The sequence below is a fragment of the Paenibacillus sp. J31R122 genome (genome assembly GCF_056269185.1).
The window spans coordinates 57,672-115,093 of sequence record NZ_JBWDNM010000018.1 but is presented as its reverse complement, the minus strand read 5'-3'; the positions used below and the strand labels follow the sequence as shown (position 1 = coordinate 115,093).

The window sequence follows — 57,422 nt, the reverse complement described above, 5'->3', positions numbered from 1 at the left end:
TTGACTTTGTGACTTTCGTTATACAAATGCAGAGCCAAATTAAGAGCGAACTTTTCACTTTTCGACCAGGGCTTTGCAGTCGCTTTTAAGGCTGTGACTTTGATTGATCTAGTAGCTAAGTCAAAATATTGAGAATTAAAATACTCCTCAAGCTTCGGGTGATTAGAGAAAAGGTGAAGCGTACCACGCCAATAGCGGTCTCTCATTAACTCTGGCGGGATTGTAGTTTCTTGATTACTCATACTGCAGCTCCTTCCGCTAATGTTGCAGCTTCCTTATCGGACATCCATTGCATCAATGTATCTTTTCTGAAAAAGATTCGCGTGCGAATGCGAATCGCCGGTATTTGCTTCAAGCGCACCATGTTATAAATCAGCCATGCTGATACGCCGATAAAATCGGCAGCCTCTTGAACATTTAAGGTTTGACGTTTCATATTTGCATCAACCTCTCTATTTTTTACTACACACTTTGTGTAGGTCTATAAGAACACGAATCGTGTGTTTTCATGTTAAAAAAAAAGACTATCTACCGTTACCTTATAATATTTTGCAAGTCTTGCTTTATTATCATCTCTTGGAATACGACGACCGTTCTCATACATTTGTAAAGCTGAAACGCTGATGCCGACGCCTTTGGCTACTTCTTCTCTTGTTGTGTTTCCGCGCAGTTCCAGTAATCTTTTTGCTATTACATCATTTCTCATTGTTTCTCACCTCCTTTAATTTTATCGCACGTTTTGTGTTCCTTGAGATAATAATAAAGCACATTTCATGTTCTTATCAACACGAAATGTGCGAATATTTTAACACGTAATGTGTTATTATTTAGATAGGTGATGAAAATGTCCATATTGGGTAATAGATTACGTCAATTGAGAAAAAAGAACAATCTTACTCAGGGTGAGTTGGCAAAAGAGTTTAATATCAGCGAAAGTTCAATTGGTATGTATGAACGAGGAGAACGTGAGCCTTCTCTTGAACAAATAACAAAATTTGCTCAGCGATTTGAAGTCAGCGTAGACTACCTTTCTGGACAGAGTAATAAAACAACCCCTGTAGCCATTCCACCTATTGGAACAGAAAATGAAATTTACATAGCATATTTAGGTGGACCTCCTGAAGAAATCAATGAAGAAGAAGCTGAGCATCTTAAGAGGGAACTTGAAATGTTCAGAGCTTTTAAAGAAAAGCGTAAAAAAGAACGCGAGCAAAATAACAATGATGAAAAATAATAGCCTTTTCTCGGGCTATATTTTTTACCCATAAATACGAACATACATTCTCATCCGGAGGGATTCAGCATGCATTTTTTCAATCTTGACCTATACAAACCATCTGATATGGAACTATGGATTAACAAGAAATATCAAGACCGTGGCATTCATACTGCTGCGGATCTGAATATTGATCACATCGGCGCTCTCTTCAATGCTTACATAGCTTACTCTGAAGGGGAAACCAAAGTCATTTATGACAGCGATAATGACTGTATGATCTTTATTAATATTCATTTGGAGGAGATTGATCAACGACTGGCGTTCTTTCATGAACTTTGTCATCCAGCTATGCATGTCGGTGACCAACTCAGCCTTCCTCCTGCTTTTGTAAGTCTACAGGAGTCTCAAGCAGCTCAATTCCAAATGTACGCCGCGATGCCGGCATACATGCTTGAGGAATTTAAGTCGATACAGCACAGCTCTTATTATCTCAAAATATTATCAGAGGCTTTCAAGCTACCTTATACCTTTGTTAAGCAGCGCATAGAACAAATGCTTGGCCGTATTAACAGGGAACGACAAGATCGAAACATGCAAGCGAGACTCACCCCTTCTACAGTTAAGTATGCCTATACGGAAGCAACCAATAAAATACTTGACCAATTGGACAGACAAATCGCTAATAAGAATGGAGCGACACAAGCAAAATGAAAATATCAGTGCTCTATGATCTCGACATCGATAATGCTCGCCTATTCCCTCTCTGGATGATGATCAATTATTTTTCTTTTGATTGGTCCAAGACGATTTACATTAATATTGAAACCCCATTCGAGCGCTTTACGTTCGATGAAATTGAATCCGACATCCTTGCTTTGTCCGTTCCGGATAACGTGTATATTCGACATCCACATGATCCATCTCTCTTCGGACTTCATCTGCCTTCTCTCAAAAAATATATCAACAAAACCTTAGATGGCTCCGGCCAGCAAATTGATGTAAACGACTTTCAAAGGCTGATGCTTCGCATATCAGATATTGAAGACGTAATGGAAACAGAGATCCGATTGTTTGTTCAATAGAAGTAAATTAATTACGGAGGTGCTTGCAGTGTCAAGTATAAAGAAACGAGGACAAAACTCTTGGTTACTGGTTGTTGAGCTTGGATATGATGCCAAGGGAAAAAGAATTCAGCGTACTAAGACAGTCAAAGTAAGCGATCCATCGCTTCTAAGAGCTCCAAAAAGACTTCAAGATCATTTGAATACTAAATTAACAAAGTTTAAAATTATGGTTGAAACTGGTGTATATCTGAATCCAGGAAAAATGACCTTTAATGACTTTCTTAAAGATTGGGAACGCAACTTTGTACATATAGAATTAGAAGAAAAAACGATAGCCAGCTATTTATTTCATTCTAAGAAGAGAATCTCCCCATACTTCGGTCACATGTTTATGGAGCAAATTAAATCAATGCATATTCTTGATTTTATAGATACACTTCGGAAGCCAGATGCTCGTTTGGATGGCTCAGGTCCACTAAAATCTGCAAGCCTGGTTTATAACTACCGTGTCCTTAAAAGCATTTTCACAAAAGCATTTGAGTGGAAAATAATAATTGACAATCCAATGGCTGGAATCAAAAAGCCAAAAGAAGACGACATAAAGGAAATGGAGGTTTACGACGAGAAGGAAATTAAGAAGCTTTTTGAGGCACTCTCTCTTGAATCACTAGCATTTAGAACAGCTATTACTTTAGCGGTGACCACCGGTATGCGACGAGGTGAAATAGCAGGACTAGAATGGTCTAAAGTCAACCTTGAGCTAGGTCATATCTTTATTACGCAAACCATACCACAAATGAAGAACGGTTCACCGATCTTGAAATCCACCAAGAATGGTAAGCCGCGAAAAATAGCATTATCAGAATCATTGCTTATTGAATTGCGTCTGTTTTATGCTGAGCGCGAATCTGAACGTAGCGAATTGCAAGACCAGTGGGCAGATGGCAAACATTCATTTGTATTTTGCCATCCAGACGGTAAACCGTATGATCCAGGCTGGTTCACAAAGCAATGGATTGATTTTTATCGTCGCCACTTACTAAAGCCTATCCGCCTCCACGATCTTAGGCATACATCGGTTTCTTGGATGATTTATAAGAAGGTTCATTCCGAAGTGATTGCGAAGCGAGTTGGTCATTCCAATATAAAAATGCTCGAGATTTATGGACATATATTTGAATCAGTGGATCAGTCAGCTGCGGCTGTGTTTGATGATATTAATACTCAGATCTGAAGCATTCATTCATTTTTTTCTTTCTCAAAACTTCTATCACTTTGTATATGCGAATCAGTTAAGACCAATAGATTTATAAGTATCTATTGGTCTTGGTCTTATCACTATTCAACCAATCTTTATAATAATGTCAAAGCTTCTTTCTTAATCATACTTACGTACTTATCCGTCACGGAATTTTGTTCCAGATCATAAATACCAAGTTTAAGATAAGCATCTAATATCATTTCACTTTCGATTTCTTTAATTAGCATCATTTCATTATATTTCAATTTATTCAATGTTGCTTTCAATTCCTCATCCGACATATTAATAGTTTTTTCTGCTCCAATACTTAATATTATTATGTGGATGTCACCAGGATTATACAAAAAACCCTTTTCTTTTATTCTTTCTTTAACCTCGAAGTATGGTATTAATTTAACTTCATATTCCTCTATTGACTTCGATGGCGATCCTCCTAGTTTGTTTATTGCGTCAGACAATTTATCTACAATAAAAAGTTTACATCCTGTTGTTTGAAGAAATTCTTCCTGCAAATAAGTAATGTTATTTCTAAAAGAGTTATCATTAGTTATTAAAACAAGATCTTCACTGACATTTTCAAGGATGCATTCCCAAATAACTTCATCCCCAATAGTCACATTACTTGAACCTGGAGGATCACCCAGTAGATGTCTGGTCTTAGCTCTTTCAATTATCCCTGGAGAATTTAATAATCGTGTTACATCTTTTGAATTATATATTTCCAAAACATTCTTATGCACCAAGTCTTTATTTCTGTCATCTGAAATTGACTGTAATTCAGAAATTACGCTATCTGATATTTTCTTAAATTCACTTTTAGCCTGTTTATATTCTTCATATACTCCTAGCCCTTTTATCAAACTAGTAGAAGGCTTAAAAAAAGCTGAATGGCTGTCTCGAAGTTTTTTCAACTCTTGATTCTGAACATCGGAAACACGACGTTTAAATTCTTTAAAAACTTGTTCTGGAAAAATGAGATTCGAAGTGTATCTTTTTATATCTTCAAATACTGATAAATGTTCCTTCCCGTGTCTATAAAAGTCAAGAAAGTAATTTGTATCAAGAAATAACTTCATTGTAAATTCCGCCTTCTGCCATTTATTAATTACTACGTTAAACCGCCCCTTCGGCACCTGTATATCCTGTGTAACCTTACATAAGTTCCATATTGTACTATTATACGCGCAATCCATAAGTTGGAAAAGTCTTATCTGGACGCTAGAAAAGATTTAGAACAACCACTATTCAGTCCACCGATTGTCCACCAAATTCCCATGAACACTCTATTTCCACCCTTTTTACACGTGAAAATGAATCTAGAAATCCTTGATATTACGAGACTTCCACTTCTCAGCCTAAAGGGCATTCTCTCCTCTCCCATGAAAAGGGCGTCCCGAAAGGGACGCCCGATTTGTTATTTAAACCCATGTGTATCTGCCTTTTGATCCTCGTTCAATACAACATGGGATAATGCCAGAATCCTTGCTGCCCTTTAGCTGATATAAATTCGAGCTGTTTAACGTCAGTTAGTTCCCATGCATAACGCCCTTCAGAATAATAACCGTAATTAAATTCGTTTGAATCTTTGCCTATCCAATTAGACAGAGATCCATTATGCATAAGTAAAACTGCATCTCCGCTATGATCTATATGCACCTCGTGACAATCATGTAAATTTGACGTTGCTATAATCACTCCTGTAGGAAGGTTGTCCACTGTATATCCATGTTTAGCAAGCGTTGATCGGATCGGCTCCCGTAAGCATGCTTCAATATCAATTTTCTTGCCGGCATGGATCGCCAGCTTGCCGCGGATATGAGTCCGGCGTGAGCGTGTTTCGAATTTCTTTTCGCCTAGCGCGATTAATGTCGCCCAAGGCTGAATTACTGTTATTACTCTCATCCTCTAAACCTCCCAAGATACTTAATATTAATTCAAAATAGTCTCAGTAAATCGTTCACACTTATTGATCAAAGGTGCCCGCCCCTGCCAGATTCCCTCTGCTATCCTTTTATATAAGGCTAGTATCATTCCAGAACAAACATCCAATCACTAAGCTCTATCAATACATAATCTACATGGTAGTCAAAACGTAGGGAGGTAATTTAAATAATGCGCAATAACCTTGGTACGATTCTGGTTCTTTTCATTCTCTTAGTGATTATCGCTTGTAGTTGTGGTATATTCGGCCGCAATGAGATAAGAGATGAAAGAAAAGATGAGAGAAGAGTTGAAAGCATCATCGACAACCGCTGCAACTGCTGAGGCTACTAAATAATCAGCTCACTATCCAATACAATACTAACCCTTGCAAACTTTAAAAATCTAACAAACAAATTCTACCATAGAGGCCCATTCCGTAAGGAGGTGAATTGAATAATGCACAATAACCTTGGTACGATTCTGGTACTGTTCATTCTATTAGTGATTATCGCTTGTAGTTGTGGTATCTTCGGCCGTAATGAGAGAAACAATGTCTATTAATTGCGTAACCTCCGTTCGTTAACTCCTAAAATAGCATTAATGAGAAGGCCCATTCTATGGGCTTTCTATTTCGTAATGAAACTTAATATTCAGCAATGTTTGTTAATCGATCGCCTTTTTCCTAACGCCATTATAAACGCTGCGTTATGGATACCATTGAGTAGCGTTTTACCTTCCTGAGACATAAAATCTAATATCATAATTTTTCAGGAGGCCTTAACGATTAGCATGAAAAAGAAATCAAAGAAATTAAAATCATACATTCGCTTGCATGGTGATCTTATTAAAAGCTCATTTAATGAGCTTAAGTTTTTGGAACCCCAACCAAATAAGAAATTAAAGTCTCTACTTCACCAGATGTATTATTACTTACCATCTGAATCCTCTAAAAATAAATGACGTCTATTCTAACAGGGTTGTCTGGGATAAAACTTTTAACATGATCCCAGATGCCCTTTTAGAAAGTACAGCGTTATCCTCTCTTGCATCTAGCACCTCCCATAATCTTCGATATTCAATCATTTTTTTGCTGCGGTGGTGTTGGTTTCCACTAAAATTGAATTTGCTGATTCATAACTGTCCGGCGTTCTGTATTTACTTTCCTAAAATCGGGAACCATACTGTCACCAATGTAAGGAGTGAAATTCCCATGACTTCTAAACGACTGGAATGGACAAGTACAAGCATTCCTTTTGCTCGAAATAAACCTTTGCAATTAATGATCTTCATTTTCATCCTATTTTATGGTCTTATGGCCATATCGCCCACTGATCGATCTCAATGGCTCGCTAATAGCTTACCGCTTATCATGGTTATCCTTATCCTTGTTTTTACTTATAAGTGGTTTCGTTTTTCTAATCTGTCCTATCTTCTGATGCTCGTTTTCTTTTGTCTTCATACTTATGCGGTACATTATTCTTATGAAGGCACACCATTTGACCATTGGCTAAAAACAACGTTTCATACAAAAAGAAGCTATTACGACCGAGTCGTTCATTTCGCCTTCGGATTCTTCTTTGCTTTTCCATTCCATGAGATTTTAAAATCCAAAGTTAAGCTACGCGGGATTTGGTCATATGCTCTGCCAGTTATCGTTGTACTCAGTTTTAGCGCGCTATTCGAGATCATTGAAATGTTAGCCGCCTTAGTAGCTGGACCTGGTGGCGAAGCCACATTTGTTGGAATGCAAGGTGATATCTTCGATACGCAAAAAGATATGGCATTAGGATTGCTTGGTGGAGTCGTATCGACGGGTATTCTCGCATGGATAATCTGGAAAAGGGATAATAATGCTGCAGTTCCAGATTAATCTATATTCCACCCAACTTCTGGGCAAAAGCGTACATGCATATGCATTATCCACCAACGGGTATAATTTCCCAGGAGGTGCTATCCCCTATGAAATGTGTATATTGTGAAAACTTGAAGCAATTAAAAGGAAGAAAACATAAATGCTACATATGTTCCATCGTTAAAGGCCGTTAACAGGTTATAAAACAACAATTTAATTTCAGCGGACCCGTTATTAAATATGGGTCCTGTTGTAATTCAATATTCACGCAGATACATCGCTTTTTTGTGTCAGAAGTTCCACATCAATCTTTAATCTATCACGTTCTTCTCGACAATTTCTTAAATCCGCTACAAGACTAAGCACCATTATACATTGATAAGAATATGTACCGATAAAACAAAAAAACCGCGATTTACGCGGTAATTAATCGGCTCATATTCTTGTCATCCGACAAACGCCTAATCTTTTTAGAGATAAATCCTCTCTATTTCATTGGGCGTTTATATTTCGAGATTTATTTATTTCTTCATTCCTCTAATAAAACTCGTCTTTCATAATAAAGAAAGAGGCAAAACGCACCTCCTTCTATTTATTTGAATTCGAATTATAATCCACTGCTTCTTCATTGCTTAAAGTGTAGAATTTTGTTACCCTTCGAAGAAAGGTAGTGCCATCAGCAATTTTAATTATATCATCATTGTATGCAATAATTGGCAAAGGAGCTCTCAATCGCATAAGGTCCTGATAAGCCATAATAGGCTCTTTTTCTAACATCGCATTACGAATATCGCTATCAGTTCTTAACTCTTGTCCAGCTGTGAATTGAGGTTTCTCACTCATTTAGAACGCAACCTCCTTAGATTTTGTAAAGCAAATCGCTGTGTAGCTAGTTAGCTGATTTGGATGGTGGCATTTGAGTTATTAGGATATCCCGTCAACTTAGAGATATTCAATGAAAATTTTACAAACTTAATTAAATAAAAAATTGTATGTTACCCCTTAGTAAATCAACTCATCTCATTTTTTTTGAGGTACCAAATTCGGTATCGGTACATATTCTTGTCATTCGACTTCCGGCTTGCCCATCAGAAACGCTTCGGTGCTTCGAGTGAGAAGACACATCCCGATCAACTGGTGATGAATCTATTCAACGAAGCCGAAGTGCTGGCAACGCCCATCTCTGACGAACCGGATATGGAAACGGTCACTTACAGCCGCAAGAAATCCATAGGCACTCGTGAAGCCAAGCTGGATGACTTTCCTGTGGAAACGATCACGTATACGAGCATCTATAGCGTGATGGAGACGGCGAAAGAAAATGGCCTCAATCCTCTCCATTATTTGATCTATCTATTCGAGCAACTTCCGCAGCTGGCAGATCCGAAGGATCCTGTGGCATTAGATAAGCTAATGCCTTGGTCAGCATCACCGCCTCTCACTTGCCACGTGTTTAAATCGTAATCTAGCATAGCTCAGCTCTCATCTATTTAAACAGGTGGGGGCTATTTGATGCTTACTTTTACTCTCTCTCCGACCTTTTTCTCAGCGATACCTTCATGAACCCCAGCTTTTCCATGCTTCACGACTTCCCTCCTGTCAAGTTCACCGAGTATTCATTTTGTTCCATCAAACTTTATACAAGAAAACGGTGGTTTCGCCTTGCATACTTGTCCAAACCTTTCCTATGAATCAAGCATAGAATATATCATTCCAAAAGAAAGGGTGATAGATTTGGCAAACACAGATGTAAGGCTCCAACTTTTCTCCGGCAATAATTTTACAAATCGGCGGATTGTTTTTAGACGAGGAGGTGTAGCAGTTCGAGATTTGGGAGCTTTTCGTTTTGATAACGTCCTCTCCAGTTTTCGTCTAAGAAATGATTCAACCACAGATTCTGTGACACTAGTTTTGTTTTCACGAATTAACTTCCAGGGATCCTTTCGCATATTTCGTGGAAGTATAAACGTATCGAATTTAGGTAATTTCAATAATCTAACTTCTTCCTTCATTTTAGTAGGACGTAACCTTACAAATTCCCAGATTCAACAGATCCAAAGTACCGGAACCCCTCCTAGTGATATTTTAGTTATCAGACAATAACAGTTGTTGAAAAGGGCACAGGCATGTGCCTTTTTTTCATAGAACTCCATGAACACCTTCGCCTATTCATTGAGATCTCAAATTTTCTACTTTGTAATGGGTTTACTATATCCGAATTATAAGGATCTATTCGTGTACATAACTCTTAATCCAGAATAAAATTCGATAATTAAAAATGTTTGATAAAAATCACAATCTTAAAACAAAAAAATTGAACTGCATAGCAAAGAAGAAGATGTTCAGTTTGTAAACATGGTAAAGAATTTAGTCATTGATGAGCGTTTAAGTTTAGATGTAGCAAAAATAATAATTGAAAAATATAAAAGAGAAAGAGATGACGTATAATGAGCAACCTAACTGAATTAATAGCAGCAATTGCAATTCTAGCGGCCCAGACTTTTCTTTCGAAAAGAGAACAAGCATATTAGGGAGCCCTTTTACCCATAGTGTATATCGTGTTTTTGGTATACGGACAAATGTCAGATTTATTTAAGCATGGTAGTGATAAGGAGTTATTTTATATAGGTTTATTCGGAACAGTAATCTTGCTAAGTATTTGGATATCAGGCCGTAAAGTTGTTTTTAAATGGGTTCTTTTTTTAGACGAAAATATTTCATCCATCTTTCCTATTCTAAGCAAAAAAAGCGCCCAATTATGAGCGCTTCGTTCGAACATACAAGCTTATAACCGAATTGAAATGAAGTCACGATCCAAAACAACATTACCAACTTGTGGAACATTATTAGCTACTCCGAAATGATTGACAATTACATTTGAAGCAGAAGCGAGAATGACAACTACTTCGTAATGATCTGCAACACCAGTAAGTGAGGTACTAAAAGATTGAAGGGAATTAGCTGGTATGGTAACGCTAGTGTTGCCAATCGTTACTGGAGTGTCGGTATCCCAATCGAAGACCATAACCGTAACGTTTACCGCTGAAGATCTCCGGTTCATGATTTCGGTATGGGCAGATAAGGTGCTCGGATTTTTTTTAAGAACACCTGTGCTTAATGCAATGGAACGAATATTAGCAGATTTGTTTCCAGACTTGTTTCCTGACTTGTTTCCAGAAGACCCTTTTTTACTCACCTGAACTTGTTTTTGTAATAGATTGATCAATTTGCTTTTCATCGCACTGCTCTTGACTACTCTCTTCGCCGATGTCTCAACTTTCATTATATCATCTCCTAAATATGGGAATGATATAGTATATATAATTTTAATAGATTTGATTGTGCGATTTTATCAGTAGAATAGCACAATTAATAGTATCGAAAGCTATACGATCGTATATATTATTGTTGATAATACAGCATTTATCGCTCCTTGTATCATCCAGGATATTTCCTGCAAGCCAAACATTTTGTATTAGGCTAATGACACTAATTAAATGTCACCGTAACAAACACCCAATCACAACGGTAAAGCTACGCATAAATTACAGAGTATTCAATACACAAGGAGGTGCATGAAAAATGTCTGGTTTTGTAGGTGGTGCATTTACAAACACTGGTACTATTCTGGTGCTTTTCATCTTATTGGTGATTATTGCTTGTAGTTGTGGCATTTTCAGCGGCTACGGTAAAGGCTACTAAATAAAAGTCCAGATTGTATCCTCCAAACATTCGGGAAGCGACATTCATATGAGCACACAAAAAGCCCATTTTATGGGCTTTTTTGTTGTTTATTATAAATCCGCCCACGAAGCAGAAGCACCCAATACTATGCAGCAAGCACAATCAATGCCGAATCAAGGCGTTCCTTTTAGATAGTTAATTAGAAGCCTGTCGTGAAGTTCTTTCAACCACGATAGGCTTCTAATTGCTTTATTTTACAACTCTATAATGATCGGAAGAATCATCGGTCTTCTTTTTGTTTCTGCGTATACATACTTTCCAATTGACTCTTTTATTTTGTGTTTCAGGAATGTCCATTCCATTGTGTTCCCGGTTTTCTGCATCTCCACAATCGTTCGTAATACTAGCTCATTCATTTTTTCCATCAGAACCTCTGACTCTCGGACATACACAAATCCGCGGCTTATTATATCTGGTCCAGACAACAGATTTCCTTCAGCTTTACTTAATGTTACAACTACGACTAGAATACCGTCCTCTGCGAGATGCTTCCTGTCGCGTAATACAGCGTTCCCAACATCGCCTATTCCAAAGCCGTCAACAAGCGTATTCCCAGCTGGCAATTTGCGACTTTGGACAGCTGTCTGATCTTTAAAATCAACGACTTCCCCGTTCTTTATAATAAAAACATTTTCTCTCTTCACGCCAACTGCTTCTGCCAACAAACGATGTTGAAATAACATTCGGTACTCACCGTGAATAGGGATAAAATACTTTGGCTTCATTAACGTCAACATTAATTTAAGCTCCTCTTGGCTGCCATGACCGGATACATGCATTCCTGTCGAGGTTCCTGAGCCATAAATCACATTCGCACCTAAAAGGAATAAATTATCTACGATTTTGGAAACATTTCTTTCGTTACCCGGTATAGGCGAAGCAGCGAAGATTACTGTATCTCCAGCCAAAATCTCAACTTGACGATAGCTGGAGCTGGCTAGTCGTGATAGTGCAGCCATAGGCTCTCCTTGACTGCCCGTGCAGAGCACAGCTACTTTATCACGCGCTAAATCATTCGCTTCCTTGACTTCAACTAACATCCCATCTGGAACCTTCAAATGTCCAAGCTCCATGGCTACAGTAACAACATTCACCATACTTCTTCCAAGCAGCAGCAGCTTTCTGTTTGTTAGCTCCGCAGCATGAATAACCTGCTGTAGACGGTGAACATTCGAAGCGAATGTTGATATAAATACTTTATGTTCTGCTTTTTTAAATGCTTCTTCAATATGCCCGCCTACAAGCTTTTCAGATGGAGTAAAGCCCGGTCGTTCTGCATTCGTGCTTTCTGAGAGTAAGGCAAGTACGCCATTTTCTCCTATGCTAGCCATTTTATGAATATCTGGATACTCATTATTTACTGGTGTTAAATCAAATTTGAAATCTCCCGTATGGACGACCGTTCCTTCGGGTGTATAGAATACGACGCCAAGACAATCAGGGATACTGTGATTAGTTTTGAAAAAGGTTATTTTAAACGCGCCTAATTCAATAATTGATTCTGAGTTGATTTCATTGAGCTCGGTATCCCTTAGCAAATTGTTTTCTCTCAATTTCCCTTTAATTAATCCTAAAGTTAATTGCGATCCGTAAATAGGCAAATTCATTTGTTTTAAAATATAGGGTATTCCCCCAATATGGTCTTCGTGTCCGTGGGTAACAATTAATGCGCGTACTTTATCCTTGTTCTCCTTGAGGAAAGTGATGTCGGGAATGATGAGATCGATTCCTAACAAGCTCTCGTCTGGAAATTTTGAACCGCAATCAATAACGACGATATCATCTTCATATTGCACCACATACATATTTTTGCCTATCTCATGTATGCCGCCTAGTGCGAAAACCGAGAGTGTGTTTTCCATATTTCCAGACCTCCTGCTAATGGGTACAGTTACGTTAAGATATCAGATACTTTGTCCATTATTTAGCACATCTATTCCCTTTACTGCCAATCCTCTACTCCCTGCTGCAGACTCACCCAGTTACTTGCTCATACAACACAAATAGCTATAAGCCTCTCATTAATAATTGAAACCTCTGCTCCTTAAACACGTTATTACCGAATATACTTACAGAAAGCTCATGCTTACGAAGATGGTTTTGCATTCGCAAAACCTAAGTCTATGCTTACGAAGATGGTTTTGCATTCGCAAAACCTTTAGGAGGCCAAATGATGGAAACATTCGGCAGAGGATGTCTGTACATTATTCTCGGTGTTATTGCGGTTATGATGCTTGCCTTTATCGTCGGCGACACGATAACGATTCCATGGTTCATACTCATACCCCTTATTGTTCTTGCCTTTTGGGCCGCGTCTCGAAAAGGAAAGTAAGGGCATCATACTTGAACAAAAAAAGGAGCTGCCCCTTGACCATATGCATGGTTTTGGGAACAGCTCCTTCATCCTGTTAATCTATTTACGTCAGCAGCACAACTCTAGCCGTTGAATCCCAGCTAACTGCTATTCCAATCTCTGTGGCCAGATCGCGTATTTTAACATAACCAGTCGCTTCAGAAAGAATAGATTCAAGTTCTACTCCGTTTACCGTTACTTTACTTCCACTCCAATCAATATCGGCACCAAGCGCTTCACCTACCAGTCTAGCAGGAACCCATGTGGATCCGTTAATTAAATATCCATCTGATAGCACTTGGCCTCTATAGGTTACAACGATTGGCGAAGCATCCTTCAGCTTCTCCGGGTTCGGAATTTGCTGACCGCCCTGAACATCGTATCTCTTTAAACTATATTGTTGAATAATCGTTTTCAGTTTGCTAGGATAGGCCTGATCCGTTGCATAGCCGCAAGCATAGAGCATTTGAGCCTGCTGCTCAGGTGTTTGAGCTTTACGCACACGTTCATATCTAGGTGTAGCCAGCAGCAAATCCAAATCCTTATAGAAATGATAGACGCTGCTATATGCTCGAAATGCCGCTTTTTCATTTACGCTGCGGCCATCGATATATTCCCAGGTCCCCTTTACTACTGCCTCGCCATGCCAATAGTCATTGGTCCTCCCGCTTCCTACCTTTATCCCCCCTAGGTTATACCATGAATGAATGACTCCGCCTGTTTCTAGTAAGTTTTGAGCTAGTCGAACGGAAGGGAACATCGTTGAGCCTTCTCGCTTTACCCGAATAACTGTAGGAGACAATACATTAAAAAATTCAATCCTTGTCATCGCAGCCATCTCGTGCCTCCTTTTTTCAGCCCTTTACAAACCTCATACAAACTTATAACTCAACTTTCGCAGATCAAAAACGATCTGGAAATGTTTATATCCATGCGATTTTGACCTCATATTCATGGGGCTTTACTAAGCGTAAACGTCTGTCGTCTTCCTTGGCGGCAAAGCAATGTTTCGCGCTAAATGTTAAGCCTATTATTAGAGTGAAACTTATAAATTCATATTATTAAAAAACGGACGATTTGAATGGAATTTGTACAGTCTAATCGTCTTTTAATCCATTTCCTTTGTGTTTGAATGGAATTTATCCACTCTGATACGACGCTAGCAACCTTTTCAGGACCAAACAGTCGATTTGACTGGATGAAATACAGTCAAACTCCAACCCAGCACTTAGAATGAAATTTTGATTGGATAAAATACAGTCAAACTGAGATAATCATCTACCTCTATCCCTCATACAAGGTTATCCATTTTTAATTAACACTCATTCAAACACAATCCCCGCAATGGATCGCGTGTTTGCCCAGCCACATCAAGGGTTACCTGCCTATTTTAGGCTGCGAAAGTTGAGTTATAACTTCTTATCTATGAACCAAGCTGTTGTTTCTTTGTATGCATCGGGAGCTTTGTTGGCAACGGACAAAAAGGAATGAACCCGCAGCCGCATGGGATACAGGTTCATTCCTAGGCACAACACGATTCAAAAATAGCTCTGTCAATCTAACCCATAAAATCGTCGTGTATTGGCAAGCAATATCTTCGATGCATGCTCGACCGTATATTGCTTAATTCGCGCGATTTGCTTAGCTGCATCAGCCGTCATAGAAGGCTCTGTTTTTCTACCTGCATAAGGCCCTTCAAACGGCCATGGCCCATCAGTCTCTACCATTAGCTGCTCTATTGGATACTGCTCCACGATTGTCATGATCTCTTCCTCGTACGCAACATCAGGTGTCACCGACACCAGATAGCCGCTTGCAATCATTCGCCTTACCAATTGCTCACTGCCTTTAAACCAGTGGAAATGTGCCCTGCGTACGTTATGCTTAGCCAAAATGTCACACGCTTTAGCTCCATCCTCATAAACAGCGTGCAGCACGATTGGGCGATCCAGCTCTGCAGCGAGCGCCGCGAAACGATCAAGCAGCTCCAGATAAGGCGTTTCATCAAAAGCTTCACCCGCAGCCTCAGCTTCTGTACGCGTATAATATGGCAGACCAACCTCTCCAATCGCAAACGGCTCTCCCGCTTCATGGCGCTGTCTTATCCATGCGAACAACTGATCAAGCTCGGCTACAGTTGGAAGCTGCTGTTCGGGATGGAAGCCATATGCCGGGTGTACCCGTCCTGGGTAGCTTAGCGCAAGCTCTCTATTCACAATTGACGACTGCAAATGCATTGAAACCGCAACAACAGCTGCAAGGCCTTCTCCAAACGCCTTCTGCAGCAGCTCTTCCCGATCCTCAGCTGCGTACAAATCAACATGCAGATGCGCGTCGATATAAGCTGGGCCTAGTTTTTCCTGCTGAAAATATTTTTGCTCCGTCATCTCATTTGCCCTCATGTACGCCAGTCTTTAACATCTCATAAATCTGTTGCTTTATCTCATTAAATTGCGGATTGGTCCAGAGCGCTTCACTGCGCGGCCGCTCAAAATTTACGTCGAATTGATCCAATACGACAGCAGGCTTAGCGGACAGTACGATAACGCGATCGGAAAGAAACAAAGCTTCTTCTATGCTATGCGTCACCAGAAGCACCGATCTGCGGTTTTCCTCCCATATAGACGTCAGCCATTTCTGCATATCCAATCTCGTTAAAGCATCCAATGCGCCAAACGGCTCGTCAAGCAGCATTAGCCGCTGCGGAGCCAATAAGGCTCGCAGGAAGGAAACACGCTGCAGCATACCGCCGGATAGCACATGCGGATAAGCACTCGCATATTCTTCCAAGCCGATTCGCTGCAACCATTCCTTCGTCTTCGACTTCGCTATGCCGCGATCTAAGCCGGATATCGCTAAAGACAGCTCAATATTTCCTGCAACTGTTCGCCACGGAAGCAATGCCGATTGCTGAGGCATATAGGAGATGTGACCCCGTTCGCCTGTTGTTTGCTTCCCATTAATCCAAATCTCGCCCTCGCTCGGCTGTTCCAGTCCTCCAATGACTTGAAACAAGGTCGTCTTCCCGCTTCCCGAGGGCCCGATGATGGAGACGAACTCACCATCGGCTACGGAAAACGATAATCCGCCCAGCACTTCCTTGCTTGAAGCGCCTTTCCCAAACTGTTTGCGCACTTGTACAACCTCTAATGTATTTGGATGTTCTGCTGCTGTATCACTCATTCGCTATTCCTCCTGTCCTAAAGGTTTGTGGCACAAACCTACTTCGTATCAGCATCTTTCGCAGGCCTCCAACGAATAATTAAACGCTCCGCCAGGCTCACTAGTCCGAATAAGGTCAAGCTGAATATAATGATTATAATAACGGCTGCAAACACACGACCCGGCATAAATCCTTTAGATGAGAGCAGCATAAAGGCGCCTAGACCTTTTTTGGTGCCGAGCCATTCTGCGACAACTGCGCTTAACACGCTGTATGATGCTGCTATTTTCAATCCAGAAAACAAATGAACGATAGCATGCGGCAGCTCAAGGCGCCAAAACAGCTGCCATTTGCGAATGCCGATCATCTGCAAGTAATTGCGGAGCTGCACATCTGTATTCGTCAATCCGCCAAGCATCGCGATCGTAATTGGAAAAAAGCATACCAGCATAACGAGCAGCACCTTCGGTAGCAGACCGAACCCAAACATCATCATTAAAATCGGCGCAATTGCGATGATTGGCACGTTTTGGGATAATATTAGCAGTGGATAAACGGCTGTTCGCACACCAGGAAGAAGATGCAGCAAAGCGGCGAGCACGAAGCCCACCGCCGATCCGCCGACAAAGCCGTATATTGTGAGCTGTACTGTTGCCCATGTATGCTCCATTAGTCTTGGCCAAACTTTGATAGCCTCTTGCACAATTGTAACAGGTGAAGGAAGCATCCAGTGGTCAATATCCCCCAACATAACAGCCGCCTGCCAAAAAACGAGCAATGCTATAAATACCGCCAATGGAGGCCAGATTTTAGACCATGCGCTCTTGTTATTGCCCATCTGGATATTTCTCTAGCAATCGACCCATCGAAGCGCCTTTGGTCGGATTATAATAAATTTTAATTTGTGATATAACGGATGGACAGCCCATCTCTGTCATTGCTTCGCTCATTGATTGCACCACGCCCAGCAAATGACTAAGCTCGCCCTCCATTGTCGTCTCAAGCGGTGCCACACGGTAAGGTACGCCAGCCGCCTTGATGATCTCAATTGCCCGATCCACGTAAGGAAGAACGCTTTCGCCTCCTGGTGTCGTCGGTAAAATCTGAATGCTTACTAATGCGTTTGCCATATGATTTCCTGCTTTCTCTGCTGCTTATTATCGTCATTATTCTGGTAAAAACTCATTCGTAAACGCCTTCTCCGATTCAAGCTCCTTCTCAAGCAGCTTGTGCTCAAACATCCACGTCGCGTAATTATCCCATACGCTGAGCTTCTGTTCACCCCAACGAGCCGCGTCATCCTGATATTTCGGGCTCAGCCACTTCTGACTGGCACGAACGAGATCAGCATTCAAATCCGGCTCGGCTTTGATCAAAATTTCTGCCGCATCCTCGGGATTGTCAATCGCATATTTGTAGCCTTGAGCCGCAGCCGCTGTAAATGCCTTAACGATTTCTGGCTTCTCGGCAATCATCGTTTCATTTGTCGCAAGTACAGGTGTATAATAATCCAGTTTGTCGCTGTAATCGGTTAAATAAACCATATTGATTTTTTCACCGCGAAGCTCAGCTTCGACACCGGTCCATGCATAATAAATCCAAGCGAAGTCGATGTCACGCTTAACTGCCGTAAAAAAGTCACTGTCGCCGATGCTGATCATGTTAACTTTACTAGCGTCAGCCTTCTTCTCCTGCATAAGTGATGTGATAACGGCCTCCTCGACAGGTGCGCCCCAGCCGCCGTACGTTTTTCCTTCAAACTTTTCCGGGGAATCAATCCCCTTGGCGAGCGGCGATGCAAATCCTGATGTGTTGTGCTGTATAATAGCTGCAATCGACACGAGCGGAACATCCGCAATCCGCGCCATCGTAATCGACTCTTGATAGCTTATACCGAACTCTATTTTACCGGATGCAACCATTTGATCAGCCCCGCTCTCGCCTGGCTGAATAATCTCAACATCCAATCCCTGCTCCTTAAAAAAGCCTTTATCTCTCGCGACATACAGTCCGGTATGATTCGTATTCGGCGTCCAGTCAAGCACGACCTGTACCTTCTCAAGCGGCTTATCTGCTCCCCCTTGCTCCTTTTCGTTCGCAGACGGTGCGTTATTCGCTCCGCAGCCTGCCAGTGCCAATACAAGCACGAGCAAAGTGCCAACGATTTTCCAAGATGATTGCCGAGCCTTCTTCTGATTCATGATGTGTTGTGTTCCCCTCTCAACTATTTCTATTTGTTTAAGGCGACGACTCCTCATTATTATCCGGGTAATGGATTCCGATCAAAAAAAAAGCGTCCCCCTAATCCGGAGGACGCCATAATTTCGGCTGTGCAACTGTAATATTTCACTTATGCTGATCCATTTGATCAAGCTTGCAAAATAAACAGAGCTTCTGTCCCTACGCTGGCATTATCCAGATCAGGTTAACGGGTCGGAATTGTACAGATAATCCCCTCTCAGCCGGCCTAACCAGCTCCCCGGAACATATTCGGTTTCGTCAATACCTTTAATTGTATAGCAAAAGCCTATCAGAAGGCTAGTTTTTTTTGAATAGCAGCATTATGACTCCTCTATCCCGCCGTTTTATATCGTTTTCGAACACCAACTACAAGCATGAGCAGAGGCACCGCGATTTGAAAGAACGGTATTAGCTTCAGCGATATTTCAAATCCAAACCATTGATGATACGTATTGTTTGGCTCCAAAAAAGATGTAAAATAGATGATCACGCCTATCGGCATAACACAATATCGATAGGCGATGCCTGTTGCAGCGCTGAACGTAAATACGGACGCCATATATAAGGCAGTCATTTTCACATAAAGCCCTATAAATAATAACAAAGTGATAATGACATCGAGCCTCTCTAGAAAGTTAGCCAACCTAATCAACTGTACAACCTCCAGCAGCGGAAGCGCCGTTACCGCTGCTAATTCCGGTCCAAGCACGCTCATGACGAGCATATTCATAAATACGAGAAAAGCGGATACTGCGATTTGCGGCCAATACGTACTCCGACCCCATGCGTTCTTCTCGCTAAGATGCTTCCAGTACACGAGAAAAATGATCATTTGTCCAAATGGAAACGAAAGCAGGTCCGGAAAAGCCGCCTTAATAATTGGTGCTGCCCCATTCTCGAACATAGGCAGCAAATGGTTTATACGGGGCAAATTCGCAATGAACAGCAGTATTATGATAAGGGTATAGCTTATCACAACAATAGGAAACAGCAGTTGAACAACACGAACAAACACCTCAATCCCTTTGCTTACGGTATAAGCCGCGGCACTAATGATAAGCAGCATAATAATCCAGCGAGGCGTGAACGACAGCAGTGCCATAACTGTAAGTTCACCTACATCTCGCACATTCCTCATCGAGTAATAAGCAAACAAACCCGCATACACGATCCCAATTGCTCCACCAATCCATCGTCCAAAATGCATGATTAAAAGCTCAGCTAGTCCCGCTTCTAAGGCGCGTCGTTGAATACACACGTAAATGAAAGTTAACAACAAACCGGCAGCTGCAGCAAACGTCATTGCGATCCAAGCATCCTGCTTCGCTTGAATGCCGAGCTCGAATAACGGTGTGCTGCCGATTAGGAAGATTATAATCAAAATTGATAATTGGCTTTTGCCGATTTGCTGCATAACGTCTCCTTTCCACTTATGAGCGATTCTTCTCTTGTGCCTTTTTGAAGCCGCTGCTGCTCATACCCGTTGAATTTACTTTCACCTTCACGGTTATTTTCACTTCCGTTTGCGGAAACACTTCATTCCAGCTATCCTTCACTTCAGCCCATTGCTTCGGAAATTTCTTATGTATAACATTGCCGAAGCCCACTACATCCGTTTTATGCTTACGAATAGCCTTCCAGCCCTTCTCCATTACTGCTTTAATCTCATCTTCAATAAGCTTCTGGACAACATCGACCTGTGCAGGCTTCATCAGATCGCCGCCGCAATTGTACTCCATCAGCGTTCCATCAGCTGACACATTCACATGCATAATCCATTTGCTTCCTGATCGCTCTGCCCGCAGCTTGGTTGCTGCATGCTTTATTAATATGGATGATTTTTTCTGTTCTTTTTCTTCACAAGCAAATGCTACCGTCGTTCTCTTCACATGATTGGCTAGCCACATAACCCCTTGACTTTCATCGTTTGAGATCCATCCTGTCAGCTTGTCCCCCGCAATCAGTCCCAGCTCGAATAATCTAACCTTAGACGGTGTATTGGTATGGGTGAGTTTATCCGCCCGATCCATGCTCTCACCTGTTCCAGAGAGGATTAAGCCTGGAATACCGGTCGCTTGAACAGGGCCTAGCAAATCTAAGAATAGGTCATGAATCGTCATTTGACGAAAAGTAGAACTATTTATTTCTTCATTGGCAATCATACGCTGTATGGCCGCACCCGGTATTTTCTCTAGCGGTATAAGCTGCTCTAGCATCCGGCGACCGCTTCCTTTGGATAGAAATACGTTTACCGTTTCGCGTGAATCTTGGTTGCGCAAATAAGTGTCGAGCAGAGGAGCAATCCCTTTGCGCGCTGCCTCCTCACCGATAATAACAATTTGAGTGTGAGCAAAATAGAGCCGGCGAGACGTTTCTTGGCTCGCCTTGCCTACAGCTTCTCGAAAGCTCTCCCCATTCGTCGAAAATACATTGACCGATGCTGAGCTGCCAGCATTGCTCTGACCTGAAATCGCTTGAGGGATGACGATTTGGAACGATAATACCCACATCCCCCCCTTCCAATCAACGCTTGTTCCCGAAACAATTGCAATTTCATTGAGCTCCACACGGTTCCAACAGCCAGCTTGCAGCAAGAAAACGAACAGAACCAGCAAGTACCTCCATTTTTTCACAGCCGCTCCTCCTTCCTACGGCTTGCCTGAATGGCGCTGTGCCGGTGGTTTTTTACCATTCGGACGCCGCTTCGGGTTACGCAAATTCAAATCAAGCGGCCGCAGTACAATTGCCCACCAAGGCAGGCGGACGAACACATCTCTCCATATCCCTGGCTTCGTCGGGCCAGGTGCAATTGGAGACATATAAGGCACTCCAAAGGAACGCAGCGACGTTAGATGGACCAGTAAAAACAGTGCCGTAATAAAAATGCCGTAAAAACCGAAAATACCCGCCATGATCATGAAACCGAAGCGGATAATGCGAGAAGTAACAGCCATATTAAATTCCGGCATAACAAAATTTGAAATGGCAGTGAAAGAAACAACAATAACCATCCCCGCCGAGACGATTCCAGCCTGTACAGCGGATTGACCGAGCACGAGAGCCCCTACAATTGAAACAGCAGGTCCAATCGCACGCGGCATGCGCAATCCCGCCTCACGCAGCACCTCGAAAGTCACTTCCATAAGAAGAGCCTCAACCAAACCAGGAAACGGGATACCCTCCCGTTGAGCCGCAAGGCTTATCAAGAGCGTAGCCGGAAGCATCTCCTGGTGAAACGTCGTGACAGCTATATATAAAGCAGGAAGAAACATAGAAATGAAATACGATCCATATCGAATGATGCGAACGAATGTTGCGATATCGAACCGCTGATAATAATCCTCGGGCGATGAGAAAAAGCTAAAAAAAGTCGTCGGTGCAACAAGTGCTATTGGACTGCCATCAACCATGATCGCTACACGTCCTTCAAGTAATGATGCTGCCACCGTATCCGGCCTCTCTGAATTTAACAGCGTCGGGAAAAGCGTAAACGTCTCATCTTGTATGAACTCTTCAATGTAGCCGCTCTCGAGCACACCATCGATATCAATATCCGCCAGTCTGCGATACACTTCTTTCAGAATGCCTTTATCTACCGTTCCATGCAAGTAAAGCACCGCTACATTCGAATGGGTTTGCCTACCGATTTTGTGGATTTGCACATGAAGGTCAGACGAACGAATGAATCGACGAATCAAGCTAATGTTGGTCCGAACGTTCTCGACAAAACCGTGCTGAGGCCCCCGAATGACCGTCTGTGTTTGTGCAGCTGTAACACCTCGCTGTTCACCGCCGTTGACATCGGCAGTCAAAGCTATTGCGCTTCCGTCCGCCAAAATAACGCATAAGCCGTCTGTCATATACTGAAGTGCCTCTTCTAATGTACTAACATCCTGCATCGATCCTATTGAAACGACACAGTTGCGCAATGCATCCATCAACTTGCCGCCATTGACATACTCATGCTTGGGTAGTCTCATCGACATCAATGGTTCCATAACGCTTTCGTTGATCGTCTCCGAATCGACTATTCCGTCTATATAAATAATCGCCAGCTCTCGATCAGGAGCCGCATCGCTGCGAAACATTCGAATTACGATATCGGCACTATCGCCGAATCGTTTGCGAATAGCTTGCACGTTCGCTGACAGTGATGGACTGAATGGCGTTAAAGCCCCTGCGTTTTGTTTGTTCATAACCGCACCTTCATTTCCTCGCCGCTTCTATTTTCCGTATTTTGGATGCAAATATGTACAGACACCTCATTCGTCGAGGCATCTGTATACAGCTTGCATTATTTGCCCGTCATCGTTCTTGATGCTTACCTAACGATGTCTTGATAATTAGGCGGAAGCTTAAAATCCTCTACATGCTTGTAACTGTTAACGGACGTGCTTCCGTCGTTATTTATGTTAAAGGTGATGATATCCTTGCCTACAGAGAGGTGAGGACCTACATAGGGTATTACGGTCACTTGAATTTCCATATGGGAGCTGTAGTATTTGTACACGAGCTCAGAGCTCTCAAGAAACGGCGCGAATGTGGGTGACACCGTTAGCTCGCTTTGATAATAACCATCGATTTGCTCTTGTATATCAGGCGTTAGTAAAGTAAGAACGACTCTTTGACAATGATCCATTTCACTCTCCACTGCTGCATTTGCTCGTTCCGCGTGCATTATGACGCATAGCAATGAAATGATAATAGTCATTTTTTTCATACAATCACCCCTTGTGGTTACTTTTTACATAATGCGGAAGAGGTATGCATAATCCTTCGAAAATACAAACAACCAAACTCCATCAGCGAAGAGCATTGCCCAATCATTGTAAATTACATCCACAAATAACCTATGGAATAAGAACGAGTGTTCCGTATATAATAAGAACAAACGTTCTTGTAGGAGGGAACATCATGACATTTGAAAAATGGATGTGCTCAATCCGTTATATCGTTGATGTGATTCATATGAGCAGTGGAGCTGGTGAAACGTAATGCCTCTTAACAAAGTTATTATGCTTGCGGATTGCCAATCCTTTTATGCGTCTGTCGAGAAGGCCGACCATCCTGAGTATCACGGACTGCCAATTGTAGTTGCAGGCGACCCAGAGCGCAGATCCGGCATCATTCTCGCGGCTTGTCCAATTGCCAAATCCTTCGGAGTCACGACAGCGGAGAGACTAGGAGAATCACTCGCTAAGTGCCCGAATTTAGTCGTCATTAAGCCAAGGATGCAATTGTACATTGATGTCTCCATGATGATAACTCGTATTTATCAGTCATATACCGATTTAGTTGAGCCTTATTCGATCGACGAGCAATTTTTGGATGTGACCGGTTCACTGCATCTCTATGGATCGCCTGAGGAGCTTGCGCGAATCATTCAGGCACATGTTCAAGCGGAGCTCGGAATATACACGCGATTTGGCATTGCCGAGAATAAAATTTTAGCGAAGACAGCGTGTGACAATTACGCCAAGAAAAACGATTCTGGCATTTACGTCCTGTCTAAGGATAAGCTTCATGAGACGCTCTGGACGTTGCCCGTTAACAAAATGTTTATGGTCGGCAGCCGAATGACGCGTCACTTTAACGCCATGGGTATGGAGACGATCGGCAAGATCGCGGAAACGCCTTTAGAGAAGCTTAAGCTGATGATGCACCGCAAATTCGGCAAAAACTCCGATATAAACGCGGAGCTCTACTCTCGCATCGCCAATGGAATAGATGACAGCCCTGTAACACCGGGCACACACCAGGTGGCCCCGAAGGCTGTAGGGCATATGATGACGCTGCCGCGTGATTACGGAAAGCTGGAGGAGATCAAGGTCGTGCTGCTTGAGCTGACAGAGCTCGTCTGCCAGCGCTGCCGCAGCAAGGGATATATGGGGCATGTCATTTCAGTAGGCTGCATGGGAGCAGATTATGACCGGCCCAGCGGCTTTAATCGCCAAATGAAAATGGACGATCCGAGCAATGTTACGAATCAGGTTTATCACGCTGTCATCACGCTGCTGAAGCGTCACTGGGACGGACTTCCCGTTCGAAAGGTTGGCGTCAGTCTGTCGCAGTTTTCAACTGACGACGAGTATCAGCTTTCTTTATTTGACCCGCATCGCGAGAAATCAGCGGCGCTCGAGCGAGCAACGGATGCCATTAAGCTGAAGTACGGTGACGCGATTATTTTAAGGGCTGTTTCGATAACACCCGCAGGGCAAGCCCTTCATCGCTCTGAGAAGATTGGGGGACATTATAAATGAGAAAGAAGCTCGAAGGAAACGGTCTCTGGGAATCAAGCCGCATGATGCTGCCAGAGCATAAAGCGGCGATCAATCAACATGAAGCCGCCTTGAAGCATCGCAATCGAGTGGAGCTTGATGAGCAGGAATGGGAGCATATATCCCGGTCTATGGCCGAATCAATGGAGCAGCGGCACCCGATAACTGTCCAATTATTCCACCCTACTGAGGAACGGACTGTCCATGGTATCGTAGATCGAATTGATCAGCTCCAGAAGCGATTTATGATTAACGGTAAATGGTACCCAATAAGAGACATTGAAGGATCGACAATAGACGAATAAGGTCGGCAGAGCGCATGCTAAAGCTAAGTTAAGTGCCGCGCTGCATGGCAAGTACCGCCAGCTCGATCTTATTCAGCATTAGTCCATATTCATTCGTTATTTCAAACGAATTAGGAAGCGAAAGCTTATGGAAATAACCCGCCACGTCGCTAGCCGACCGAAACCAGTCACCTGGCTCCGGCGGCTCAAGTGTCAGGTCGCTCCAGGCTGCGCCAAGCTCAGGACTATAGATCGGTTCAGCACCCGACTTCAGACGCCCGCCAAGCAATCGTTCCTTATACACGGCCTGGGGCGGCTGCTGACGCACCCGAGAAAATAAATGCGGCGCATAGTCCGCCCTTGAACCCGTATGCTTCACAGCGGCCGCAAAGCCGCGAGCGCCCTCATATACGCGTGGAATGCCAAATAACATCGCGTACAGTCTTTTACCGAATTCAATTCGCTCCTTCAAATGCTCAAATCGCTCTAATATAAGACCCGATAGCTTCAGCGTCCCTTTATCCTGTTCGCATCCGTATGGAAACATAACCCCGTTCAGCTGCAGCAATGACTGCAAACCAAAAAACAACGATTGAAGCACTTTCTCACGATAGTACGGATGCTGCATCACTCGTTGTTCAATGTAATGCTGCTCATTCACAATTAACGCAACCGTCAGCGGCACCGCATCCCGATCTCGCCAAAAAAGCTTCCATACCGGAGTCATAAAGGATGAAACGCCAAACGCGGGAAGCAAGTGGAATAGGCTTCTCCCTTCGCGGCAGCTCCACTCATAAAGCAGCAGCTGAGGATAGGCATCCTGAAAAATAAGCGCGTTTGCTCGCTCCAGAAATTGAAACACCCCTTCCTGCTGATCCTCGCGCAACAGCCAAGGAAGCCATTCCCCTTTTAGATCCGTCATATTCCAGCCGCCGTTGCGGGATACAAGATGCGCGAGCAATGCCCAATGCAGCTCTGGCGTGCGAAAATATACGGCTCGATAAGCCTCCGTTCTCGTCACATTGTTGCGATTGCATGCGGTCGTCTCTGCCTGGATCCGCTCAATAAGCGCGTGCTCCTGCATGCTCCAGCCTTCAGCTGCGTCTGTACTCTCTGTATTCTCCTGCTTCGTCCATGCAGACATAAGCTTCGCTACAGAGGCAGATGACAGCCGCAGCGGAACCGCTTCGGAAATCATCTCATCTGATGTCTTCATAGCGCTCCATTTGCCTAGCGCGTATGCTAACGCAGCACTGGGTAGCTCGATCATCTGCTTGAGCCAATATACGAAAGTACGTTGATTCGACCGTTTTTTATTTCGTTCCTCCATCGTCAGCGCTCCTTGATGTGCAGCTTAGGCCACCGGTATGAAACATTTTAATGAAACCCCTATAATGACCAGTATCCGCCACTCTCCCCTCTGTCATACCGTCCACCCCCAAGATGCGTGCCTCCTCTCCACGTTGTATAATAAGACCAAACGATAGACGGAGGTAGAAGCTGCGATGTGCGGAAGATACACGCTTACAGTAACGCTGGAGGAACTCATGGTCAGATATCGGATTGATGATACGACAATACCCTACCATCGCCCGAAATATAATATTGCCCCAAGCCAGCTGGTGCTTGCTATCATAAATGATGGGCAAAAAAATCGCTTGGGAGAGCTCAAGTGGGGGCTTATCCCTCCATGGGCTAATGACCCTAAGCTCGGCATGAGCATGCTGAACGCGCGCTCCGAGACCGCGGCAAGCAAACCTGCTTTTCAAATACCGTTACGCCGCAAGCGCTGTCTCATTCCTGCTGACGGCTTCTACGAATGGAAAAAGACCTCGCAAGGCAAGCAGCCGATGCGAATTGTGCTGAAAAGCCGCGCATTATTTAGTATGGCGGGTCTGTACGAAACATGGATTTCACCAGATGGTAGCACAATAAACAGCTGTACCATTATGACGACAACACCAAATTCATTAGTCTCCCAAATCCATGACCGTATGCCAGTCATCCTGCATCCAGAGGACGAGCAGCAATGGCTGGATCGTTCGGTTCATGATATAGCGTCTCTCACACCTATGCTTAGCCCATACAGCTCTGATGAGCTTGAAGCTTATGCCGTTCCGGCAGCAGTCGGCAGTGTGCGGAACGACGATTGCTCCTTAATTAAGCCATTCCAGCCAGACGAGCAATTAGAGCTATGGTAAAAAAAAATCGCTGACCTATAGCGGTCAGCGAAACATTCCCCACAACTTCAACAAGTGAAAGGTGTTGTTGGGATCAATTTTTTGCCCTAGGACAAATGCGACAATTTGCTCCTCTTGCGTATCCGTAAGCTTCTCCTGCAAAATAACAGTAGCTGATTTAACAAGCTTCCGCACCTTTAGACGGTCCTGCAAATCATTTTTCGTGACATCGCCAAGCAGCTCGCGAATTCGATCCTTCATAACAGGGTTTTTCAGTTTAAGTTTGATGCGTTCGACCAACTGCGGCCGAATGCCGTACTTTTGGTAACTCACCGACTAGGCACCTCCATCCGGCAATCCAATTCTATCCTTAAACTATATGCCGCAAGAAAGAAATAATTGCTTAGTCAAGCTGTTCTCCCTGAAAAATTTGATCCTTCTGCAGCATGCTTCGTACTCTTGCATAAGAGTCATTGACCCAGAAATCCTCTCGCGCCGTTAAATCAGCCGCATCATCACGCGCTTGCTCCAGCAGCTCATAATCACTAACCATATCCGCAAGCCGGAATTCTGGCAGCCCGCTCTGCTTGGTGCCAAAGAAATCTCCGGGCCCGCGCAGCTCCAAGTCGCGCCGCGCTACTTCAAAACCGTCATCCGTATCCGTCATAACCTTCATGCGCTCGCGGCCCGTTTCCGATTTTGGATCAGCTACTAAAATACAATGGGATTGATGCGCGCCTCGTCCTACCCGGCCGCGAAGCTGATGCAGCTGCGACAAGCCGAAGCGTTCGGCATCCATAATAACCATCAAAGTCGCATTCGGTACATCTACTCCGACCTCAACTACTGTAGTCGCTACAAGCACATGCGTTTCATTTGCCCCAAAAGCGCTCATTACACTATCCTTCTCCGAGGAAGACAGCCGCCCGTGCAGCAAACCGACCTGAAGATCAGGAAAGGCTTGCTGCATTTGTATATACAGGTCAATCGCATTCTGAACATCAAGTTTCTCCGACTCTTCTATCAACGGACAGATGACATAGGCTTGACGACCTTGGCTTACTTCCTTGCGAATAAATCCGAGCACACGCTCCATCATTCCATGCTTGACCCAATAAGACTTAATTGGCTTGCGGCCGTGCGGCCGTTCCCGCAGCGTCGATACATCCATGTCGCCGAAAGCGGTAATCGCAAGTGTTCTTGGAATAGGCGTCGCAGTCATCGTAAGCACATCCGGATTCATTCCTTTATGCCTAAGCACGCTTCGTTGATTAACGCCGAAACGATGCTGCTCGTCGACGACAACTAACCCAAGACTGCGAAAATAAACATCATCTTGAATCAGCGCATGAGTACCGACCACAATATCAATCAATCCCATCTGCAGACCGGCAAGAACATCGCGGCGCTTGCGCTCCGTCAAGCTTCCAGTCAATACGCCTACCTCGATCTCCATGCCTGCAAACATTTTTTGCAATGAGCGCATATGCTGATCCGATAAAATTTCAGTCGGTACCATGAGTGCTCCTTGATGCCCCGCCTTGACAGCACCGTACAAAGCAATAGCCGCGACAACCGTTTTCCCAGAGCCGACATCACCCTGCAGCAAGCGATTCATACAGGAAGGTCTGCGCATATCCGTCAAAATCTCATTAACAACCTTCTTCTGCGCATCCGTTAATTCAAAAGGTAGAGTGGCAGCGAACTGACGAATCGTTTCACTTTCAATCCGATGCGCTATTCCGTCATTCCGCTTGCGATTCAGCGCCCGATAGGCTTGAAGCTTTAACTGAAATAGAAACAGCTCTTCATATACAAGACGCTTACGGGCTAATTGCCCTTCCTGCGTATCATCCGGCAAATGAATACGGTGCACCGCGTCGCGCCTTGCCATAAGCTCATGCTGTTGAACTAAATAATGCGGCAGCATTTCTTCAATCATCGAACCGTACTGCGTCAACGCCTGTCGCACCATTTTTCGCATCCACGGCTGCGTTATGCTTCCGCCAACTGAATAGACGGGCTGCAGCGTTCCTGTCTTAGCCGCATTGCTGGAGCCTGGAAACTCAGAATCCGACACAGTAAGCTGCAGACGCTGCTGCTCCCATTTGCCGGTCAGCATAATTTCACGGCCAGGAACAAGCTGATCCTGTAGAAAATGTCGATTGAACCATACCGCTGTTACAAGCCAGCTCTCCACCTCTACCTTGCAGGTCAGTCTCGACTTGCTGCGGCCGTAACGCTGCAGAACTGGAGCACCTCGAACCGTTCCAAGGACAGTAATTTTCTCCCCTTCCTTGACATCAGCAAGCTCACGAATTCGGTAATCCTCATAACGAAATGGGAAGTAATCAAGCAAATCAGCGACCGTATGCACACCAAAGGCGTGAAGCTCTTGTTCCTTAGGAGCACTCACGCCTTTGATTTGCCGAACAGAAATTTGATCCAGCGTCATCATACTATCCCTCACGCCCTGTTCATGAACACAGCGGAAGTACCAGGTCCAGTATGTGTACCAATGACCGCTCCGAGCGTAGTCCAGCCGACTGATTGCACATTGAAATGGGAATTTATAAGTTCATAAAGCTCTTCAGCTGAATCCTTGCGATAGCTCCATGCCATCGTAATGTTAACCGGCTCATCGCCGAAATTTGGCTTCAATAGATCAACTATACGCGCCATCGCTTTTTTTGAGCCGCGTACTTTATCGACTGCAAGCACGACACCGTCAGAATCTAGCGACAAAATCGGTTTAATATTCAAGATAGAACCAATTAATGCGGAAGCTTTACCAATACGACCGCCTTTTTGTAAAAACTCCAATGTATCCACTAGGAAATAAAGCTCCGTGCCGCGCTCTAAACGTTCGATCTCCGCAATTATACTTTCCTTCGTCTCTCCCGCATTCGCCATTTCAGCAGCCTTCACGACACGCATGCCAAAGCCATACGACGCTGACTTGGAATCAACGATCGTGAGATCCGCTTCTTGCTCCAGCATTGACTTAGCAAGAACAGCCGATTGATAAGTACCGCTCAGCGCTGCTGACAAGTGAATCGATATAATAGGCGATTCTGAATCCTCAGCCAGCAATTGCTCGTACACGTCCGAGAACTCTACTGGCGAAGGCTGTGAGGTCGTAGGAAGCATTGCGGACCCTGCAAGCTTCTCATAGAACTGTTCGGACTGAATCGTCACGAAATCCAGATAAGTCTCTTCCCCGAACAGCACCTTAAGCGGGACCATTGTGATCCCCAAACGTTCTCTGACCTCAAATGGGATATCAGACGTACTATCCGTAACTATTCGGACCTTCCCCACATTGATCCCCTCCATACTTTAAAAAGATTGCAAGCGTAAACGGCTGTCGCCGTCCTTTGCGGCAAAGCAAAGTTTCGCGGTGAATTATAAGCATATTAAAAGTTTGAAACTTATACATTCTTATAATTTAGATTATTCAACCGCAAATAAATAAGGATATAGCGGCTGCCCGCCATTTTGCACTTCAAGCTCAAGCTCAGGATATTGCTCTGCCACCCACTCAAGCAACGACGCTGTATCTGTGGCATCAGCATCCTCGCCGGTAAGTAACGTTAACAAATCTCCGCCTGCTTCCATCATACTGCTTAGAAGTGTTTGACACGTTCGTAACAAACTAGCATCGGAAACAACTATTGCCTTTTCTTTAATGCCAATATAGTCGCCTTCACAAATACTCACACCTTCAATAGTCGTGTCTCGAACTGCTATGGTCACTTGACCGGAAAGCACTTGCTCAGCAGCGCTCTTCATCCAGGCAGCGTTTCGCTCAGCCGTTTCTTCTTCCTTAAACGCGAGTACAGCCGCAAGACCCTGCGGAATGTTTCGGGTAGGAATAACGGTGACATTGCGTTCGCTAAGTTCTGCCGCTTGTTCAGCAGCCAAAATGATATTACCATTATTCGGTAGTATGTATATATGCTCCGCTGATAACGCCTCTATCGCTTTCACAAAATCCTCTGTGCTAGGATTCATCGTCTGACCGCCTGATAATACCGTATCCACTTCATTTTCAAGGAAAATGTCTACAATGCCTTCACCTAGCGCAACCGCGATAATTCCATAAGGCGCCCATTCAAAAACCTGACCTGGAGGAACACCCTGTACGGCTTGACCAGCAAGCAGCTCAGTTGAATAGAAGTCTACTGGGCTCATATCGATAGGCTCTTGTTCAAGTAAATCACGGTGCTGCTCTCGCATATTCAAAATATGAATATCGGTCAATTCGCCATACGGAAGAGATAAGTTAAGAACATCACCAGGCTTACGCGAGTGAACGTGTACCTTAATAATGTCATCCTCTGCAATAACAAGTATCGAGTCTCCGTCTTTTCCGAGCGCTCTCTTGTAAGCGAATTCATCAAAAAACGGTCCTTTATGTCCATTTAACTTACGATTTATAAAAAACTCCATATCATATAAAAATTCAATTTCTTCCGTAGATAAGCGAGATTGTGCCGAGACTGGCTCTTGCTTGCGGATCACCGGGCTGGTGTTAGGTACTGCCACCTCTTCTGGAGCAGCTGCCTCTGAAGGCATGGCAAATTGGCCCTGCAAGCTATCAACATCATTTTCGGAGAGGCTGCGCACAAAACCTTCGTATATGAAGACGAGACCTTGTCCACCAGAATCTACAACACCCACCTGTTTGAGTATTGGCAATAGGTCTGGCGTTCGCTGCAGTGCTTCATAGGCTTTCTTATGCACCTCACGCATTAACTCTGCCACGTCTGTAGTTCTGCGGGCATATTGAACAGCATGCTTAGCAGCTTCTTTGGCTACGGTTAGTATCGTTCCTTCTACCGGCTTTACCACTGCTTTATATGCCATATCAACTCCATGCTGGAACGCTGCGGCCAATTGGGTTGTCCCCGCCTCTTCTATGCCTGCAAGCGATCTGGAGAAGCCACGGAATAGCTGTGACAATATAACGCCAGAGTTTCCTCTCGCGCCCATTAACAACCCCTTTGATAATGCTTCAGCTGCTTTGCCCATATTCTCAGATGGCTTGCTGCGCAACTCACGTATGCCGGATGTCATCGTTAAGTTCATGTTAGTACCCGTGTCTCCATCCGGCACTGGGAATACGTTCAATGAATTAACAAATTCAGCGTTACGCTGTAATAAATCCGCACCGAGTAACGCCATTGCAGTAAAATCTGATCCGTTTATAGAGCGCCTACTCAATGACAATTCTCCCTTCTATTACTTGGATACCCTTACGTCTTGAACCAATATATGGACTTCTTCCACTTGTAGACCAATAACGTCATTAAGCACATACTTAACCTTCGATTGAATGTTATGTGCTACCTCGGAAATTTTTGTTCCATAGCTCACGATGATGTAGAGGTCAATATACAGCTTCTCATTTTCCCGTCGAACTTCTACGCCGCGCGTCAAATTATCTCGTCCCAGCAATTCTGCAATTCCGTCCTTTAACTGCTTACGAGAAGCCATTCCGACAAGTCCATAACAATCCATAGCTGCAGAGCCTGCAATAACTGCGATGCAATTGTCTGTAACGTGAATGGAACCAAGTTCTGTGCTTAGCTGCATAGGCATGGAAAATACACTCCCTTACTTGTATGTATTATGGACTACTTATCATTGTACTATAAACCTCTCCGATATAGAAGTCCTTCAATTTTTCCATGTGTCAAGCCATTTATCATGAACGGTTTACGACAATCTCCGTATATTTAGGTTGAACAGTACCATACTTTATGATACGATATTCAAGTGTGTTTAAATGTAATTTCGCTTACGAACAATGTTTTGCATACGCAAACCTAAGCGAGTGCTTACAAAGTTAGTTTTGCATACGCAAAACAAAGCAGATGCTTACGAAGTTCGTTATGCATTCGCGAAACTTTAAGGAGGTGTATCCATGTCCCGCAAATGTTTTCTTACAGGTAAATCACCTGGTTCAGGTAACAACGTTTCTCACGCTAACAACAAAACACGTCGTTCTTGGGGCGTAAACGTGCAAAAGGTTCGCATTTTGGTTGACGGTAAACCAAAACGTGTTTATGTCAGCACTCGCGCACTCAAAGCAGGTAAAGTTACCCGCGTATAATGATGGCTTCGGCCATAGACAAAAGCACCTGAGCGCTCAGGTGCTTTTTTTTACTTACTCATGATCACGGCCTTAGGATGGAGATGGTGGCAGCACCGGATCTAATTTTTTTGGAAGGTATTCAAAATTGCCTTTACGAACCCGCCCAAAAATCTAGGCAGTTTGATTGTGTAAAATTTCATGCCTCATCCCTCCTCAGACACGCTCATCGATTCGACCCGTGACAAGAACTTCGCTCATGTAACCATCCTATGCGCCGCAAGTTCGTCCTATTCCATCGTGAGCGCCCAAAGAAGCGCAGTTAAACACCTGTTGCCGGTATTGGATGATCCTTAATAAAAATAATTGCAGCGATAACTACGGTTATCAATAAAAAGAAAACTATTCCCACTACAAAAAACGTAATCCGAAGTCCCAGCGTCTCAAATCTGCGAAAAAACCGTATACCTATGTATAACGCCAGCAATGAAAACAAATACCGATACAATTCTGCAATCTGTGTAAAAAGGGCGAGCATCAAGCCCGCCAGGAAAGTATAGCCTATTACCCAAAACGTTGTTTTCAGTTTCTCATTCATCTCTTCAGCTCCTACCGTAGCCCCGCAATTGCAGCTGCACGATCTTTCTCCCCGAACACCGAACTGCCTGCTACAAGCACATTTGCTCCTGCCTCACGTACGAGCGGCGCCGTTACCTGATTGACTCCGCCGTCCACCTGAATATGTACAGCTTGCAGACCACGTTCCTCCAGCATAGTGCTGATCTGGCGCAGCTTGACTAACGAATAAGGAATAAAGGATTGCCCGCCAAATCCCGGATTAACGGTCATGATGAGCACGAGATCCAAATCATGCAATAAGGGCTCCAGTACGGCAACTGATGTGCCAGGATTAATTGCTATACCAACAGGCAGCCCTTTCTCCTTAATGAAGTGCACAGTACGGTGCAGATGCACGCAGGCTTCTGCATGTATCGTAATACGGTCCGCTCCCGCGGCAATGTAGTCAGCAACCGACAGCTCTGGACGTTCGATCATCAGATGAACATCAAACGGTAATGCTGTTGCTGATCGTACCGCGGAAATTACTGGAGGGCCGAATGTAAGGTTAGGAACGAAATGGCCGTCCATAACATCAATATGAATCCAATCTGCGCCTGCTTTTTCTATTTCTTTAATTTCTTCGCCTAGTCGTGCAAAATTAGCTGATAATATAGAAGGCGCGATAATAGTCATAGCTGTTAGTACCTCCTCTTTTTATCCTTCATCTCGGCCAGAAAAAGCAAGTAATTGTCATGCCTGCTTTGCTCGATCTCACCTTTGGCAAGCGCAGCAAGTATGGCACAGCCCGGCTCTTGTGTGTGCGTGCAGCCGCGAAACTTGCAATCCGGCGATAGCTTTCGCATTTCCACAAAGCAGTAGCCCAAATCGTCGATACCCAGCTCCGTGAAATCTAACTGGCTAAATCCCGGTGTATCCGCTACTAGCCCGCCGCCAATGTCGATCAGCTCAACATGCCGAGTCGTGTGCTTTCCACGACCCAATCTATTGCTAATCTCATTCGTCTCAAGCTGCAGACCAGGTACTATCGCATTTAACAGAGAAGACTTTCCCACTCCCGATTGTCCGGCAAATACCGCTAGATGGCCTTGGAGTCGTTCCAGCAACGGGCCTATCCCTTCTCCAAGGCGCGAGCTCGTTCCGAACACCTCATAGCCGAGAGCTTGGTAGATACGGTTAACTGAGGCAGTAGCAATTCGCGCTTCCTCCGTCTCGAGTCCATCACTCTCTAGATCCCGCTTACTAAGACAGAGCACCGCGGGAATACCCGCGTGCTCAATATGAACGAGAAACTTATCAAGCAGCTGCAAATTAAGCGCAGGCTCCGTAACAGAGAATACAAGAATCGCTAAATCGATATTAGCTACCGGTGGACGTATCAGCTCAGACGAACGAGGAAGGAGCTCCTCGACCGTTCCTTCACCATTCTCCGTTAAGCTGTACAGCACAACATCGCCGACAAGCGGAGATAAGCCTTTGTTCTTAAATACGCCGCGTGCTCGGCATTGAACAGTTACAGAATCATGCGCAGAATCCATCTCACGCACATAATAGTAACCGCTGAGCGCTTTGACGATCGTCCCTTTCAAGAAACTATTGCGGCTGCTGATCTTGCTGTTGTTCTTGCTGCTTTTCTTTGTCTGGTTCATCAGTAGTCTCGTTAACCTCCCCTTGTACGGGTTGTTCAGTAGGCGGTACTTCTTCACCTGGGATGGTCATATTTGATGAATTGGATCCTTTAACAAGCTCTTCATACGTAATAGTTTTCGTGTCAATATATTGTTTATCACGAGTGACTGTTACACTTGCCTCTGTATCTGGTGCAAGTACTACGGTAACCGGGATCGTCGTTTCCCTATCGATTTGCCGCTTGCCCCATACAATATCCTCACCGCGCGCATCAGAATACTTAATAACAACTTCACTCTTCTTACCTGCTTGCGCCGGACTAATAATGATGTTAAACACATGCTCCTTAGCTTCGGCAGGCGGTCCAGAGCTTACGACTATTGATATTTTAGCTCCTTTTTCTACTTGCTCGTCCGGTTCGTATGGGTCTTGTTTAATGATATGACCTTCCGGATGCAAATAACTTGAGTCATACAAAATATCTGCTTTATTCAACTTAAGATCATACGCTCGAATCAAATCCTGGGCCACATCAAGGCTTTTTCCAATTAAATCCGGCATAGGAAATGTTTCTAGGCCTTGGCTTACCGTAAACGTAAATTGTACCGTCTCCGGGTTAAACTCCTCGCCCGCATTAGGCGTCTGCTTGAGAATCGTATCCTTCTCCTGCTCGTCAAACACAGTGACTATTTCGATTTGCTCCTCTTTAATACCCAATGCACCTAGCTCATCAATTACCGATGGCAACGACTTTCCTACGTAATTTTCCAGCATCACAAGTTCTGGACCATTGCTGACTGTTAGTTTTATGGAAGAGCCTTCCTTGACTCGCATATTCGGTTTTGATTGTTCAATCACCTGATCTATCGGAATATCCTTTTGATGCTCGCGAATAATCGGCTCCTCAACTTTTAGCCCTGCTTCTTCAATCTTTTGTCGAGCGTCTTCTAATGTATAGCCAACAACATCAGGCACGTCCACTTCGTCTACATCTATTTTTGCTAATAACCAGATGAAACCACCAATAATAAGACTCAATATAATAAGAGTAACACCGACGACCGTAAGCGGCTTCTTCCAGCTCTTTGCCTTCTTGGTTTCTTCATCCGACTTTACGTCGGTATTCGAGGTATCAGTCTGATCTCCTCGCCCCATCGGTGTTGTCGGCAGAAATTCTCCGCGAATAGCTGGCATAACTCGTGTTTCTTCCTGATCACTATCACTGCCAAATGTCATTTTCGGTTCATTAAGCCGATCAGGACGCAAGCAGGTATCCAAATCAATTTGCATCTCATGAGCGGAGCTGTAGCGCTCGCTCGGGTTTTTGCGCATTGCTTTAAGAATAACGTTCTCTACGCTTTGCGGAATATGTGGATTTGCGATTCTTGGCTCCTCAAACGGTTCCTGCAGATGCTTTAGTGCTACACTGATCGGGCTTTCTCCGAGAAACGGCAGCTTTGCCGTGAGCATCTGATAAAGCACGATTCCAAGCGAATAAAGATCCGACTTTTCGCCTGTATTAACACCCTTAGCATGCTCAGGTGAAAAATAGTGGACGGAGCCTATAACCGATCCCGTTTGTGTAATAGTGGAGGATGTAACCGCCCGTGCAATTCCGAAATCAGTTACCTTTACACGTCCATTTTTACCGATCAGAATATTATGAGGCTTAATGTCCCGATGAATAATATGATTATGGTGTGCGTGATCGAGCGCATCACTAATCTGCATAGCAATACGCACCGCTTCTTCTGCTTGCAGCGGCGCACGTTCTTGTATGATTTCATTTAAATTATGACCTTCAACATACTCCATAACAATATAATGCGTCTCATCTTCCTGTCCCACATCATAGATGCTTACGACATTAGGATGAGAAAGTGAAGCAGCTGATTGTGCCTCGCGGCGGAAACGCCGAATAAATTCTTCATCATGAACAAACTGCTGACGCAGCACTTTGACCGCAACTTTACGATTCAGCAAAATATCATGCGCTTTATATACAAGCGCCATCCCGCCGCCGCCGATTCGCGTCAATATTTCATATCGTCCGCTTAATTCATGTCCGATCATCCTTGTCACTCCTCTCGATGCGTGCCATTTGCTTCTTGCAGCAGAACGACCGTAATATTGTCGTCACCGCCTGCATGCAACGCAAGCTGAATGAGATGATCTGCCTTAGCCTCTAGCTCTAGCTGTTCTGTCGTGATCGTTTGCAGCAATTGTTCCTCACTCACCATGTTCGTCAAACCATCGCTGCATAGCAAAAGAACATCCTGCGATGACCACTCTATAGTCTGAACGTCGATATCTACATGGGAGTCAGTGCCCACCGCGCGAGTCAATACGTTGCGACGCGGGTGATGAATGGCCTCTTCTTCACTAAGCTGTCCGGATTTGACCAACTCATTAACTAGCGTATGATCGTGTGTCAACTGCGTAATAACGCCCGCAGTAATTTTGTAGGCTCTACTGTCTCCAACGTGACCAATAATAGCGTTATCCTGCTTAAAGAGAGCAGCCACGATAGTCGTGCCCATATTATGATAGCTCTCATTGCGAGATGCCATCTCGAACACAGCCTCATTCGCCTGTGAAATCGCTTGACGAATAAGCATTTTGCCTTCTTGCAGCGACAAATCCGCTTTCACGGCGCTATGCTCCAGCATACTGCGGAATGCGTCCACAGCAAGCTGACTCGCAACGTCCCCTGCTTGATGTCCCCCCATACCATCAGCTACGATGGCTAGGGTTATCCCGTTATTCAATTGCCCCACCCATGATTGATCTTCATTCACTTGACGAACCCGTCCGATATCACTGCGGTTTGCCGTTAACAAGCGTCATCACCTCGTCGTGGACTCCATATGTTTAGCTCTTAATTGACCGCAGGCTGCCGCAATATCATGTCCTTGCTCTCTGCGGATCGTTACACTTACGTTATTGTTCTCCAACACACGTTGAAATTCAAAAATATCTTCACGAGGTGTTCGAACATACTTACGTTCAGGTACATGGTTAACCGGTATTAAATTGACGTGGCACAGCATTCCTTGCAGCACTTCAGCCAGCTCTTGCGCATGCTCAGGACGATCATTAACACCGCCAATCAAAGCATATTCAAACGTAATTCTGCGTCCTGTCTTTGCAATGTAATGATGACAAGCAGCCATTACATCCTCGAATGGGAAGCGGCGGTTAACCGGCATAAGCTTAGAGCGAAGCGCGTCATTCGGTGCATGGATAGACAGCGCCAGACCGATTTGTGTGTTTTCATCTGCAAATTTATACATGCTCGGCACGATACCGCTAGTGGAAACAGTGATATGCCGTTGCCCAATATTCAAGCCCTTCTCATGAATCATAATCCGCAGAAACGCCATTGTCGCATCGTAATTCTCAAACGGCTCGCCCGAGCCCATAATAACGATACTGGATACACGCTCGCCTGTTGCGTCAAGCATTTGTTGAGCGGTAACGACCTGAGCAACAATCTCGCCGGCAGTCAGATTTCTCTTCAAGCCGCCAAGCGTCGAGGCGCAGAACGTGCAGCCGATTCGGCAGCCGACCTGCGTAGTTACGCAAACGCTGTTGCCGTAATTATGGCGCATAATAACGGTCTCGATCGCATGGTCATCATGCAAACCGAACAGAAACTTCACTGTGCCGTCCTTCGATTCAAACTTTGTGATTTCATTTAACGTTATAATCATGAATTGCTCTTCGAGCTTATCACGCAACGTTTTGGGTAAGTTCGACATATCTTCAAAGCTCTTAACCCGCTTCACATACAGCCAGTCGAAGAGCTGGGTCGCTCGAAACACCGGCTCGCCGTTTTCTTTCATCCACTCTTGGAGCTGGTCAAGCTTATAGTCATAAATACACGATTTCATATCATCACACCTGTACCTTTATAGTAGGCGGCTCCCGTTATTTGCTAACCGCCATCGATTTATTTTACCACAAACGCCCATGCAGAACCATAAGCCTCATTAGGAGCGTTTGACCATGCGTGCAATGAAGAATCCATCACTGTCAAAATGTTGCGGAAGCAGCTGTGCTTGTCCGTTGAAACGGTCGTCAATGGCACCCGCTTTTCTCAATTGATCTAAAATGGCCTCCGGCCAATTGCTGTCTAGCTCAAACTCGGGATGCTCTTGCAAAAACCTTGATACTTGCTGCTCATTTTCACTTTGCTCCATCGTACATGTACTGTAAACAAGTATACCGCCTGGACGAATTAGGCCGCATACGCCATTTAACAAGCGCTGCTGAACAGCCGCTATATCCGATACATCTCCAGCGGTTTTCGTCCATTTAATTTCCGGTTTCCGCCGAATGACTCCAAATCCGGAGCATGGCGCATCGAGCAGTACAGCATCCATTGATTCCGGAGCGAAACGTTCAGCGAGCTTCAGCGCATCCTCGGTAATCGCTTCTACATTGCGAAGCTTCAATCTCTCCGTCTGCATAACGATAAGATCTCGCTTGTGTGCATGCAAATCATTCGCCCAAAGCTTGCCCTTGCCGCCCATCAATTCCGCCAGGTGCGTGCTCTTGCCGCCAGGAGCTGCACAGCAATCCAACACCTTCATGCCCGGCTGGGGAGCAACGACCTCAGCAACAAGCATTGAACTCTCATCCTGCATCGTCCACAAACCTTGACGGAATCCATCCGTATCAGCCAGATTTCCGCCACGATTTACGACAATGCCTGATGGCGCTATGGTAGATGCTTCCGCCTCATACCCTGCTTCACGCAGCTGCTCAATTACAGTGTCACGACTGTTAAGCAACGTATTCACACGAACACTTGTATGAGGCTGTTCATTGCCTGCAGCACATATCGCTTCCGTTGTCTGAACGCCATAGGTTTCCACCCAACGGCTCACCAGCCATTCTGGATAGGAATGCCGCAGAGCAATTTGAACGATTGGATTCGGATTCGTGATTTGCGATGCTTGCAGCTCCGCACGTGATCTGTCAATGCTCCGAAGCACGCCGTTCACCATGCCGGAAATACCGGAATGTCCGCGCTTCTTGGCGATTGTAACCGCTTCGTTGACCGCTGCATGTGCGGGTATACGGTCCAAATAGAGCAGTTGATAAGCACTCATCCGAAGTAGCTGATGTACCCAAGGCTCGAGCTTATGTAAACCCTTGGAAACAAAGCGACTTAACCAATAATCTAACGTTACTTGGCGTTGAATCGTTCCGTACACGATTTCGGTCACAAGACCTGCATCTGCACGCTGCAGCTGTGCATCCTGTAAAGTACGGTTTAGCTGCAAGTTGCTGTAGGCACCCGTCTGCGCAACCTTGACCAACGTATCCATAGCAAGCTCTCGTGGTGATTTCACCTTGCGAGGCTGCGACTCTTGCTGCTGCGCTTGAGCTACACCGTTTGATTGACGAGCTCGCTGCTTCGATCTTGGCTTTGACTTAGTCCCGTTACGACTCGGCTTCGTTATACCGCTATCCGTCATAACGCACCTCCATCGCCAAAAACAGTTCCTTTTTCAAGTCTGGCACCCAGCAGCCATTCCGCTGCTGTCATCGTACGTTTGCCGGCAGGCTGAATGTTCTTCAGCACAAGCAAGCCCGCACCTGTCTGAACTGTAATGCCATTATTGTCAACCGCGACAACAGTTCCTGGAACAACATCCGCTTTGCCTTTATCAGCCTCGGTCGGAACCGCACAAGCCCATATCTTAAATACTTCGCCATTTAAATAAGTGAATGCTCCAGCCATCGGAGAAAGCCCTCGCACCTGATTAAATATTGCCCGCGCAGACTTACTCCAATCGACCCGTTCATCCTCACGATTCAAATTGGGCGCGTAAGTCGCCTGTTCGTCTTGTTGAGGAGTGGCTTTAACTTCGCCCGCAATAATCGATGGAAGCGTTGCTCCAAGAAGCTCCGCTCCTGCGAAGCTAAGCTTATCGAACATCGTTCCCGACGTATCCTCGTCGGTAATTGGGAGCTGGACGACACTGATCATATCGCCCGTGTCCAAACCTTCTGCCATATACATGATTGTAACGCCGGTCGAAAGCTCACCGTTAATAATCGAACGCTGAATTGGAGCACCTCCGCGATATTTAGGAAGCAGTGATCCATGAACATTAATACAGCCAAGCCGTGGAAGCTCAAGCACCGCCTTTGGCAGTATTTGACCGTAAGCCGCGGTAACGATCAAATCCGGCTTAAGCTCCGCTAATGCGGCAACCGCTTCCGCACTGCGCATGCGTTCCGGCTGCAGCACAGGCAGTCCGAACGACAACGCCGCTTCCTTTACAGGCGGCGGCGTCAACGTTTTTTTGCGACCTTTGGGTCGATCCGGTTGTGTTACAACAGCGACAATATCATAGTTCTGCTCAAGGAGCAGCTTTAAAGAGGGAACCGCAAATTCCGGCGTCCCCATAAACACAATACGCATGAAGCTATTCGCCGCCTTTTCTCGGTCTCTCTGAAATGTCATAAACACTTTCAGCTAAATCCGTAAACAAAATACCATTCAAATGATCAATCTCATGCTGGAATGCACGAGCGAAATATCCTTTTGCTTCAATTTTGAAAGGAAGACCGCTGCTATTCTGACCTTTAACAACAATCCGTTCAGAACGGAGTACGTCTCCATTCAAATTCGGAATGCTGAGACAACCCTCAGGTCCGAGCTGTTCACCATCCTGCTCAATAATAACCGGGTTTACCATTTCGACTAAACCGTTCTCGTCCCCAACATCAACAACGATCACGCGCTTAGATATACCGATCTGAGGCGCGGCAAGGCCAACACCCTCCGCATCATACATTGTATCTGCCATATCCTTCAGCAGCTTTTGCAGATTAGAATTAAACTTCGTTACTTCTTTCGCTTCTTCCCTTAGAACGGGATCTGGATCTTTCACTATTATACGGATACTCATTGTATTCCCATCCTTTACAATCATTAAAATAGTAATAGCTATTTATAATATAACTTGCGGATCTACGTCAATACTGAACTGCACCTGCCGCTGCGGCGGACCGTCCGTGAACGGCCGAAGAGCAACACGGACAAATGACGACGCATCGATGTTCCCACGATATTTTATCACACATTGAAAACGGTAGCGATCTTTCATTCTCGAAATAGGGGATGCGACTGGTCCCAGCACCTCTAACGCTCTGCTTAAACCACTGCTGAGAGGCACCAGCACACCTTCCGATTCTGCCAGCTCCCGCAGCTCTTTCGAAAAGCTTTCACTAACTGAAGACAGCAGAGGCAGCTGCTCATGTGACATCGTTATTAGAATAAGTCTACAATAAGGTGGATATCCCATTATACTACGATGTCTAAGCTCTTCAGAGACAAAAGCAGCATAATCATGCTGTCTAGCTGTCATCACCGCGTAATGCTCCGGGGCATAGGTCTGCACAACCACCTCACCCGGCAAATGATGCCGCCCCGCTCGACCAGCTACTTGAGTCAGGAGCTGAAAGGTTCGTTCCGCGGCTCGAAAATCCGGTAAATTAAGCGATGTATCGGCAGCAATAACTCCTACTAATGTAACGTATGGAAAATCGAGCCCTTTCGCTACCATTTGGGTACCCAGAAGCACATCTGCTTTACGATCACCAAACTGCTTCAGCAGCTTCTCGTGTGAATTCTTCTCTGTTGTCGTATCCACATCCATACGAATGACTCGAATGCCTGGAAACAGCTTAGCCAACTCCTCTTCGACACGCTGTGTTCCCGTTCCAAAGTAACGGATATGCTCGCTTTCGCAGGAGGGACAAGCCGATGGCGCTTGCTCAGCATGTCCACAATAATGACAGCGCAGCGCTCTTGTTTTCTGATGATACGTAAGCGATATATCGCAGTGTGGACAAGCAGCCGTATAGCCGCAGGAACGGCACATGACGAAAGTGGAATATCCGCGCCGATTGAGAAGCAGAACCGACTGCTCGCCGCGCTCCAGCCTATCTGCAATCGATTGGTGAAGCAGTCGGCTGAACATAGAGCGATTGCCCTCTTTCAGCTCTTCTCTCATATCGATTACAGTTACGGGCGGAAGCGGTCTGCCGCCTACCCGCTCAGGCATCGGCAAGAGTGCAGATTCACGACCTTGGTCACGTGTCGATAATGGGCGGCTTGCCGCCGCGTATGACTCTAGCGAAGGTGTCGCCGAGCCCAAAACGACAGCCGCCCCGTGCTGCTTCGCCCTTCTCACCGCAACGTCACGCGCATGGTATTTCGGGCTCTCTTCCTGCTTATAGGATGATTCATGCTCTTCATCAATAATAATAAGACCGATCCGCTCGAATGGAGCAAAAATAGCCGAACGGGCTCCAATCGCAACCTGTACCTGACGGCTGCGAATTTTACGCCATTCGTCATATCGCTCGCCGTTCGAAAGCCTGCTGTGCAACACAGCAACCGCATCCCCGAATCTTCCTTTAAAACGCTCAACCATTTGCGGGGTCAATGAAATTTCCGGCACAAGCACGATAGCCTGCTTCTCCTGCTCCAAACAAAATTGAATCGACTGCAAATAAACCTCGGTTTTGCCGCTGCCTGTTACGCCGTGCAGCAGCATCGTTTCTGGCTCTCCTGCGTCAACTGCTCTAGCTATTCGCTCGTACACAGTCTGCTGGCCTTCCATTAGCGGCAAAGGCTTCGTCCGCTCGAACTCACGTCCCGCATATGGATCTCGCTGCTGCTCCACCTCCCGCAGCACGAGCAGGCCCTTCTCAACGAGCGAACGCACACTCGCGGCCGACCCGCCCGCCTCAGCCAGCAATGCCTGCAGCTGCAAGGGCCCTCCATGCTCAAGCATATAAGCTAATACCTCACGCTGCTTAGCCGCTCTCGCAGGCAGTGCTTCCATTGCGTTACGCGCCGCATCTAAATCATTTGGCAAATATACAGTCAGCACCTTCCGAACAGCAAGACGATCGCGAATCGACGTTTGTTCGATAAGAACTCCTTCGCGGAGTGCTGTTTTCACTGATCGCGCGCTATCAGGAAAACGCTGAAGCAGCGCTTCAAGCTTAACTAATTCCCCTTTTGAGCTCATCCATTCCATCATTTCTGCTGGAAGGTCTAAAGCTGCTGCTTCCTCATCCTGAATGCCAATTAGACGTTCAGCCTTGCCCTTTAACGCCGCTGGTATCATCGACTGAAGCGCTGTCGTCCATGAGCAGCAATACTTTTCACTCATCCACTTTGCCAATTCAATCATATCCGGCAATAATGGCGGTACGGAGTCTAGCATCTCTGAGACAGGCTTCAGTCGTTTCGGATCAATGTCCGCTGTTTCAGCAAGCTGGGTAACAAAGCCTTGCAGAACACGGCCGCCAAATGGAACACCTACTCGGCTTCCTACCTCGATCCAATCCTCCATTGCAGCGGGCACCTCATAATCAAACGGCCGATCTGTCTGACGGCTCGGCACGTCGACAATTACTTTTGCAATCATGCTCCTTTCCCTCCGGATGAAGCAATCCGTTCTGCAATCACATTCAAAATCCGATTTGCCACCTCACGCTTTGACAATATCGGCAACGACTCTACAAGACCCTCTGCTCCAAAAATCTGTACAATGTTCGTGTCGCCATTAAAACCAGCGCCCTCCGTGCTCACATCATTCGCGATTATAAGATCGCATCGCTTTCTGCGAAGCTTATCCATCGCATAAAATTCCACTTTCTCGGTCTCCGCGGCAAAGCCGACGAGAAACTGATTCCGCTTCCGCTCACCGAGCGTCTCCAAAATATCGGTCGTTCGCTCCAGCTCCAGCACAAGCCTCTCTCCGCTCTTCTTAAGCTTCTGGTTGCTGATGTCCACCGCTCGATAATCGGCCACAGCAGCGGCTTTCACTACGATATCCGATTCCTCAAATCGGCTCGTGACCGCTTCAAGCATTAGCTGAGCAGACTCGACCCGAATGATTCGAATACCAGCAGGCGGCGATACAAGTGTCCGACCAGCAACTACCGTGACATCAGCTCCCATCAGCATCGCGGCTTCCGCAATGGCGAAGCCCATCTTTCCAGAGGAGTCATTCGTCAAATATCGGACAGGATCAAGTCGTTCCATCGTCCCTCCTGCTGTTACTAGTACCCGCTTCCCTGACAACTTCTTGCTTCGAGCAAACCACGATTCGATCGCAATCATAATTTCCTCAGGCTCCGCAAGTCGGCCTTTAGCGACATAACCGCAGGCCAGCTGACCTGTTCCCGGCTCTACAAACATCACTCCGCGCGACGCTAGCAGCTCCAAATTATGAACGACTGCCGGATGCTCATACATATGCACATTCATCGCTGGAGCGATTAGAACCTGACTTGTCGCTGCAAGAAGCGTGGTGCTCAACATATCATCGGCATGGCCTCCGGCAAGTTTCGCTATTGCGTTAGCGGTAGCAGGCGCAATAACGATCAAATCAGCACTATCCGCCAAATGGATGTGAGAGACGACCGCTGGATCCCGCTCATCGAATGTATCGATATGGACTGGGTTACGCGACAGGGTCTGTAAAGTTAACGGAGTAATAAATTTCGTGGCCGAATCCGTCATAATGACATGTACATTCGCACCCGCCTGCACCAGCTTGCTGCATAATGCTGCTCCTTTGTAGGCTGCAATTCCTCCTGTAATTCCAAGCACAATGGTTTTCCCTTGTATCATGATGTATCTCCCCGTCCAAAAACTACTCTTCCGATTTTCTGTATCTTCGGTCTGTTATATGATCTGTTAATATGTCATTCGTAAAATAGTGGACGCTTAGTGTTGACCCTATGCTCAAGGTCACAAGATCATCACCAATCCATTCGTTCTCTTAATTGCTTAATATGAGCTACATGATGTTTGCCATGCCATGAAACAAATCCAAGAAAGTAAGCCAATTTAATTTGCTTGCCCTCCCCAGGATGATAAAACATTTTATCAAAATCCGACTGCGACATAGAGCGAAGCAGCATTACCCAGCGTGTGTAAATACCCTCTACCATGGCCAGGCTTAAGTCTGGCGCGGCATTCAAGCTGTCTGCCGTATCCGCCCACAGCTCCTCATCAAAAGGTTTAATTGTCGGATTCGACTCTGTCAGCGCGAGCTTAAAGCGCGAGAAGCTGTTCATCGCAGCGTCCGCGATGTGATGTACGACCTGACGTACGGTCCATCCGCCCATCCGATAAGCTGTATCCAGCATTTCTTCGTCCAGATCGGCAAGTACAGCCTTAAGCTGTTCAGGCAGCTTCTCCATATCTGCAATCCACTGTTCACGGTGCTTCGCGGTCATTCCCTCGTACACATATCTCCCAATCGGATAACGCAACTTGTCCATACGTCCGCCTCCTAAAGTAGATTTCTGCAAGGTCTAAGTTTTCCACTATCATACCATATACAGCCGCAAATTCTAACTGTCATTATCATTTTGAGCAGTCATTTAATCATTCGAACAGCATCTTAAAAAAATAATATTTCTACATGAAGTTCATCTTACGCTGCTTCTTCGCAAGTCATACGCTATTTGATAAAGCTCAGCAATATCGAATCGTCCGATCTCCTCGAACCTTCTTATTGCTTCAACGATATCAACCACTTCCACAGCGACAACCGTTTCTCCATCCGGCGGATTCAATGGATCTCCGACAATATCCACCTCTCCATATCCGACCAACCGAACAAAGTCAGGATGTGAAATATGAGGCCTATACGGCCTATCGGCGAAAGAATGGCATTTAAAACATCCAAACAAAGTGAATGATTTCAATTCTGCACCCAGCTCTTCCTTTACTTCACGTTCTAAAGCAAGCATATGAGGCTCATTAGGCTCTAACGTCCCTCCCACGAGCTCCCATTTACCGTTGTCCAGCTTCATCATCACATATTGATCTCCCACCATAGGAATAATGCTAATATTGCTAACTAGCACTTCATCAACAGCATAATCCAGCGTAAAACAGCCTTCTACTTGACCCCATAAAATACCTTTCGATAAAGTTGGATAACCGTCCATCAAATCATTCATTGGTCTGAACTTCCTTTTCAGTAATATTTGTTGTTAGTGGTTGCCTGCATTTATAAATTGAATGATTCCGATACCAATAAACATAATCAAGAAAACAATAACAAAACCGATCATAAAACTAACCCACGAAGAACGTTTGCACTTTGAATGGTTAGTTAAACGCACTACTTCCAATTCAAGCTTATGCAACCATTCCACTTTCAAGATTCGCGAAATTGTATCTCTAATTCGATCCATAAACATTGTTCTTCACAAACTATTTTCATCAGTTTACCAAACTAAAAGTCCATTTAGTAGTTTTCAACGGAGTAAACACTTTCTTTGAGTTATAAAAACTCTTTCCTAAAATATGGTGTCTCAACCTGAAAATCAGCGTTTGACAGTAAGTGCGACGAGCCTATTTTCTACTTCACTGTGCTGCTCTATCTTGATCTCTGATCCCTTCTCCTTTCTCTCCGCTCTTCTGCTCTGCTCTGTTCTGTTCTGTTCTGTTCTGCTCTGCTCTGCTCTGCTCTGCTCTGCTCTGCTCTGCTCTGCTCTGTTCTGCTCTACTCTGTTCTGCTCTGTTCTGCTCTGTTCTGCTCTGTTCTGCTCTGTTTCGTTGTCGTATTTGACTGTATTTAATACAATAAACACCACTTTAAAAACGTTGTATTTGTTACTGACTGTATTTCATACAAGCTAATCGCTAGTTACGCGGATAAAGAGCTTGTAACTACCTATTTGATTGTATCTTTTCCATTCAAACACATTGAAACATAGAAATATAAGCTGTTTGAATGTACAATATCCACTCTAATCGCCCATCTATCCCTTTACATGCGTTGAACTAAAATGATGGTAAGGATACCCTACATCTCACGGAGGGTTTCATGTAATCAAACACTGATTTTGAGATTGTGCCCATATTGTCGCTCTGCAAGCCTAAAAAAAAAGAGTGCCAACTGTCTCCAGTTGGCACTCTACCCTTTAAATCACATACCAATCGTAAAAAAAGAACTAGTCTTCTTTAGTTGGGATGTGTTCAACTTTAAGAATATCATTATAAATTTCTTCAAGTGCAACACCAACAAATTTGCTAGAGCGCGGATTGCGAAGCTCTGACTTGTCACCGTTGCGAAGCATACGGGCACGTCTGGACGCAGCAACAACAAGTGTGTACTTGCTATCGACTTTTTTCACCATTTCATCAATGGACGGATATAACATTATACATTCTCCTCACTCAAGCTTTCTCATTTGCAGCTAACATTTTGGTCAGATAAGGTGTGAATCTGTCTCTGCGGCAATGCTCAGCTATAACAATACTACGAATGCGATCACAAGCAGCATCAAGATCATCATTTACTACTGCGTAATCGTATTTGTCGAGCAAATTAATTTCCTCGACAGCTACCGACATTCGGTTATTGATCGTATCCTGCGTTTCAGTGCCCCGGCCAGTAATGCGCTGCTTTAACACATCCAAAGAAGGAGGCATCAGGAACACAAACACGCCTTCAGGAAACTTATCTTTGACTTTGAGGGCGCCTTGCACCTCAATCTCCAAAATAATGTCTTTGCCGCTCGCCAAAGTGCGCTCGACAAAATCACGTGGAGTACCATAGTAATTTCCTACATATTCAGCATGCTCCAGAAGCGCGTCACGTACAATCATATCCTGGAATTGTTCTCTGCTTTTGAAAAAATAGTTAACCCCGTCTACTTCACCTTGACGTGGCAACCTAGTTGTAGCCGACACAGAATAAACTAAATCAGGCATTTTGTTTCGAAGAACGGAACATACTGTTCCTTTGCCAACCCCTGAAGGTCCAGATAATACAATTAACAATCCTTTTTCCATAATGCTCCCCGTACTATTCGTCGTTATCGTCATCCTTAGTAGATAATCGGTGCGCAACCGTTTCCGGCTGAACAGCCGATAAAATGACGTGATCACTATCAGTAATAATAACTGCACGTGTACGGCGTCCATATGTAGCATCAATGAGCATATGTCGGTCGCGTGCTTCTTGAATAATCCGCTTAATCGGTGCCGATTCTGGGCTTACGATTGAAATAATGCGGTTTGCTGAAACAATATTACCAAAACCAATATTAATAAGTTTGATAGCCAAGCCAGGTCCTCCTCCGCCTACGGTGTTTCCAACTGCATCATATGAATGAATAAAATTTGTAAGCTCGAACGACATTCGCTGTCATCTGGCGGTACAGCTTACGTTTCGCAGTGAAAATATAAGCCCAGTTACAATCTGAAACTTAAACCCTCTTATATTTCGAATAAATGGGAATACGACAAATTGCTGATCCTTCCAAATAACGACAGGACAACCTTACTATTGTTGACGAAAATAAGGTGGAGCATACGCTAATACGCACACTGTGACATATACTCAACGAAGCTCTGAAGCCTGTCCGTATACTTCCATAAAATTCTCACGTCAAATGTGTCCATGTTTCATTTTAATTGATTTTGCACAAACGAACAAGTCAAAAAGCGAAAACAAGAAAAAAAGGCGATCTAACGCCCTTTTTCTTACGTATTTCACTGCTTTCCTTCTGTCTTTTCCCAAACATAGTTCGTAAGCTGAACACCCATATCATAGAACATAAAAGGTGTAATCAAGTAAATGCCTTTAAAATACGGCAATGCGGCATCAAGCAGCTCCTTAGCTATTTGCACGCCTTCTGCTCGGCCCGCTTCGCCTTCTAAGCCTGCCATCCGTTGACGAACTTCATCAGAAAGCTGAATGCCTGGCACTTCATTATGCAAATATTCGGCATTTCGGCCACTTGCAAGCGGCATAATACCGATAAATACAGGTACGTTCAGATGCTTGGTAGACTCTGCTATTTGTTCAATTAAAGCCGGATCATATACAGGCTGTGTCATGATATAGTCAGCACCGGATTTAATTTTCCGTTCCAGACGCTGAACAGCCTTATCTAAATGCTTGACGTTAGGATTAAATGCGGCGCCTACTACAAATTTAGCTTTTTGCTTTAAAGGCTTGCCTGAAAATGCAGTCCCTTCGTTCAACTGCTTAATCATCCGAATCATCTCAAAAGAGGTAAGATCATAGACTGAGCTTGAATCTGGCAAATCGCCGAAGCGAGCAGGATCGCCTGTTACAGCCAAAACATGATCAATATCCAGCGCATCCAGTCCCATCATATGTGACTGTGTGCCAATTAAATTTCGATCACGGCATGCGATATGAACAAGTGGACGAATACCGATTCGTTCTTGTACTAGAGCTGCCAGCGCCAAATTGCTCATCCGTGTAACAGCCAGCGAATTGTCCGCCATCGTAACCGCGTCAGCTTTCGCTTCTTTCAAAGCTGCTGCGCCATCCATAAATTTACGAATATCTAGATCACGAGGTGGATCAAGCTCTACAATAACAGTATGCCGCTTCTGTACGAGCTCCACAATCGATGGCTCTGAGGATGAAAGCCTCTGCGGCTCAGCTGCCGAGATCGACGGCTTTGCTTGCTCTTTCGGAGTCTGAATGACAAATGTTTCAGCAGGCTTTGTAATGGTTGCAGCTTGACCGAGCTGTGGTACATAACCATTCAGCGCGGCAGTAATCGCCGCAATATGCTCCGGGGTCGTTCCGCAGCATCCGCCGATTAATCGGGCGCCACGATCTGCGAAGCGCATCGCTGTTTCCGCAAAATATTCCGGACCTGCTGAATACGCATATTTCCCATCCACATAGTCTGGTATACCAGCATTCGGATAGACCGATAAAGGCAGGCCGACAGGACCTGTAATCGAATCAATCGCTCTCATAATGCCGTTAGGGCCGCTTCGACAGTTAAAGCCGACTACGTCCGCGCCTGCGTCTTGAAGCTGGTCAAACGCATCCTTCAAGCTGACACCGTCCTGAGTGCGTCCAACATCCTCAATGGCAAACTGGCATATAACCGGCAAGCTAGTAGCCGCTCTAGCAATTCGCAATGCAAGCAGCGTTTCATCAAGATCATAGAATGTCTCAAGAAGCAGACCGTCCGCACCCTCATCAAGCAGCGCGTGCATTTGCCGCTCATACGCTTCACTTACCTTAGCTGTCCGCAAATTTCTGAGTTTGCCGTCACGAATAGATCCAATAGCACCAACAACATAAGCGTCAGCACCGATAGCAGCACGGGCAATACGCACACCAGCACGATTGATTGCATCCATCTCGTCCTCTAATCCATACTTCGACAACTTCTCCAGGTTTGCAGAAAACGTATTCGTTTCTATAACACGCGCACCCGCTTCATAATAACGTCGGTGTACATTTTCAATAACGTCTGGACGTAGCGTATTAAATTCTTCATAAGAAACACCAACAGGGAACCCCATCTGATATAGATAGGTTCCCATTGCACCGTCCCCGGTCAGAATACGCTGCTGCAGCGCTTCCCTCAATCCCAGCTTCATTTCATTCTTACCACCCATCTGTATTGATCCTAAAATGTTCCTCGGAATGATTCCGCAGCCGGTCCACTCATATAAACGTGATTGTCTGATTCATTCCATTCAATTAGCAAATCGCCGCCCTTAAGCGACACAGTCGCTTTACGATCTGTAGCGCCATTTAATACCGATGCTACAACCGTCGCGCAAGCACCGGTACCACATGCCAGTGTTGGGCCTGCACCGCGCTCCCAAACTCGCATATCGGTATGTGTACGAGAATTTACCGTAACAAACTCCACATTGATTTTCCTAGGAAACATCGGATGCACTTCAAGCTTAGGTCCCCAAGTGGTTAGATCAAAGTTTACAGCATCATCCACATAGATGACACAGTGCGGATTTCCCATTGATACCGCTGTAAATTTGAATTCACGTCCATCCACTTCAATTGGATGCTCGATGACTTGCTCCGCATCCACTGTAGTTGGCACTGCCAATCCTGTTAATATCGGTTGTCCCATGTCAACGCGAACAGATTCAACCTTTCCGTCCTGAACGGTCAGCTGCACCTTTTGAGCGCCTGCTCCCAGAGTTTCAATAGTCATTTCTTGTTTATCGGTTAAACCATTATCATACACATATTTGGATACGCAGCGAATCGCATTGCCGCATTGCTCTGCTTCAGAACCGTCTGAATTAATAATACGCATGCGAAAATCCGCAACCTCTGATGGTAAAATATAGACAAGTCCGTCAGCACCAATCCCAAAAAAACGATTGCAAAGCTGAATGGCTAGATCAGCCACATTTTCTGGAAGCTGCTGCTCTCCAGCAATAATTACAAAGTCATTACCTAATCCGTTCATTTTCGTAAAATTCATATAAATGCCCTCTCCTTGCTCCAGCTCGCAGAATATTAATGCGATTAATATGCTTAAAAGCATACCGTAAAGCAAGGAGAATGGGTATTGATAAATTGTATCATCATTTGCATTATTTCGCTATCTAGCGGCCGTTTTCGAACCAAACGCGAGCTTTGATTTTGTCTTATTTTTCTTCGATGAGCTGAACACGCTGCCAATTCCCAGCAGAAAAGTAGGAATTCCGGCTGCAACAAATACGAGACACCACTCGCGGAAGCCGATCGGCACTGTTTTGAAGATTGGCTGCAGCGCTTCAATATATAGCACGCCGATCATTAGAACCAGTGAAGAAAGAACAGCTAGAACCAAATATTTATTTTGGAGTGGATTGCGGTGGAAAATGGAACGGGAGCTGCGGCAGTCGAACACATGGATAAGCTGTGCCATAACTAGTGTTGCGAATGCAACCGTCTGTGCCTTCATAAGACCTGCTGCTGTGTTTGGACCTTCTTGCAAAGTAATCCAGAATGCGCCAAGCGTGCAAACTCCTATCAAAATGCCTCTGCTGATGATTTTCCAGCCCAGCCTGCGGGAGAATATGCTTTCTTTCCCCGATCGCGGCTTCTGCTGCATCAAATCCTTCTCCGCCTGATCCACTCCGAGAGCCATTGCCGGCAATCCGTCAGTGACAAGGTTGACCCATAGGATTTGAATCGGTATGAGCGGCAATGGAAGCCCGGCCATCATCGCCAAAAACATAACCAATATCTCGCCGACGTTTGATGCGAGCAAATAACGAATAAATTTACGAATATTTTCATAGATGCCTCTGCCTTCTTCAATTGCGGCTACAATAGTCGCGAAATTATCGTCACTGAGCACTAACGCAGAAGCTTCCTTCGTTACATCTGTACCAGTTATGCCCATTGCTATCCCTATATCGGACGCTTTGATCGCCGGAGCGTCGTTTACGCCGTCACCTGTCATCGCAACCACATGGCCTTGCCGCTGCAAAGCCTTAACGATCCGAAGCTTGTGCTCAGGCGATACGCGAGCGTACACATAGATGTTGTCCACAAGCCGATCAAGCTGCTCATCAGTCATTGCCTCCAGCTGTCTGCCGCTCATCGCTATACCGCCGCGAGGCATAATACCAAGCTGGCTGGCAATTGCCTCCGCCGTCAATTGATGGTCACCGGTAATCATAACTGTCTTGATGCCCGCTCGCCTGCAGGTCGCGATTGCATCCTTCACCTCACGGCGAGGCGGATCTATCATTCCTGTTAAACCGACGAATATAAGCTGGCTCTCTGCATCGGTCTCCGTTTCGCAGGCGTCTCCCGCGCGCAAATCACGATAAGCAAGTCCAAGCACTCGCAAGGCAGACTGAGCCATTAGCTCGCCAGCTTCCGCGCATTTGCGCTTTAACGTTGCGGTGAATGGGACTACCTTTCCGTCCCAAAGCACATAGCTGCATTGATCCATCAGCATATCCGGAGCGCCTTTCGTGCAAATGAGACGGCCGCCTTGATGAGCTACTACAACAGACATTCGCTTACGCTCCGAATCGAATGGAAACTCTTTTTCCCTTTTATAGAGCTGTTCTAGAGACTTTGCCGAGTTTCCGAGCTTAGCAGATAACACGACGAGCGCTCCTTCGGTCGGGTCGCCCTTAAGCACCCATTCCTCTTGAGCTTCTCTGTCCTTCTTTTTCTTAGACTCTTCTACATTTACCTTTACCAGCTGCGCGTTGTTACATAAAGCGCTAATTTGCAGCAGTCGCTTTACAGATGAATCATGCTGTATATCTAGTGATTTTCCATCCTCGAAAATATGTCCGGAAGGCACATAGCCCTCACCGCTTACTTCAAGCTGGCGGCCACCGATCCATACATGAGTCACAGTCATTTTATTTTGCGTTAACGTACCCGTTTTGTCAGAGCAAATAACGGATGCGCAGCCAAGCGTCTCGACGGAAGGCAATTTCCGCACGATTGCTTTGCGCTTAATCATACGCTGCACGCCAAGAGCAAGCGCAATAGTCACAATGGCCGGAAGCCCTTCAGGAATAGCGGCAACCGCTAAGCTGACACCTGCCAGAAACATGCCATATGCTGGTTGACCATGCATAATACCGGCGACGACTACCATGACAGTCAGCCCTAAAGCCACTATGATTAACAGCTTTCCTAGCTGCTCCAAACGATGCTGAAGCGGTGTTTCCATCGTTTCTGTCTGCTCGATTAAACCAGCGATTTTACCCATTTCAGTATCCATGCCTGTTCTAATGACGAGCCCCTTAGCTGTACCTCTGGTCAGCATCGTGCCCATAAAACCAATGTTGCGTTGATCTCCGAGCGGCAGTTCCGCTTCATTGATAACAGCCGCATGCTTCCCAACCGGCACCGATTCTCCTGTTAAAGCAGACTCCTCGACATAGCAGCTGTTCGCTTCAAGCAAACGAATATCAGCTGGAATTCGGTCTCCGCTCTCCAGGCTGATAACATCTCCTCTCACAAGCTCTTTGGCTGGAATCGTTAGCAATTGTCCGTTGCGTATAACCTTCGCCGTTGGGGCTGATAGCTCTTTTAGAGCACGCAGTGATCGTTCCGCTCGAAATTCTTGGAAGAACCCAAGCACCGCATTCAGTACGATAATGGCTACAATGGTAATCGCGTCTAAATATTCACCGAGCAATCCAGAAATTAAGGTCGCTCCCATTAATACGAGCACCATAAAATCTTTGAACTGGTTCAAAAACAAAAGGATCGGCGATACGCGCTTCCCTTCAGTCAGCTCGTTGCGCCCATGCTTCTCCAGCCTCTCCGCCGCCTCCGCCGCGGCGAGTCCTTGCTCTGGGGAGCTGACTAAATTGTTCACCAGTTCACTCGTCCCCATTTGATGCCACTTCATTTGTTCCATGGTATAACTCCCTCCCATAGTAGGCCGAGCCCTGCATTAACGGCTGATTTCAACCCTCATAGCGCGGCCTTGCGTTCAGCAAAAGTGATAAGCGCACTCCAAAGCATTCGCCTAATGTTTCTTAGCTTCATCGCAAGGTCAGCCCATCGGACAGCCTCTCTAGGGTAAATGTATTCGGACAGCCCGTAAAATATCCCAATAAAGACTTAAGTTTTTGTCTTAACTATGGCATTATAGAGGAAGACTTATTCGGAAGAGAGGATCGATACACCATGGCATTAGACGGCATTGTCACCCATGCAATCACGCAAGACCTTCAGCGCTGCGTTGGCGCGCGTATACATAAAATTCATCAACCAACGAATCACGAGCTTGTTCTCAGCATCCGTGGCGCAGGTATGCAAGGTAAGCTGCTCCTGTCAGCTAATCCCACCTACCCGAGGGTTCACTGGACCACTGGAAGCTATGTCAACCCGATGGAAGCACCTATGTTCTGCATGCTGCTGCGTAAGTACTGTGAATCCGGTACAATCGAATCGATTCGTCAGGTCGGGCGTGAGCGAATCATTCACATCGACGTAAAGTCTCGCGACGAACTAGGAGACTTATCCAACAAGACAATTATTATCGAAATTATGGGTCGTCATAGCAATATTATTTTGATGGATCCCACTACAGGTATGATTCATGACGGCATTCACCATGTAACGCCTGCGATAAGCAGCTTCCGAATTGTAATGCCAGGAAGCACATACACTTCCCCGCCCGATCAGGGCAAGACAGATCCTTTATCAATCGAGAACGAAGCGCAGTTTGCAGATACGATTAGCACAGCAGATCAGGAGGCTCCTCTGCACAAGCGACTCGTTGATACACTTAGCGGTTTCAGTCCGTTGCTTGCAAAAGAACTCGTTCATCGCACACAGAATGGCGCAATTGTACAAGCAGACTTTGAACATGGATCAAATAGCTATCCCGCTCTTTGGAGCAGCTTCTCATCATTGATGGATGAGGTAAGGAACAACACTTATACATCAGGTATTAAGACCGATCCAGATACCGGAAAATCTTATTTCTCCATTACAGAGCTGACTCATATCCATGGTGAAACCATCGTTTTCCCTGATATAAGTGCGTGTCTTGAAGGATTCTATGGAAATAAAGCAGAACGAGATACGGTAAAGCAGCGCGCAGCCGACCTTATTCGATTCGTCCAAAATGAGAAAGCCAAAAACGTGACTAAAATAAAAAAACTGGAGGAAACTTTAATTGAGGCGAAGGATGCAGAGAAATACCGCGTTCTCGGCGAGCTGTTAACCGCTTATATGCATCAAATTAATC

General features: G+C 45.1%; 58 protein-coding genes, 3 pseudogenes and 1 riboswitch (2 of these 62 cut by a window edge). Of the genes and pseudogenes, 16 read left to right on the top strand and 45 right to left on the bottom strand.

Going from position 1 to position 57,422, the window contains the following annotated elements; translation table 11 throughout:
* The 3 genes from AC0YN7_RS25240 to AC0YN7_RS25230 all read right to left on the bottom strand — a co-directional run.
* Positions 1–242: the 5' portion of a hypothetical protein gene (locus AC0YN7_RS25240; protein WP_475812787.1), read on the bottom strand. 76 nt of this gene lie to the left of the window's left edge; only the first 242 of its 318 coding nucleotides appear in the window; the start codon lies at positions 240–242; the stop codon falls past the left edge of the window.
* The gene (locus AC0YN7_RS25235; protein WP_475812786.1) at positions 239–436 is read right to left on the bottom strand and encodes a helix-turn-helix domain-containing protein; all 198 of its coding nucleotides are present in this window, start codon (positions 434–436) and stop codon (positions 239–241) included. Before AC0YN7_RS25235 ends, AC0YN7_RS25240 begins: the two co-directional genes overlap by 4 nt.
* Positions 437–511: 75 nt before the next feature.
* Positions 512–706, bottom strand: coding sequence for a helix-turn-helix domain-containing protein (locus tag AC0YN7_RS25230; RefSeq protein WP_475812785.1), 195 nt, complete (start codon positions 704–706; stop codon positions 512–514).
* A gap of 138 nt (positions 707–844) precedes the next feature.
* Between AC0YN7_RS25230 and AC0YN7_RS25225 the strand changes: the two genes are divergently transcribed.
* From AC0YN7_RS25225 to AC0YN7_RS25210, 4 genes are all read left to right on the top strand, one after another.
* Positions 845–1,234 carry a helix-turn-helix domain-containing protein gene (locus AC0YN7_RS25225; RefSeq protein WP_475812784.1) on the top strand — a complete coding sequence of 130 codons (390 nt, stop codon included), beginning with the start codon at positions 845–847 and terminating at the stop codon, positions 1,232–1,234.
* Positions 1,235–1,303: 69 nt separating this feature from the next.
* Positions 1,304–1,930 carry an ImmA/IrrE family metallo-endopeptidase gene (locus tag AC0YN7_RS25220; RefSeq protein WP_475812783.1) on the top strand — a complete coding sequence of 209 codons (627 nt, stop codon included), beginning with the start codon at positions 1,304–1,306 and terminating at the stop codon, positions 1,928–1,930.
* Entirely contained in the window at positions 1,927–2,301 is a 375-nt protein-coding gene (locus AC0YN7_RS25215) for a hypothetical protein (protein ID WP_475812782.1), read from the top strand. The genes AC0YN7_RS25220 and AC0YN7_RS25215 overlap by 4 nt, the downstream gene beginning before the upstream one ends.
* Before the next feature lie 28 nt (positions 2,302–2,329).
* Positions 2,330–3,517, top strand: coding sequence for a tyrosine-type recombinase/integrase (locus AC0YN7_RS25210; RefSeq protein ID WP_475812781.1), 1,188 nt, complete (start codon positions 2,330–2,332; stop codon positions 3,515–3,517).
* A 119-nt stretch (positions 3,518–3,636) separates the two neighbouring features.
* On the opposite strand, the gene AC0YN7_RS25205 is transcribed toward AC0YN7_RS25210, so the two are convergent.
* Both AC0YN7_RS25205 and AC0YN7_RS25200 read right to left on the bottom strand, forming a co-directional pair.
* Entirely contained in the window at positions 3,637–4,620 is a 984-nt protein-coding gene (locus AC0YN7_RS25205) for a PIN domain-containing protein (protein WP_475812780.1), read from the bottom strand.
* A gap of 376 nt (positions 4,621–4,996) precedes the next feature.
* Complete coding sequence (locus AC0YN7_RS25200; RefSeq protein ID WP_475812779.1) at positions 4,997–5,446, bottom strand: ASCH domain-containing protein; 450 nt, start codon at positions 5,444–5,446, stop codon at positions 4,997–4,999.
* A gap of 1,231 nt (positions 5,447–6,677) precedes the next feature.
* Here AC0YN7_RS25200 and AC0YN7_RS25195 point away from each other — a divergent pair.
* Entirely contained in the window at positions 6,678–7,337 is a 660-nt protein-coding gene (locus AC0YN7_RS25195) for a DUF2238 domain-containing protein (protein ID WP_475812778.1), read from the top strand.
* Between the two features lie 570 nt (positions 7,338–7,907).
* Here the strand turns inward: AC0YN7_RS25195 and AC0YN7_RS25190 are convergent.
* Entirely contained in the window at positions 7,908–8,162 is a 255-nt protein-coding gene (locus AC0YN7_RS25190) for a hypothetical protein (RefSeq protein WP_475812777.1), read from the bottom strand.
* Positions 8,163–8,393: 231 nt separating this feature from the next.
* On the opposite strand from AC0YN7_RS25190, the pseudogene AC0YN7_RS25185 reads away from it, so the two are divergent.
* The 3 pseudogenes from AC0YN7_RS25185 to AC0YN7_RS25175 form a co-directional block, all read left to right on the top strand.
* A pseudogene (locus AC0YN7_RS25185) lies at positions 8,394–8,603 on the top strand (transposase domain-containing protein); the annotation flags it as partial.
* A gap of 6 nt (positions 8,604–8,609) precedes the next feature.
* A pseudogene (locus tag AC0YN7_RS25180) lies at positions 8,610–8,783 on the top strand (transposase domain-containing protein); the annotation flags it as partial.
* An 843-nt stretch (positions 8,784–9,626) separates the two neighbouring features.
* Positions 9,627–9,767 (top strand): annotated as a pseudogene (locus AC0YN7_RS25175) (SHOCT-like domain-containing protein); the annotation flags it as partial.
* Between the two features lie 337 nt (positions 9,768–10,104).
* Here AC0YN7_RS25175 and AC0YN7_RS25170 read toward each other — a convergent pair.
* Positions 10,105–10,602 carry a hypothetical protein gene (locus AC0YN7_RS25170; RefSeq protein WP_475812776.1) on the bottom strand — a complete coding sequence of 166 codons (498 nt, stop codon included), beginning with the start codon at positions 10,600–10,602 and terminating at the stop codon, positions 10,105–10,107.
* Between the two features lie 299 nt (positions 10,603–10,901).
* Between AC0YN7_RS25170 and AC0YN7_RS25165 the strand changes: the two genes are divergently transcribed.
* Both AC0YN7_RS25165 and AC0YN7_RS25160 read left to right on the top strand, forming a co-directional pair.
* Positions 10,902–11,021, top strand: a complete 120-nt coding sequence (locus tag AC0YN7_RS25165) for a YjcZ family sporulation protein (protein ID WP_475812775.1) — start codon at positions 10,902–10,904, stop codon at positions 11,019–11,021.
* A gap of 48 nt (positions 11,022–11,069) precedes the next feature.
* Positions 11,070–11,198, top strand: a complete 129-nt coding sequence (locus tag AC0YN7_RS25160) for a hypothetical protein (RefSeq protein ID WP_475812774.1) — start codon at positions 11,070–11,072, stop codon at positions 11,196–11,198.
* 59 nt (positions 11,199–11,257) lie between these two features.
* Here the strand turns inward: AC0YN7_RS25160 and AC0YN7_RS25155 are convergent, their stop codons facing one another.
* Entirely contained in the window at positions 11,258–12,925 is a 1,668-nt protein-coding gene (locus tag AC0YN7_RS25155) for a ribonuclease J (protein WP_475812773.1), read from the bottom strand.
* Between the two features lie 308 nt (positions 12,926–13,233).
* Here AC0YN7_RS25155 and AC0YN7_RS25150 point away from each other — a divergent pair, with 308 nt between their 5' ends.
* Positions 13,234–13,395, top strand: a complete 162-nt coding sequence (locus tag AC0YN7_RS25150; RefSeq protein WP_475812802.1) for a hypothetical protein — start codon at positions 13,234–13,236, stop codon at positions 13,393–13,395.
* An 85-nt stretch (positions 13,396–13,480) separates the two neighbouring features.
* Here the strand turns inward: AC0YN7_RS25150 and AC0YN7_RS25145 are convergent, their stop codons facing one another.
* From AC0YN7_RS25145 to AC0YN7_RS25100, 10 genes are all read right to left on the bottom strand, one after another.
* A complete protein-coding gene (locus AC0YN7_RS25145; RefSeq protein ID WP_475812772.1) occupies positions 13,481–14,254 on the bottom strand; it encodes a glucosaminidase domain-containing protein in 774 nt (257 codons plus the stop codon).
* Between the two features lie 715 nt (positions 14,255–14,969).
* Positions 14,970–15,803, bottom strand: a complete 834-nt coding sequence (locus tag AC0YN7_RS25140; RefSeq protein WP_475812771.1) for a TatD family hydrolase — start codon at positions 15,801–15,803, stop codon at positions 14,970–14,972.
* Position 15,804: 1 nt separating this feature from the next.
* Positions 15,805–16,599 (bottom strand): ABC transporter ATP-binding protein, encoded by a 795-nt coding sequence (locus tag AC0YN7_RS25135; RefSeq protein WP_475812770.1) that lies wholly within the window; start codon positions 16,597–16,599, stop codon positions 15,805–15,807.
* 38 nt (positions 16,600–16,637) lie between these two features.
* Positions 16,638–17,417 carry an ABC transporter permease gene (locus AC0YN7_RS25130; RefSeq protein WP_475812769.1) on the bottom strand — a complete coding sequence of 260 codons (780 nt, stop codon included), beginning with the start codon at positions 17,415–17,417 and terminating at the stop codon, positions 16,638–16,640.
* The gene (locus AC0YN7_RS25125; protein ID WP_475812768.1) at positions 17,407–17,709 is read right to left on the bottom strand and encodes a thiamine-binding protein; all 303 of its coding nucleotides are present in this window, start codon (positions 17,707–17,709) and stop codon (positions 17,407–17,409) included. The genes AC0YN7_RS25130 and AC0YN7_RS25125 overlap by 11 nt, the downstream gene beginning before the upstream one ends.
* A 36-nt stretch (positions 17,710–17,745) precedes the next feature.
* Complete coding sequence (locus AC0YN7_RS25120) at positions 17,746–18,780, bottom strand: ABC transporter substrate-binding protein (protein ID WP_475812767.1); 1,035 nt, start codon at positions 18,778–18,780, stop codon at positions 17,746–17,748.
* A gap of 179 nt (positions 18,781–18,959) precedes the next feature.
* A riboswitch (TPP riboswitch) is annotated at positions 18,960–19,071 on the bottom strand.
* Positions 19,072–19,151: 80 nt separating this feature from the next.
* Positions 19,152–20,234 (bottom strand): GerAB/ArcD/ProY family transporter, encoded by a 1,083-nt coding sequence (locus tag AC0YN7_RS25115; RefSeq protein ID WP_475812766.1) that lies wholly within the window; start codon positions 20,232–20,234, stop codon positions 19,152–19,154.
* A gap of 16 nt (positions 20,235–20,250) precedes the next feature.
* Positions 20,251–21,453: a Ger(x)C family spore germination protein gene (locus tag AC0YN7_RS25110; RefSeq protein WP_475812765.1), complete on the bottom strand. Its 1,203-nt coding sequence runs from the start codon at positions 21,451–21,453 to the stop codon at positions 20,251–20,253.
* 15 nt (positions 21,454–21,468) lie between these two features.
* Positions 21,469–23,016, bottom strand: a complete 1,548-nt coding sequence (locus AC0YN7_RS25105; RefSeq protein ID WP_475812764.1) for a spore germination protein — start codon at positions 23,014–23,016, stop codon at positions 21,469–21,471.
* Between the two features lie 125 nt (positions 23,017–23,141).
* Positions 23,142–23,540, bottom strand: a complete 399-nt coding sequence (locus tag AC0YN7_RS25100; protein WP_475812763.1) for a DUF3888 domain-containing protein — start codon at positions 23,538–23,540, stop codon at positions 23,142–23,144.
* A gap of 274 nt (positions 23,541–23,814) precedes the next feature.
* Between AC0YN7_RS25100 and AC0YN7_RS25095 the strand changes: the two genes are divergently transcribed.
* Entirely contained in the window at positions 23,815–25,080 is a 1,266-nt protein-coding gene (locus AC0YN7_RS25095; protein ID WP_475812762.1) for a DNA polymerase IV, read from the top strand.
* Positions 25,077–25,403 (top strand): YolD-like family protein, encoded by a 327-nt coding sequence (locus tag AC0YN7_RS25090; RefSeq protein ID WP_475812761.1) that lies wholly within the window; start codon positions 25,077–25,079, stop codon positions 25,401–25,403. The genes AC0YN7_RS25095 and AC0YN7_RS25090 overlap by 4 nt, the downstream gene beginning before the upstream one ends.
* 28 nt (positions 25,404–25,431) lie before the next feature.
* Here the strand turns inward: AC0YN7_RS25090 and AC0YN7_RS25085 are convergent, their stop codons facing one another.
* A complete protein-coding gene (locus AC0YN7_RS25085; RefSeq protein WP_475812760.1) occupies positions 25,432–26,712 on the bottom strand; it encodes a DUF2515 domain-containing protein in 1,281 nt (426 codons plus the stop codon).
* A gap of 175 nt (positions 26,713–26,887) precedes the next feature.
* On the opposite strand from AC0YN7_RS25085, the gene AC0YN7_RS25080 reads away from it, so the two are divergent.
* The gene (locus AC0YN7_RS25080; RefSeq protein ID WP_475812759.1) at positions 26,888–27,583 is read left to right on the top strand and encodes an SOS response-associated peptidase; all 696 of its coding nucleotides are present in this window, start codon (positions 26,888–26,890) and stop codon (positions 27,581–27,583) included.
* Positions 27,584–27,607: 24 nt separating this feature from the next.
* On the opposite strand, the gene AC0YN7_RS25075 is transcribed toward AC0YN7_RS25080, so the two are convergent.
* From AC0YN7_RS25075 to AC0YN7_RS25055, 5 genes are all read right to left on the bottom strand, one after another.
* Positions 27,608–27,895: a stage VI sporulation protein F gene (locus AC0YN7_RS25075; RefSeq protein WP_475812758.1), complete on the bottom strand. Its 288-nt coding sequence runs from the start codon at positions 27,893–27,895 to the stop codon at positions 27,608–27,610.
* Positions 27,896–27,965: 70 nt separating this feature from the next.
* Positions 27,966–30,017, bottom strand: a complete 2,052-nt coding sequence (recG, locus tag AC0YN7_RS25070) for an ATP-dependent DNA helicase RecG (protein WP_475812800.1) — start codon at positions 30,015–30,017, stop codon at positions 27,966–27,968.
* 11 nt (positions 30,018–30,028) lie between these two features.
* The gene (locus AC0YN7_RS25065; RefSeq protein ID WP_475812757.1) at positions 30,029–30,883 is read right to left on the bottom strand and encodes a DegV family protein; all 855 of its coding nucleotides are present in this window, start codon (positions 30,881–30,883) and stop codon (positions 30,029–30,031) included.
* Between the two features lie 132 nt (positions 30,884–31,015).
* On the bottom strand, positions 31,016–32,749 hold the full coding sequence (locus AC0YN7_RS25060; protein WP_475812799.1) for a DAK2 domain-containing protein: 1,734 nt from the start codon (positions 32,747–32,749) through the stop codon (positions 31,016–31,018).
* 57 nt (positions 32,750–32,806) lie between these two features.
* Positions 32,807–33,166, bottom strand: coding sequence for an Asp23/Gls24 family envelope stress response protein (locus AC0YN7_RS25055; protein WP_475812756.1), 360 nt, complete (start codon positions 33,164–33,166; stop codon positions 32,807–32,809).
* A gap of 325 nt (positions 33,167–33,491) precedes the next feature.
* Between AC0YN7_RS25055 and rpmB the strand changes: the two genes are divergently transcribed.
* The gene (gene rpmB / locus AC0YN7_RS25050) at positions 33,492–33,680 is read left to right on the top strand and encodes a 50S ribosomal protein L28 (RefSeq protein ID WP_475812755.1); all 189 of its coding nucleotides are present in this window, start codon (positions 33,492–33,494) and stop codon (positions 33,678–33,680) included.
* A gap of 101 nt (positions 33,681–33,781) precedes the next feature.
* Here rpmB and spoVM read toward each other — a convergent pair whose 3' ends face one another.
* The 21 genes from spoVM to AC0YN7_RS24945 form a co-directional block, all read right to left on the bottom strand.
* Positions 33,782–33,862: a stage V sporulation protein SpoVM gene (gene spoVM / locus AC0YN7_RS25045; protein WP_475812798.1), complete on the bottom strand. Its 81-nt coding sequence runs from the start codon at positions 33,860–33,862 to the stop codon at positions 33,782–33,784.
* A 119-nt stretch (positions 33,863–33,981) separates the two neighbouring features.
* Positions 33,982–34,257, bottom strand: coding sequence for a hypothetical protein (locus AC0YN7_RS25040; RefSeq protein ID WP_475812754.1), 276 nt, complete (start codon positions 34,255–34,257; stop codon positions 33,982–33,984).
* Positions 34,258–34,268: 11 nt separating this feature from the next.
* Positions 34,269–34,913, bottom strand: coding sequence for a ribulose-phosphate 3-epimerase (gene rpe / locus AC0YN7_RS25035; protein WP_475812753.1), 645 nt, complete (start codon positions 34,911–34,913; stop codon positions 34,269–34,271).
* 5 nt (positions 34,914–34,918) lie between these two features.
* Positions 34,919–35,887, bottom strand: coding sequence for a ribosome small subunit-dependent GTPase A (rsgA, locus tag AC0YN7_RS25030; protein WP_475812752.1), 969 nt, complete (start codon positions 35,885–35,887; stop codon positions 34,919–34,921).
* Complete coding sequence (gene pknB, locus AC0YN7_RS25025) at positions 35,832–37,940, bottom strand: Stk1 family PASTA domain-containing Ser/Thr kinase (RefSeq protein ID WP_475812751.1); 2,109 nt, start codon at positions 37,938–37,940, stop codon at positions 35,832–35,834. The genes rsgA and pknB overlap by 56 nt, the downstream gene beginning before the upstream one ends.
* A gap of 5 nt (positions 37,941–37,945) precedes the next feature.
* Positions 37,946–38,707 carry a Stp1/IreP family PP2C-type Ser/Thr phosphatase gene (locus AC0YN7_RS25020; RefSeq protein ID WP_475812750.1) on the bottom strand — a complete coding sequence of 254 codons (762 nt, stop codon included), beginning with the start codon at positions 38,705–38,707 and terminating at the stop codon, positions 37,946–37,948.
* A 6-nt stretch (positions 38,708–38,713) separates the two neighbouring features.
* Positions 38,714–39,760, bottom strand: a complete 1,047-nt coding sequence (gene rlmN, locus AC0YN7_RS25015) for a dual-specificity RNA methyltransferase RlmN (protein ID WP_475812749.1) — start codon at positions 39,758–39,760, stop codon at positions 38,714–38,716.
* 99 nt (positions 39,761–39,859) lie between these two features.
* Positions 39,860–41,353, bottom strand: coding sequence for a 16S rRNA (cytosine(967)-C(5))-methyltransferase RsmB (rsmB, locus tag AC0YN7_RS25010; protein ID WP_475812748.1), 1,494 nt, complete (start codon positions 41,351–41,353; stop codon positions 39,860–39,862).
* Entirely contained in the window at positions 41,350–42,306 is a 957-nt protein-coding gene (fmt, locus tag AC0YN7_RS25005) for a methionyl-tRNA formyltransferase (RefSeq protein WP_475812797.1), read from the bottom strand. The genes rsmB and fmt overlap by 4 nt, the downstream gene beginning before the upstream one ends.
* Positions 42,307–42,310: 4 nt before the next feature.
* Positions 42,311–42,796 carry a peptide deformylase gene (gene def, locus AC0YN7_RS25000; RefSeq protein ID WP_475812747.1) on the bottom strand — a complete coding sequence of 162 codons (486 nt, stop codon included), beginning with the start codon at positions 42,794–42,796 and terminating at the stop codon, positions 42,311–42,313.
* A gap of 42 nt (positions 42,797–42,838) precedes the next feature.
* Positions 42,839–45,331: a primosomal protein N' gene (gene priA / locus AC0YN7_RS24995; RefSeq protein ID WP_475812746.1), complete on the bottom strand. Its 2,493-nt coding sequence runs from the start codon at positions 45,329–45,331 to the stop codon at positions 42,839–42,841.
* Positions 45,328–46,542 carry a bifunctional phosphopantothenoylcysteine decarboxylase/phosphopantothenate--cysteine ligase CoaBC gene (gene coaBC, locus AC0YN7_RS24990; protein WP_475812745.1) on the bottom strand — a complete coding sequence of 405 codons (1,215 nt, stop codon included), beginning with the start codon at positions 46,540–46,542 and terminating at the stop codon, positions 45,328–45,330. Before coaBC ends, priA begins: the two co-directional genes overlap by 4 nt.
* 131 nt (positions 46,543–46,673) lie before the next feature.
* A complete protein-coding gene (locus tag AC0YN7_RS24985; RefSeq protein ID WP_475812744.1) occupies positions 46,674–47,198 on the bottom strand; it encodes a YfiT family bacillithiol transferase in 525 nt (174 codons plus the stop codon).
* 150 nt (positions 47,199–47,348) lie between these two features.
* Positions 47,349–47,885 carry an NUDIX domain-containing protein gene (locus tag AC0YN7_RS24980; RefSeq protein WP_475812743.1) on the bottom strand — a complete coding sequence of 179 codons (537 nt, stop codon included), beginning with the start codon at positions 47,883–47,885 and terminating at the stop codon, positions 47,349–47,351.
* A gap of 369 nt (positions 47,886–48,254) precedes the next feature.
* Positions 48,255–48,521 carry a hypothetical protein gene (locus tag AC0YN7_RS24975; protein ID WP_475812742.1) on the bottom strand — a complete coding sequence of 89 codons (267 nt, stop codon included), beginning with the start codon at positions 48,519–48,521 and terminating at the stop codon, positions 48,255–48,257.
* Between the two features lie 363 nt (positions 48,522–48,884).
* A complete protein-coding gene (rpoZ, locus tag AC0YN7_RS24970; RefSeq protein WP_475812741.1) occupies positions 48,885–49,094 on the bottom strand; it encodes a DNA-directed RNA polymerase subunit omega in 210 nt (69 codons plus the stop codon).
* Between the two features lie 16 nt (positions 49,095–49,110).
* Positions 49,111–49,728, bottom strand: a complete 618-nt coding sequence (gene gmk / locus AC0YN7_RS24965) for a guanylate kinase (RefSeq protein WP_475812740.1) — start codon at positions 49,726–49,728, stop codon at positions 49,111–49,113.
* Positions 49,729–49,741: 13 nt separating this feature from the next.
* Entirely contained in the window at positions 49,742–50,002 is a 261-nt protein-coding gene (gene remA / locus AC0YN7_RS24960) for an extracellular matrix/biofilm regulator RemA (protein WP_005548256.1), read from the bottom strand.
* Positions 50,003–50,430: 428 nt separating this feature from the next.
* On the bottom strand, positions 50,431–52,317 hold the full coding sequence (locus tag AC0YN7_RS24955; RefSeq protein ID WP_475812739.1) for a bifunctional homocysteine S-methyltransferase/methylenetetrahydrofolate reductase: 1,887 nt from the start codon (positions 52,315–52,317) through the stop codon (positions 50,431–50,433).
* Between the two features lie 29 nt (positions 52,318–52,346).
* Complete coding sequence (gene dapF, locus AC0YN7_RS24950; protein WP_475812738.1) at positions 52,347–53,177, bottom strand: diaminopimelate epimerase; 831 nt, start codon at positions 53,175–53,177, stop codon at positions 52,347–52,349.
* Between the two features lie 120 nt (positions 53,178–53,297).
* A complete protein-coding gene (locus tag AC0YN7_RS24945; RefSeq protein ID WP_475812737.1) occupies positions 53,298–56,081 on the bottom strand; it encodes a calcium-translocating P-type ATPase, SERCA-type in 2,784 nt (927 codons plus the stop codon).
* Positions 56,082–56,353: 272 nt separating this feature from the next.
* Here AC0YN7_RS24945 and AC0YN7_RS24940 point away from each other — a divergent pair, with 272 nt between their 5' ends.
* On the top strand, positions 56,354–57,422 hold the 5' portion of the coding sequence (locus tag AC0YN7_RS24940) for an Rqc2 family fibronectin-binding protein (protein ID WP_475812736.1). Its footprint extends 698 nt past the window's final position; 1,069 of the gene's 1,767 nt are visible here — the first part of the coding sequence; it begins with the start codon at positions 56,354–56,356; the stop codon falls past the right edge of the window.

Excerpts from the sequence above, each read along its gene's own strand:
- AC0YN7_RS25235 (WP_475812786.1), bottom strand. The coding sequence starts at position 436 with ATGAAACGTCAAACCTTAAATGTTCAAGAGGCTGCCGATTTTATCGGC.
- AC0YN7_RS25230 (WP_475812785.1), bottom strand. The coding sequence starts at position 706 with ATGAGAAATGATGTAATAGCAAAAAGATTACTGGAACTGCGCGGAAAC.
- AC0YN7_RS25225 (WP_475812784.1), top strand. The coding sequence starts at position 845 with ATGTCCATATTGGGTAATAGATTACGTCAATTGAGAAAAAAGAACAAT.
- AC0YN7_RS25220 (WP_475812783.1), top strand. The coding sequence starts at position 1,304 with ATGCATTTTTTCAATCTTGACCTATACAAACCATCTGATATGGAACTA.
- AC0YN7_RS25215 (WP_475812782.1), top strand. The coding sequence starts at position 1,927 with ATGAAAATATCAGTGCTCTATGATCTCGACATCGATAATGCTCGCCTA.
- AC0YN7_RS25205 (WP_475812780.1), bottom strand. The coding sequence starts at position 4,620 with ATGAAGTTATTTCTTGATACAAATTACTTTCTTGACTTTTATAGACAC.
- AC0YN7_RS25200 (WP_475812779.1), bottom strand. The coding sequence starts at position 5,446 with ATGAGAGTAATAACAGTAATTCAGCCTTGGGCGACATTAATCGCGCTA.
- AC0YN7_RS25195 (WP_475812778.1), top strand. The coding sequence starts at position 6,678 with ATGACTTCTAAACGACTGGAATGGACAAGTACAAGCATTCCTTTTGCT.
- AC0YN7_RS25190 (WP_475812777.1), bottom strand. The coding sequence starts at position 8,162 with ATGAGTGAGAAACCTCAATTCACAGCTGGACAAGAGTTAAGAACTGAT.
- AC0YN7_RS25170 (WP_475812776.1), bottom strand. The coding sequence starts at position 10,602 with ATGAAAGTTGAGACATCGGCGAAGAGAGTAGTCAAGAGCAGTGCGATG.
- AC0YN7_RS25165 (WP_475812775.1), top strand. The coding sequence starts at position 10,902 with ATGTCTGGTTTTGTAGGTGGTGCATTTACAAACACTGGTACTATTCTG.
- AC0YN7_RS25160 (WP_475812774.1), top strand. The coding sequence starts at position 11,070 with ATGAGCACACAAAAAGCCCATTTTATGGGCTTTTTTGTTGTTTATTAT.
- AC0YN7_RS25155 (WP_475812773.1), bottom strand. The coding sequence starts at position 12,925 with ATGGAAAACACACTCTCGGTTTTCGCACTAGGCGGCATACATGAGATA.
- AC0YN7_RS25150 (WP_475812802.1), top strand. The coding sequence starts at position 13,234 with ATGATGGAAACATTCGGCAGAGGATGTCTGTACATTATTCTCGGTGTT.
- AC0YN7_RS25145 (WP_475812772.1), bottom strand. The coding sequence starts at position 14,254 with ATGGCTGCGATGACAAGGATTGAATTTTTTAATGTATTGTCTCCTACA.
- AC0YN7_RS25140 (WP_475812771.1), bottom strand. The coding sequence starts at position 15,803 with ATGACGGAGCAAAAATATTTTCAGCAGGAAAAACTAGGCCCAGCTTAT.
- AC0YN7_RS25135 (WP_475812770.1), bottom strand. The coding sequence starts at position 16,599 with ATGAGTGATACAGCAGCAGAACATCCAAATACATTAGAGGTTGTACAA.
- AC0YN7_RS25130 (WP_475812769.1), bottom strand. The coding sequence starts at position 17,417 with ATGGGCAATAACAAGAGCGCATGGTCTAAAATCTGGCCTCCATTGGCG.
- AC0YN7_RS25125 (WP_475812768.1), bottom strand. The coding sequence starts at position 17,709 with ATGGCAAACGCATTAGTAAGCATTCAGATTTTACCGACGACACCAGGA.
- AC0YN7_RS25120 (WP_475812767.1), bottom strand. The coding sequence starts at position 18,780 with ATGAATCAGAAGAAGGCTCGGCAATCATCTTGGAAAATCGTTGGCACT.
- AC0YN7_RS25115 (WP_475812766.1), bottom strand. The coding sequence starts at position 20,234 with ATGCAGCAAATCGGCAAAAGCCAATTATCAATTTTGATTATAATCTTC.
- AC0YN7_RS25105 (WP_475812764.1), bottom strand. The coding sequence starts at position 23,016 with ATGAACAAACAAAACGCAGGGGCTTTAACGCCATTCAGTCCATCACTG.
- AC0YN7_RS25100 (WP_475812763.1), bottom strand. The coding sequence starts at position 23,540 with ATGAAAAAAATGACTATTATCATTTCATTGCTATGCGTCATAATGCAC.
- AC0YN7_RS25095 (WP_475812762.1), top strand. The coding sequence starts at position 23,815 with ATGCCTCTTAACAAAGTTATTATGCTTGCGGATTGCCAATCCTTTTAT.
- AC0YN7_RS25090 (WP_475812761.1), top strand. The coding sequence starts at position 25,077 with ATGAGAAAGAAGCTCGAAGGAAACGGTCTCTGGGAATCAAGCCGCATG.
- AC0YN7_RS25085 (WP_475812760.1), bottom strand. The coding sequence starts at position 26,712 with ATGGAGGAACGAAATAAAAAACGGTCGAATCAACGTACTTTCGTATAT.
- AC0YN7_RS25080 (WP_475812759.1), top strand. The coding sequence starts at position 26,888 with ATGTGCGGAAGATACACGCTTACAGTAACGCTGGAGGAACTCATGGTC.
- recG (WP_475812800.1), bottom strand. The coding sequence starts at position 30,017 with ATGACGCTGGATCAAATTTCTGTTCGGCAAATCAAAGGCGTGAGTGCT.
- AC0YN7_RS25060 (WP_475812799.1), bottom strand. The coding sequence starts at position 32,749 with ATGGCGTTACTCGGTGCGGATTTATTACAGCGTAACGCTGAATTTGTT.
- AC0YN7_RS25055 (WP_475812756.1), bottom strand. The coding sequence starts at position 33,166 with ATGCCTATGCAGCTAAGCACAGAACTTGGTTCCATTCACGTTACAGAC.
- rpmB (WP_475812755.1), top strand. The coding sequence starts at position 33,492 with ATGTCCCGCAAATGTTTTCTTACAGGTAAATCACCTGGTTCAGGTAAC.
- spoVM (WP_475812798.1), bottom strand. The coding sequence starts at position 33,862 with ATGAAATTTTACACAATCAAACTGCCTAGATTTTTGGGCGGGTTCGTA.
- AC0YN7_RS25040 (WP_475812754.1), bottom strand. The coding sequence starts at position 34,257 with ATGAATGAGAAACTGAAAACAACGTTTTGGGTAATAGGCTATACTTTC.
- rpe (WP_475812753.1), bottom strand. The coding sequence starts at position 34,913 with ATGACTATTATCGCGCCTTCTATATTATCAGCTAATTTTGCACGACTA.
- rsgA (WP_475812752.1), bottom strand. The coding sequence starts at position 35,887 with ATGAACCAGACAAAGAAAAGCAGCAAGAACAACAGCAAGATCAGCAGC.
- pknB (WP_475812751.1), bottom strand. The coding sequence starts at position 37,940 with ATGATCGGACATGAATTAAGCGGACGATATGAAATATTGACGCGAATC.
- rlmN (WP_475812749.1), bottom strand. The coding sequence starts at position 39,760 with ATGAAATCGTGTATTTATGACTATAAGCTTGACCAGCTCCAAGAGTGG.
- rsmB (WP_475812748.1), bottom strand. The coding sequence starts at position 41,353 with ATGACGGATAGCGGTATAACGAAGCCGAGTCGTAACGGGACTAAGTCA.
- fmt (WP_475812797.1), bottom strand. The coding sequence starts at position 42,306 with ATGCGTATTGTGTTTATGGGGACGCCGGAATTTGCGGTTCCCTCTTTA.
- def (WP_475812747.1), bottom strand. The coding sequence starts at position 42,796 with ATGAGTATCCGTATAATAGTGAAAGATCCAGATCCCGTTCTAAGGGAA.
- priA (WP_475812746.1), bottom strand. The coding sequence starts at position 45,331 with ATGATTGCAAAAGTAATTGTCGACGTGCCGAGCCGTCAGACAGATCGG.
- coaBC (WP_475812745.1), bottom strand. The coding sequence starts at position 46,542 with ATGATACAAGGGAAAACCATTGTGCTTGGAATTACAGGAGGAATTGCA.
- AC0YN7_RS24985 (WP_475812744.1), bottom strand. The coding sequence starts at position 47,198 with ATGGACAAGTTGCGTTATCCGATTGGGAGATATGTGTACGAGGGAATG.
- AC0YN7_RS24980 (WP_475812743.1), bottom strand. The coding sequence starts at position 47,885 with ATGAATGATTTGATGGACGGTTATCCAACTTTATCGAAAGGTATTTTA.
- rpoZ (WP_475812741.1), bottom strand. The coding sequence starts at position 49,094 with ATGTTATATCCGTCCATTGATGAAATGGTGAAAAAAGTCGATAGCAAG.
- gmk (WP_475812740.1), bottom strand. The coding sequence starts at position 49,728 with ATGGAAAAAGGATTGTTAATTGTATTATCTGGACCTTCAGGGGTTGGC.
- AC0YN7_RS24955 (WP_475812739.1), bottom strand. The coding sequence starts at position 52,317 with ATGAAGCTGGGATTGAGGGAAGCGCTGCAGCAGCGTATTCTGACCGGG.
- dapF (WP_475812738.1), bottom strand. The coding sequence starts at position 53,177 with ATGAATTTTACGAAAATGAACGGATTAGGTAATGACTTTGTAATTATT.
- AC0YN7_RS24945 (WP_475812737.1), bottom strand. The coding sequence starts at position 56,081 with ATGGAACAAATGAAGTGGCATCAAATGGGGACGAGTGAACTGGTGAAC.